Source organism: Paraburkholderia kirstenboschensis (assembly GCF_032806925.1).
Taxonomy (GTDB): Bacteria; Pseudomonadota; Gammaproteobacteria; order Burkholderiales; family Burkholderiaceae; genus Paraburkholderia; species Paraburkholderia kirstenboschensis.
On record NZ_CP136513.1, the window covers coordinates 2,529,805 to 2,586,269 of the forward strand.

Below are 56,465 nucleotides of genomic sequence, written 5' to 3' on the forward strand. Positions count from 1 at the left end.
ATAGCCCATTTTTAGGCCCGCAATCCGGTTAGGCACAACAATGATGCATCGTAGAGCTAATGTTAGACTTGATTCGACCTTGGGGCACAAAATAGGGACAATAATCAGCGCGAGACTACCGCCTCGCGCCCTCGCAGCAACCTTGTGCTGCATAGGATCTGAGTAAGCGCTTTGCATGAGGTCGAGTAGGTGCTGAAGCTCCGATCTCACCGACACTTAAGGCGCCACTCTGGTCGACACAGGAGAACCGGCACATGCGCTTGCGTTGCCTGGTTGTTTCGTACGCTTCACCGTTTCGTCGCACGCCGTTCTTTGTCTGCGCCACGCTGGGCCTCGCGCTCTGGCTTGCGCAGCAGCCACGCGCTCTCGCCCAGGGTGCGTTCTCACTAACAAGTGCCAGCTTCCGGGCCGGCGGCACGTTCGCTATTCCGCAAGTTTTCGATCAGGGCGACTGCAAGGGCGGTAACCGCTCACCGCAATTGACCTGGCGTGACGCGCCGCCCGGAACACGCGGTTTTGCCATCACCATGACCGATCCCGATGCCCCTGGCCGCGGCTGGTGGCACTGGGCCGTCGCGGGCATCCCGGCGACTGTCGTGAGCCTGCCCGAGAACGCGAGCGCTTCCGGCTTTCTCAGGAAACTCGGAGCGGTGGAAGCCCGCAACGACTTCGACACGGACGGCTATGGCGGCCCCTGCCCTCCGCCCGGCAAACCGCACCGCTATGTGATTACGGTGTATGCATTGAACACCGCCGACTTGCGCCTCGCGCAAGGTCGCCCCGCGCTGATGTTCGATCACGAGATTGGCACGGCCGCGCTCGGCAGCGCGAGGGTGGTGGTCAACTACGGTCGATAGCGCGACACGCGTCGAAGCTGTCCGCGCCGCTCGGGACGCTGATTGGCGCATGGCTTGCATGCGTAACCGACGTCGCGCGTAAGTTCCGTGATCCGCGCACGTTTATGTGCTGTTAGGCTGCACACCTTGGTGTCACCGGCGCTGCATCGGGTCGCCAACGCATCGGCATCGTGCGTCGTTCAATTCCTCTTCTTTGCTTGGAGCGTCTCATGTCGAAGATCGTCATCGTTTATCACAGCGGCTACGGCCACACGAAGAAAGTCGCCGAGTCGGTGCTCGCCGGCACGCAGGAGGCGGGCGCAGACTCGAAGCTCCTGCCGGTCGGCGACCTCGACGAAGCTGCGTGGGCCGAACTCGCCGCCGCGGACGCGATCATCTTCGGCGCGCCGACGTACATGGGCGGACCGTCCGCCGACTTCAAGAGGTTCGCCGACGCGAGCTCGAAGCCGTGGTTCGGCCAAACCTGGAAGGACAAGATCGCGGCCGGCTTTACCAACTCGGCGACGATGAACGGCGACAAGTTCCTCACCATCCAGTACTTCGTCACACTCGCGATGCAGCACGGCATGATCTGGGTGGGCACCGGTCTGATGCCGTCCAACACCAAGGCCGCGACCCGCAACGACCTGAATTACGTCGGCGGTTCTACTGGCGTGCTCACGCAGTCTCCGGCCGATGCTTCGCCGGAAGAGGCGCCGCCTGAAGGTGACCTCGAGACGGCGCGCCTGTTCGGCGCACGCGTGGCACAGGTGACGGCTCGCTGGATATCCGCCGCTGGCTAATACTCCGCATTAACTCCGCATTAGCCGGTCCGTCGCACGGCACCGGCTGCCCCCGCCTCGCCTCGGTCACGCCGCTGTCACCTTGCGCGAGCATCGTCGTTTTTCTGCTGTTTTTGCGCCCTTTTCCAGCGCCTGCGCACGCGCACGGCGATGAGGTCTTAAAATGGCGTTTTCGCGCGGCCTCGCGCGCCGTTTCCAGAGAAGCCAGTGAGATCGAGATGAGCACGAAAGTTTTTGTCGACGGACAGGAAGGCACGACCGGCCTGAAGATTTTTGAATACCTGTCGCAGCGCGCCGACGTGGAGATTCTGCGTATCGACGAAGCGAAGCGCAAAGATCTCGAGGAGCGCCGCCGTCTCATCAATGCGTCGGACGTAACGTTTTTGTGCCTGCCCGACGTTGCGTCCCGCGAATCGGCTTCACTCGTCGAGAACGAGCGCACGGTTCTGATCGATGCCAGCACCGCGTTCCGCACCTCCGCAGACTGGGCTTACGGGCTGCCGGAACTTGCCCGTTCGCAGCGCGAGCGCCTGCGCACGGCCAAACGTATCGCCGTGCCCGGCTGTCACGCGTCGGCTTTCGTGCTGGCCATGCGCCCGCTCGTCGAAGCGGGCGTGGTCGCGCCTGAGTTCGACGCGCACGCTTATTCGATCACCGGCTACAGCGGCGGCGGCAAGAAAATGATTGCCGACTACGAAGCCGGCGGTAACGCGAAGCTCAAGAGCCCGCGTCCTTACGCGCTTGGCCTCACGCACAAGCATCTGCCGGAAATGGCGGCACACACGGGGCTCACGTCGGCGCCGGTATTCACGCCGATCGTCGGCGACTTTTACAAGGGTCTCGCGGTCACCACCTACTTCTCGCCGCGCCAGTTGGCGAAGAAGACCACGCCGCAACAGGTGCAGGCACATCTCGCCGAGTACTACGCGGGTGAAGCGTTCGTGCGCGTCGCGCCGTTCGACGCCGAAGCGAACCTCGACAGCGGTTTCTTCGACGTACAGGCGAACAACGACACGAACCGCGTGGACCTGTTCGTGTTTGGCACGGCGGAGCGCTTCGTGACCGTGGCCCGCCTCGACAACCTCGGCAAAGGCGCTTCCGGCGCGGCGATTCAGTGCATGAACCTGGCAATCGGCGCGCCAGAGGAAAGCGGTTTGAAACGCTAACAAGGTTAAAATGCCAGCTTCGATTTGATGTTTGTCAGCTTTGCGAAAGCCGGTCTTTAAAGGCCGGCTTTTTTTGTTTTAAACCAACCCGCAGAAACATTATTTACAGTTATTCGCAATTAGCTCGCGTCAATTAAAATTTCAAAACCCCGCGCTGTGCATTTTTTCAGGTAACTCTTCCCCGCCCGCCCCTCGATCAGCATACTTTTCCGCATAGGGAAACTCCGGATTTTTTGTCGAACGATCGTTCGAAGATCATAGAGCCATTTTGCTCCGAGGCTTACCTGGCAAGGGCGTGCCGCCGAGCAACGGGTCGCCCTTTCGCGGCGAATTCACGTTTTTGTTTAAAAGCGCCGTTTGCGCCCACCCACCGCGTGCATGGCCAAAATGCCTTTGTTTGAATCGGCTTTTTTAGACGGCTCATTCAATTGACAGGCGTTAATCCCGCAGCGAAATTAGCTCGCACAAATACATGAAGGGAGACAACAGCATGGCGGACGCCATTATTCGAGGCCTGGCAATGGCCATTGCCACGACTCCTTTTCTTATCGCTTGCGGCGGCGGCAAATCCGATAATCCCGGCCCGATCAACTCGCCGCAATGCTCAGGTTCCAGTTGCGGCGTGCAAGGCCCGCCTGCTTCGAACGGCATTGCGGCGGCGCTCTGTCCGGCCACTGGGGACATCTTCAAAAGCACGTTCCTCGGCGGGGCCGGCAGCGGTGAGGTGGTGCAGATCAATATCGACGCCACTGCGATGACCTACACGCTGAAGTGGCTCGAGTCGCCGATTCCGCTGCGCACCGGCACGGTCACGCCCACGCGCGCCGGCACGCAGATCGCCGGCGCGGTGATTCACCCGCCCACCGGCACGCTGCCGACCGCCGAGCAAACGCGCTGCGCGTTCATCCTCGGTGCGGGCACCGGCACCGCGGCCGGTGACGGCCAGCCCTACACGACGCCCGGCTTCGCCAACAATCCCAATCCGCCGATGATCTTCGTCGGCCAAGGCGTGGCGGGCGGCGGCATTCCGGGCGCGACGGTCCAGTTCGACGGATTGTCGATTCCGCTCATCGGCTCGGGCATCGGCGCGGTGCCGAACCGGCATTTCGACTTTTACCCGTTCCTCGGCTTCGCGAGCACGACCACCGACATCACGAAACTGCCGGGCACCTACAACGGCCTGCTGTACCACTTGGCGCCGTCGGGCAACTACTCGACGGTCGCGACCAACACCGTCGAAACGTTCGACGCAAGCGGCACCTGCACGAGCAGCAACACGGCCAACCCGAATTACTCGCCCAACGCCGGGGGCTGCCTGACCACCGGCAACCCGTTGACGCTCAACAGCAACGGCTACTTCGACAGCCAGCAGGCGCCGCAGATCGTGCAGCAGTTCCGGCTTCCGGTGGTCGGCGCGACCGGCAAGACGGGGACCGCGCACATGATTCTAGGCCAGGTGAACGGCGCACCCGTGCCGCTCGTCGTGCGCACCGGCTACATCAACCTGGGCACGGCGCCGCTTCATCTCGACGCCAAGGTCGACGACGAGTCCGGTATCGCGATGCTCGCCGCGGCGACACCGCTCGCATCCGGCGGCTTCGACGGCGGTTACGTCGGCGCGGATTCGAACTTCAAGTACACGGCGACGCTGGTCCAGGGCGCGGTCGGCACGTTCATCAACCCGAGCACCTCGGCGGCCGAAAGCGGCTTCGGTCTCGGCTACGGGTTGGCGAGCCCCGGACTCGTCGGCGTGCAGGACACCAACGGCAAGACCGGCCTCGCGATCGCTTCGGGCGGTCTGTACGCAATCGAGATCCAAGGCGCGGAAAACAACGGCATCGCGTCGACGTCGGCCAACGCGGACACGCCCAGCACGCCGTACTTCGGCATCGGAGCGCAAATCAGCAAGTAGCGGGTGAAGCAAACGCAGTTCGCATGACGAGACATAAAAGAGCAAGCGGTGGCTGGACTGGGAGCCGGCCACCTACAACGAAAAAATTCTGGAGGCGGTATGAAATGGAGATTCCTGTTGGTGCTCGCGCTTGCGGCACCGTTACTGGCGGCATGCGGCGGTGGTGGCGGCGGCGACGGACCGATGACAGAAGTTCGACTGTGTCCCGCGTCGCTCGATTACAGCACGGTGTACACGGGCGGCGGCGGTGACGGCGAACTGGTCAAACTTCAACTCGACACCGCAAAGATGACGTGGCAGGTGACCTACGTCGAATCTCCGATTCCCGCGACGACGGGCACCGTCGTCCCAACGCGTGCGGGCCAGGTGGCGAGCGGCACACTGACCCAGGAAACGCTGCTGCCGACCAACAAGCTCAACCAGTGCGCGTTCCGCCTGAACGGCGCGAGCCTCGATCCGAACCGGCCGGCACGGATCTTCGTCGGCGAGGGCGTTGCGGGCGGCACCATCCCCGGTGCAGAAATCTCATTCGGCGGCATTCTCGGCGTGGGCGCCGTGCCGGACACCAAGTTCCCCTACTACCCGTTCATCGGGTTTTCGTCGATCGAAACCGACCTTGCGAAGGTGGCCGGCACCTACAACCAGCTTGGCTACCACCAGGTGCCGTCGCAAAATTTCGCGCCCGTCGCCGTGGATACGAAGATCACGATCAACGCCGACGGCACGTGGACGGAGTGTGACAACTCGGGCGTCAACGCGGGCAAATGCCAGCAGCCGGGCAGTAACTTCACGCCGGCAGCCGACGGCAGCGGCGCGTTCCAGACCAATAACTTCCAGGGACAGGCAAAGCCCACGCTCGCCACCACGCCGAAAGCTCGCGGCTACATGATCGTCGGCAAGCTGCGCAATCAGTTGGTGCCGATTCTCGTGCGCACCGGCGCGGCGAACTCCTCTGTCACGGTGCCGCAAAACGGCGCGCTTGGTCCGTACGCGGACGACGAATCGGGCATCTCGATTCTCTCGCCGCAAAGCCCGATAGCGGTCAGCTCGCAGAACGGCGAGTACATCGGCGTGGATAGCCAGTTCGACTATCGCACCACCGCACTCGAAGGCGCTCAGGCGACGGTGCTCGACCCGTTCAACGCGTCGCAGGCCTCGCTTGCCACCGCGCTGAATCTCGACTTCGCGCAGACGGTGCCGGGCGTGGTCACGACGACGCATGTCGGCGCATCCACGGGCAATACGGCGACCGGAAAGATGATTTTCACGGGCGGCGTATTCGGCTACCTGGATCTGACCAACGCGACCTCGCCGTACTTCACGATCGGCGCCTTCGTTCAGTAACGGGCGCGCCCCGCGCCGTCAGCACGCAATGAGGCCTTCGCGCCCAGGTCGCCGCCCGCTCTTGCAGCGCGGCGGCCCCGGGGGCGGTGGCGATCCTGCGCGCCGGCCTCGCGGCTGCCGCCAACGCTCACCGCGCGCACCTCGCGCCGGACGATCGCCCAAGGAGGAGCAACAACATGAAAAACATCTATCTTGCGATGCTCGTCGCGTGTCTGTCCGCCAGTGCGCACGCACAACATGCGGGCGACAACGTCGCCGCGCTCGGCTGGTTCCACGTCATGCCGCAGGATTCGAGCACGCCGCTGACCACCCATGTCGCGCCCACGCCGATCAACACGCCGCTGAGCTTGCCGAGTTCATTCACCTCACAAGGCACGAGTCTGTCGACGAATAACGCCGACACGGTCGGTCTTGTGTTCAGCCATTACCTGACGGACCACATTGCCGTGACGACGGTGGCGGGCGTGCCGCCGGTGTTCAAGATCTACGGGCACGGCACGATCAAGCCGCCTGGGCCGGCCGGCGCGCTCGGGCAGCAGGACATCGGCGATCCGCAGGTGAATCCGATCGTAAAGAGCGTTCGCCAGTGGAGCCCGGCGCTGCTCTTCCAGTACTACTTCAATGCGCCGACGGCCAAGTTCAGGCCGTTTGTGGGCGTCGGCGTGTCGTACAACTGGTTCTCGGACATTCAGCTAAGCCCGAACTTCGTGCAATCGACGCAGGAGAACCTCGGCGCCATCCTCGCTGCGGGCGCGGGCAAGCCGGGCAAAACACAGGTGTCGGCGAAGGCTTCGTCCTCGTGGGCGCCGGTGTTCAACGCGGGGCTCGCGTACAACATCACGGAACATTGGGGCCTGGTGGCCTCGGTCACTTACATTCCGCTGAAGACGACGTCGTCGGTAATCATCAAGGCGGCGGACGGCACGGAACTGGGCGTATCGAAAGCGGAGCTGAAGGCCGATCCGATCATCTCCTTCCTCGCGGTCTCGTATAAGTTCTGACCCGGGGGACGCGCGCCCAAGCCGGCTGACTCCGTGTGGAGAAGCCGGCTTTTTTGCTTGCGGGGACAGAAGACATTCGAGGCAAAAAAAAGCCCGCCTAAGTTGGCGGGCTGAATCCATATCAGAGGAGACATGGAGGAGACAAGACAAACTATAGCAAATGGTTTGGTGCGACGCAACATCAAAATCAGGGTTGTCCCCTCTTGTTGCGGTTTTGCCACATGTGCTTGCGGACGCTCGGCCGCAGGCCGCTTTCAATGCCGCACTAACGCCATCATCGCGCCAAAGCCGACAAAAACGCCGCCCGTCAGGCGATTGAATATGCGCGCGACACTGCGGCTCTTCAGACGGCTGCCGATGCGCGTGCCGAATCCGGCGTAGACGAAATACCAGCTGACCTCGATAACGGCGAACGTTGCCACCAGAATGCCAAACTGCGGCAGCTTGGGCAGCGAGGCCTCGATGAATTGCGGCAGCAGCGCTGCGGCGAACAGAATCGCCTTCGGATTGCTGCTGGCTACCAGAAAACCGTTGCGAAACAGCGCGAAAGGCGAGCGAGCCGGTTTTGCGGCCAGCTCATCGGCTGGAGTCGCAGCCTCGGTCGCGGCCGTTTCGTCAGCGGGCGCGCGCCACGCCTTGATACCCAGATACACCAGGTACGCCGCGCCGATCAGACGCAGCGCGTTGAAGAGAGCCGGCCACGCTTCGAGAAACACGCCGAGCCCCGCCGCCGACACCGCCAGCATCAGCACAAGCGCCGACAGACAGCCCGCCATGGTAGCCCCCGTACGGCGCAGGCCGTGTCTCGCGCCGTGCGTCATGACGAGCAGCATGTTCGGGCCGGGAATGGCGCACACGACAAAGACAGTGGCGGCAAACAGCCACCAGGTATGCAAACTCATGGCATCACCGGGAAAAGGTTGGGCAGCTATTATGCACGTGAAGCGCCACCGCCCGCGCGCCGCATTCGTCAACGGCCGGCCCGGCGGGCCGCCACCTGGCCCAGCACCGCGAAGTCTTTCTCGCCGTCGCCATGCGCGACCGCCTCCAGCAGGCTGTCTCGAACGACGCTCGCGATCGGCAGCGGCGTCGTGACTGCGTCGGCTGCGGCAAGTGCAAGCCGCAGATCTTTCAGCCCCAGACGCGCCTTGAAGAGCGCAGGCTCGTAGCTGTGTTCCGCGATCATCTTGCCGTAGCCCGCGTACACCGGTCCGGGGAAAATCCCGCTCGTGATGACGTCGAGAAAATCCTGGATGGCGAGGCCATGCCCCGACACCAGCGCGGCAGCTTCACCCAGCGTCTCAACAGCCGCGCCGAGCATGAAGTTCGCGGCAAGCTTGATGACGTTCGCCTGTTGCGGCAGCGAACCGATGCGCCAGGTCTTTTGCCCGATTGCGTCGAAAACGGGCTGCACGCGGTCGATCGACTCCGCAGGCCCTCCGGCCACGATCGTCAGCTTGCCGGCGGTGGCCACGTCCGGCCGACCCAGCACCGGTGCGGCAACGTAGTTGACTCCGCGCGACGCATGCGCGGTCGCGAGTTCCTCGGCGAGCGCAACCGAGATCGTCGCCATGTTCACGTGAATCAGGCCGCGCGGCGCATGCTCCAGCAGCGATGCCGTCACGACCTCGCGCAACGCGGCATCGTCGGCGAGCATTGAAAACACGGCGTCGCCTGCGAATGCTTCGGCGGGCGTCGCGACGATTCGCGCGCCTGCGTCTGCGAGAGGCTGCGCACGTTCCGGCGAGCGGTTCCATACACGTACCTGATGCCCTGCTTTCAGGATGTTTGCAACCATCGCTGCGCCCATCTCGCCGAGACCGATAAAACCGATGTCCATCTGAAGCTCCGTCTTCTAAAGAACTGGAAGTAAAGCACACCCGTGGGACATATGCAGGAAAACGACGCAAACGGCGGGACGCACCCGGGGCATGCCACTGCGGCGCGCAATGGCGCACGGTGCGATACTGCTGCGATGGTCACCGCGACTTTCCGCTTCTACGAGGAGCTGAACGATTTTCTCGCCCGGCCGCTGCGCCGGCGAGCGTTCGCTTACGCATGCGCGCGCGACGCCACTACGAAACACGCAATCGAAGCGCTCGGCGTGCCGCACACCGAAGTAGAACTGATCCTGGTGAATGGCGAGTCGGTGGGTTTCAATCATCCTGTCACCGAAGGCGACCGCGTCGCCGTCTATCCGAAGTTCGAAGCGCTCGACATCCGGCCGCTGCTGCGCGTGCGCGAACGTCCGCTGCGCGTGGTGCGCTTCATCGCCGACGCACATCTTGGCGGCCTTGCGCCGCTGCTGCGGCTGGCGGGATTCGATACGCTCTACGACAACCACTATCCCGACGCCGATATCGAAGCACTCGCCGCCGCTGAAGACCGCATCGTTCTCACCCGCGACCGCGAGCTACTGAAACGCCGCTCGATCACGCATGGCTGCTACGTCCGCACGCTCCGGCCGCGCGAGCAATTACGCGAAGTGTTCGAACGGCTGGATCTGGCGGGCAGCGCACAGCCGTTCCGTCTATGTTTGATGTGCAACGCGCCGCTACGGCGCATTGCACGTGACGAAGTCGGCGACCGCGCGCCCGACGGCGTGCTGCAGCGGCATAACCAGTTTGTCACTTGCGACGTGTGCCGCCGCGTGTTCTGGGAAGGCACGCACTGGCAAAGAATGCGCGCCCTGATGGACAGCGTGGCGGCAGCGCCGGTCGACTCCGACGCGCGTGATGCCGGTGCGTCCGCCGCCTCGCCTTGACACGCAACGCCGTTCGCTCGCGCGACGCAACGCGCGGTGCGTACAATGCGGGATTACTTATCTGGCAGAGGCCTGACGTATGGCGATGAAAAAGACCGACCTTGAAAAGAACAAGGCACTCAAGCTGAACAATGCAATGAAGCAGTCCACCGCCGAACGCTTCGGCAAGGCTTCGGCTGCGGAGCCGAAACTGGATCGCCGGGAGCAGCGCAAACTGGATCAGGCGCAAGGTCTTGTCGCGTTCGCATGCAAGCTGAACGGCGATCTGGTTGCCGAGCTGAAAGAGCGCGCCGCGACGCATCCTGAAGGCATGACTGGACTGCTGAACGAAGTGATCAAACGCGGCCTCGCGGGCTAAACACCGCTAAGGCGTATGCGCGGCGCGACATGCGTGCGCTCAACGAAGACCGCAGCGAATCGCTGAGACCCGTGACGCACGCGACCGGAATACAAAAGGCCAGAGCAGGAGCTCTGGCCTTTTTGCTTGCAACGCCTGCATCGAACCTGCACGGCATGCGCCGAACGCGCGGCGCGTGCAGCAGGCGAAGCGGCTCGCCTGGCGAAGGGGCGCCTGCTTAGTTCTGCGTGCCCTTGTCGTTCGTGCCGGCTGCCGACGCTGCTGCAGCAACCGGAGCGCGCTTGCCGTGCGTCTTCAGCTTCTTCACGTGATGCTTCTTCGGTGCGCTAGCTGCAGCGGCCGGAGCGGCTGCGTCCGATGCTTGTGCGAAAGCTTGAACCGAGACCAGCGCGATCGATGCTGCTGCGAGCGAGACGATAACTTTTTTCATGTGTTGTTCCCCAAACCTCAACGACTGAGTCAGTGTGAATGAAATAGCTGCGCGGTGAAGCAGGCAGCGCTGCAGGCGCCATACCGCTTCCCGCGGGAGAGTATTACCTGGCGTAGGCGGTTTGTCATGCGCAAAACGGGATATGTATTTTCCGGGAGACAGCTTGCTTTCGAGCCGCTTTCACTCACAAACGCCCGATACCAGGGACATCACCTAGGTCTCGCTACACCAGGTTGCGTAGCAGACTCGCGGTTTCGAGCAGCGTCGGCAGAACGCGGTGCAGCGCGGCGTTCGCTGACTCCTGACCGATCGGCATGCTCACGCTAATCGCCGCGACGACCGTGCCATGCCGGTCGCGCAGCGGCACTGCGACGCCGCGCACACCGAGTTCCAGTTGCTGGTCGGTGACCACATAACCGTTGCGCCGGATCTCGCCGAGCACTTCGCGAAGCCGCTCGATGGTGGAGTATGTGTGCGGCGTGAACACCTTGATCGGATACGACGCGAGCCATGGTTCGATGTTCTCCGGCGCCTGGAACGCCAGCAACACCAATCCCGCCGACGATAACGGCGCCGGCGCGCGCGAGCCGAGCACAAAGCCGACCGCCATCGCCCGGTTCACACCGTTACGGGCGACGTAGACAACGTCGTGTTCGTCGAGAATTGCGACGAGCGCCGTCTCCTGAAGCGTCGCCGTAATACGTTGGAGGAACGGCTGCACCGTGCGCGGCAAGCGCGCAGAGTCGAGATAGGACTGCCCTAACCGCAGCACGCGTGGCGCGAGCCAGAAGAGCTTGCCGTCGGTGTCGACGTAGCCGAGTTCGCGCAGCGTCAGCAAATAGCGGCGCGCCGCCGTGCGCGAAAGACCCGCGCGTCCGGCCACCGCGGTCGGCGTCATGCGGGCGTGCTCTTCGTCGAATGCCTCGATGATCGCGAGCGCTTTCGCGGCGCCGGCGATCCAGTCTTTGTCGTCCATCGGGTTGCCTGGAATTCGGGCTGCGAGCGAAGGCCCTGCTGTCGGCTCTTTGCTGCTTACGCCACTGGCGCGGCTCGTCGCGTAATTGTGCCCGAAGCCGCCACAGTCTTGCGCGACTATCGCGCGCGGGGGCGTCGGATCAGGCGATGGTTAGGCTTGCGGTCAAATGGACTGGCGCCTTTCGAGCAGCGGAACGCGCAATAACACGATGGAGAAGGCGTCCGGCTGAGCGCCGTCAAGCGGCGCGCGGATGTCCGTACATGTGCCTGGCGTCGCCGGTGGGCGGGAATACGCACCAGCATCCGTCGTCGTGACGGAAGAAGAAGAGTCCGCGCGAGCCGGATTGCGCCGATGTCTCCACGCGCACGTAGCGCCGGCCGCCGACACGCGTACGGCTGAATTCGGTGACGTGCAAGGCCTCAGAAGGCGCCGGCGCCAGCCATTTCTCGACGAGAAAACGCAACGATTGTTCGCTCGCCGCTCTCATGATCCGCTCCGGGCAGGCTTGGTCTCGCGGACCTCACGGGTCGTGTCGGCGCTTTCGTCGCCTTCGTCGCGTTCGTGACTTTCGCCCAGGCCCCGGTCGCGCTCGGCCGATGCAAGCGCGATTTCCCGGTTCGTGGCCGCCGCCCGCAACGTGCTGCAATGGGCAGCATGTCTGATATCCGATAGAAGACGGACCAACTGTCGTGCTGTTCTGCGTTTCATCCGACACCCCCGCACTGCACCAAGAACCTCAGAAACCACTTTAACTCTATGCCCGGATCGGGCATTTACCAACCCGTTTTGACTAAATAGCAACGGTCGCGCTGCAGAAAGAGACACGCAAGCTTCGTTCCGTCTGCCTCAATTTGCGCGCGACTGTGTGTGCGATCTGTACGCTCGCGAGCCATCAGCGGTAGGAGGGGTAGCCCCGCGCGCAGCCTGGCATAGCCTGGCGGTTCACCACTTATCCACAGCGGCCTATGCATAACGTCGGGATAGCGCATGGAACAGCCTGTGCGCGAAATCTTGATAAAACGGATGGGGCGTCGCCAGCAGGGAAAGTTATCCCGAGCTTGTAGATTTTCTACAGCGCGGTCCCCCACGGTTATCGCGACCGCATTACTTTGATCTAACGGAAGAATTAGAGGTTATCCACAGACGGGACTAACCCTTGTTAACTACTACTACATATGTATACGTCTTAAGTTAAAGACATAGGAAAACTGGGCTGCGCGCTGTTTGCGGGCTGCGCGCGCATCGATTGGTCGCAGCCCCGACACCTTCGCTAGAACTCAACGTACCGAGGCCGCTTCGCTGGCCGGTTGCACAGAAGCGGCTTTGCCGATCGGGTCCGGCATTTCCGGCGCAGGCAGAGGCGCCGCTGCCTCGACCGGCACCGGCAGCAGGTGCGTCTCGATACGGTCATTGACGACAGGCTGAGTGCGTACCACGGTCTGCAGATAGTGGCCGACGAGACCAAAGAAACGGTCGTAGAACTTGCCAGAGGGAATCGTCTCGCTGGAAATCTTCACCATAGCGTCGCTGTTCGAGCGGATTGGCAGCGACAGCGAACCGAGCACGCTCAATCCGACACTCGCCGACGTGTCGCTCTTTTTCAAAGCGAAGCCGTTCTGCACGGCGTTCACATAGACGATGCTGCTACTGCTTGCCTCTTCGCCCGGCGTGCATACCACATGAAATTCGACGACCACGTGGGTATCGCCGGTGGGCTGGAAGTTCTTCGTGCCGTCGACGGTATCGTTGCGGATCATCGTCGTCAGATAGCCCTGGCTCAACAGTGCTCGACGCGCGGCCTCACATGTGTCGGTCACGCTCGAGTTGAAATTGCGCGCATATGGGCTCGCGCCGGTTTCGAATAGCTCTTGCTGGAATTTGGGCGTCGGCGCGCTGCTGCAAGCGGCGAGCATCAGCAGGCCGCACAGCGAGGCCGCAGTGGTCTTTAAAAGCGAGATGAACATGGTCAATCAGAAACGCTGCGTGAATGCGAAAGAAATCGCAAAGGAAACGCATTGTAGAGCGGTTGTCGCCAGTGCGTAAAAAGCGTGCAGCAAATCGGCCGACGCGCCACTTGCGCCGTCTTTCACCGTGAATCTAGCGAGATGACAACCGTCGCCCCGCACAGCGCGGCTGCGGCAAAGGGCGAACCTGGGGAAAAGAAGAGTTGGCGTTCAGTTCGACGCTGTGGGAAGCGCCGCAGACGTTACCGCGCCGTTTGCGCCCGCGCCGCCAGCAACGGGCGACGGAACAGTGAACGCATCGGACCAGTTGCTGGATGCCGCACAACCGTCGGACGTGGAGCGGGCGTCGCAGGAGTCCGTTCGGCCGCTCGGATTTTTGGCTGAGTCTAGAGGTGTCGCGACGCCGGCAAAATCGCCCGCACGCATGCTGACTTTCTGCGCGTACGCTTGCGAGCCGCCGTAGCTCTTGAGCGCGGCGTTCATATCGCCGTTAGATGAGCGCATGTAGCCGTACAGGATCGCGGAGCCGGCTTCGATATTTGCCGTCGGCTCGGTGAGATCCTTCACGTTTCTTAGAAGTCCGCGATGAGCGCTTGGCACGACCTGCATCAGCCCCGTCGCGCCATTGGCGCCCTTGGCCTTTTCCTTGAAGCGTGACTCGATCGAGATGATCGCCAGCAACAGCGCCGGCGGCAGCGAATATTTCGATGCGGCGGATTGCACTGCATCGGATATCTTTGCAGCCTTCTCCTTGGCGAGGCCGAACTTCCGCGTCAGATATGCGGACATGCGGTCACCATTCTCCTCAGCCATCGCCGATTGGGCGAGGCCGAGCGAAAGCAGTATCAGGCAAAGTAACCGACTCATGGCATAGGTCTGAGGAAAAAGTTTGCGCATTATAACCCTGCCTTAAAAATAGGCATCGGTTTGGTTAAAAGCGGACTCCAAGCGTAGATGCTGCGGACAAGGGAGGTTTGCCGTCGCTGCAATCCCGCCGCCGAAGTCGCGCTGCGTGTCTACGCGTTGAAGGCGACCCGTTGTTGCGAAGATGCGCGCTCTTGTGCGCTCCTCTCCGCACGGGGGGGGAACGCGAAACAGCCTGACTTCCGCGGATTTGAGACAATGACGGTCGCCGGCGATCATCCGTCCGCGACAATCGCAGGTTAATCGAACACGAGATGTCCTCAGCATGAGCAAGACCGCATTTATTCCCAGCGTCCCCGCAGCATCGGAGGATGATTTCGAAATATCGGCGACGTCCAAGCTCGCGGGCTACCGGCGTTTCTACGGCGTATTGAAAGTAGTTCGAACCACCGACGGCCGTGTGCTATTCCCGTTCGATGGCGCACCGGAACTCGGCCCGTATCCAACGAAGCTGGAGGCGGTCGCGGCCGCGCAGGTCTACGGCGAACACATCGCGTTGTCCGACCTGGCCCGGCCGGAGCTATGAGCCCAATGGGGCGACGACGAGTCTCGCAGGTAGCAATCAAGGGCGACGTTGTGCAAACGAAAAAGCGCCGGCTCATAGCCGGCGCTTTTGCTTGGATGCAGTATCTGAATCTACAACAACAAAGCCCCACCAAAACCCCGTTTACTCCACCGTCACCGACTTCGCCAGATTCCGCGGCTTATCCACGTCCGTACCCCGTGCGCAAGCCGTGTGATACGCCAGCAACTGCAGCGGCACCACGTGCAGGATCGGCGACAACAGACCGTAGTGCTCCGGCATCCGGATTACATGGATGCCCTCGTCGTTGACGATCTTCGTATCCGCGTCGGCGAAAACAAAGAGCTGGCCGCCGCGCGCGCGTACTTCCTGGATGTTCGACTTGAGCTTCTCGAGCAACGCGTCGTTTGGTGCGACGGTCACGACGGGCATTGCCTCGGTGACGAGGGCAAGCGGTCCGTGCTTCAGTTCGCCAGCCGGGTACGCCTCGGCGTGAATGTAGGAAATCTCCTTTAGCTTCAACGCGCCTTCAAGCGCGATCGGATAGTGCATGCCGCGGCCGAGGAACAGCGCATGTTCCTTGCGCGAAAACTCTTCCGACCACGCGATGATCTGCGGCTCGAGCGCCAGCACGCTGTTCAACGCGGCGGGCAAATGGCGAAGCTGCCGCAAGTATTCGGTTTCCTGCTCCGCGCTCACGCGCCCGCGCTGTTTCGCGAGCGTGACGGCCAGAACGAACAGCGCGACCAGTTGCGTCGTAAACGCCTTTGTCGACGCAACGCCGATCTCGCGGCCCGCATGCGTGAGGAACGCCAATTCCGTTTGGCGCACCATCGCGCTCGTGCCGACGTTGCACACGGCGAGCGTATGCCGATGCCCAAGCGCCTGCGCATGCTTGAGCGCCGCGAGCGTGTCCGCGGTTTCGCCAGACTGCGATATCACGACCACGAGCGACTTCGGATTAGGCACCGACTCGCGGTAGCGATACTCGCTCGCAATCTCTACCTGCGTCGGGATCTTTGCGATCGACTCGAGCCAGTATTTAGCGGTGAGTCCCGAGAAATAGCTCGTGCCGCACGCGAGGATCAGCAGATTGTCGATGTCCGCAAACACGCTCTCGGCATTCTCACCGAACAGCGAGGCATCGAACGAATCCGATTGCGGGATCGTGTCGGAGATCGCGCGCGGCTGCTCGAAAATTTCCTTCTGCATGAAGTGGCGGTACGGGCCAAGCTCCACCGCGCCGCCGTATGCCGCGACCTGACGCACCTCGCGGCGCACCTCGTTGCCCTCGCGGTCGGCAATACGCACGCCTTCGAGCGTCAGTTCGCACACATCGCCTTCTTCCAGAAAAATGAAGCGCTCCGTGCTGCCCGCGAGCGCAAGCGCGTCGGATGCAAGGAAGTTCTCGCCGTCGCCGAGTCCCACCACGAGCGGCGAGCCCTGCCGCGCACCCACCACGGTATGCGGCTGGTCCTTATGCAGCACGGCGATCGCATAAGCGCCATGCAGTTGCGCGACCGCCTCGCGCACAGCCGCAAACAGATCGCCCCGATACAGGCTATGAATCAGATGGGCGATAACCTCTGTGTCGGTCTGCGAGACGAACGTGTAACCCTTGCCGCGCAGCATTTCACGCAATGATTCGTAGTTTTCGATAATGCCGTTGTGTACCAACGCGAGCGCATCTTTCGAAAAGATCGGGTGAGCGTTGTCGGTGACCGGCGCGCCATGCGTGGCCCAGCGCGTATGGGCGATACCTGTGATGCCGCCCAGGTGGCTGTCGCGTACCTGCTCGTCGAGATCGGCGACGCGCGCCACGCTGCGAGCGCGCGCCGGGCCGCCTTCGCCCAGCACGGCCACGCCGCATGAGTCGTAGCCGCGATATTCGAGGCGCCGCAGTCCTTCGATCAGGACGGGGACGATATTACGTTGCGCTGCCGCGCCAACAATGCCGCACATGGTCTGTTCCTCGTTCAGTGCTGGAAGCTTGCGGGGCGCATCGCCCCGCGCCGTTCCATCAACTCTTCTTTTTAGTCGGGCGTACGTAGCCCGTCTTGCTGGTTTGCGTCTTGTCGTTCAGGACCAGCGCGTCTGCTTCGACGTCCTTCCAGACCGTGGTGCCCGCCGCGATCGTCGCGCCCCGCTTCACACGCACCGGCGCAACCAGTTGCGTGTCTGAACCGACGAATACGTCGTCTTCGATGATCGTGCGGAATTTGTTGGCACCGTCGTAATTGCACGTGATGGTGCCCGCGCCGATGTTCACTCGCGCGCCGATATCCGAGTCGCCGATATACGTGAGGTGATTCGCTTTCGAGCCATGGCCGAGCACCGCGTTTTTTACCTCCACGAAATTGCCGACATGCGATTCATCGTGCAACGACGCGCCCGGGCGCAACCGCGCATAAGGCCCGAGCACGACATTCGCGCCGACTTCCGCGCCTTCGATATGCGTGAACGCATCGACCCGCGTACCGGCGCCGATGGTCGCATTGCGGATCACGCAGTTCGGCCCGATCGTCACGTTATCAGCCAGCGTTACGCGGCCCTCGAACACGCAGTTCACGTCGATCGACACATCGCGGCCGCACTCCAGCGTGCCGCGCACGTCCACGCGCGCCGGATCGGCAAGCGTCACGCCGGACACGAGCAGCGCGTCAGCCACGTTGCGCTGATGAATCCGTTCCAGCTCGGCAAGCTGCTGCTTGCTGTTCACGCCGAGCGTTTCCCATTCATCTTGAGGCTGCGTGGTGACGACTTCGAGGCCCGCTTCGATCGCCATTTCGACCGCGTCGGTCAGATAGAACTCGCCTTGCGCGTTGTCGTTCCTCAGCGCGGCGAGCCAGCCCGAAAGACGCTCGGTGGGTGTAACGATAATGCCTGTGTTGATCTCGGCAATCAGAAGCTGGTCGGCGTTTGCGTCTTTCTGCTCGACGATGCGGGACACCTTGCCCTGCGAATCGCGCACGATGCGGCCGTAGCCGCTCGGGTCGGCAAGCGTCACCGTCAGGACGCCGTAACCATGCTGGCCCGCGCGCTCGACCAGCGCCCGGAGCGTGGTTGCGCGCGTGAGCGGCACGTCGCCGTAGAGCACGAGCGTGGGCACGGACGGATCGAGAAGCGGCAAAGCCTGCTGCACCGCGTGGCCCGTGCCGAGTTGCTGTTCTTGCACGGCGAACTGCACGTCGGGCGCGGCAACGGTTTCGCGGACCAATTCGGCGCCGTGACCGATCACCACGACGAGCCGCGTGGGCTTCAGTGTGCGTGCAGTCTCGATGACATGAGCGAGGAGCGGCCGGCCGGCCAGGGGATGGAGCACCTTGGGAAGCGCGGAACGCATGCGCTTACCGGTGCCTGCCGCCAAAATCACGATGTTCATGGCGTCGGCATATAGACGAGTTCGGAGCCGACGATTCTATCACGCACGCTCTTGTCAAAATGACCGCGAAAGCGGCCATTTTGCAAGCGAAAGGACGCGCGCAGACGCCTTTTTTGCGAGCCTTCGAATCAAAGATCGTCGAACTGGACGATCGAGATCGGCCGCGCGGCGCCAAGCGGTGCGCCATTATCGGCGTCGGTCGAGCAAGGTTCTTCGTCGAACGCGATGTCGCCTTGCGGATCGGCCTCGCCGGTGGCGCGCAGGCCCGCGAACGGAAACAGCTTGTGATCCATCAAGTGCGACGGCACGACATTCGACAATGCGTTGAACATATTTTCGATGCGCCCCGGAAAGCGCTTTTCCCAATCACGGATCAGCGCCTTCATTTCCGCGCGTTTCAGATTCGGCTGGCTGCCGCACAGATTGCACGGAATGATCGGGAATTCACGCAACTCGGCGTACTTTTCCAGATCTGTTTCCTTCACGTAGGCGAGCGGACGGATCACGATATTCTTGCCGTCGTCCGATTGCAGCTTGGGCGGCATGCCCTTCAGCTTGCCGCCGTAGAACATGTTCAGCAGCAACGTTTGAAGAATGTCGTCGCGATGATGGCCGAGCGCGATCTTGGTCGCGCCAAGCTCGCCCGCCACACGATACAGAATGCCGCGCCGCAGCCGCGAACACAGCGAGCAGGTGGTCTTGCCCTCGGGCACCAGTCGCTTGACGATGCTATACGTGTCCTGATTTTCGATGTGAAACGGTATGTCGAGCTGCTTCAGATACTCGGGCAACACATGCTCGGGAAAGCCGGGCTGCTTCTGGTCGAGGTTCACCGCAACGATGTCGAAGTTGATCGGCGCGCGTTCGCGCAGCCGCATCAGCACGTCGAGCATCGCATAGCTGTCCTTGCCGCCCGACAGGCAGACCATCACCTTGTCGCCGTCCTCGATCATGTTGAAATCGCCGATCGCCTCGCCCACCTGGCGCGCGAGCCGCTTGAAGAGCTTGTTGTTCTCGTACGCTTCCTTCTGCTCGCGGCGCGTGAGCGGCGACTTCTGACGGGTCGCGGGCGTGGTGTCCTCAATGATTTCCGGAGCATTCATGGCTCAATCCTCTTTGATGCGGAAAACTTCGACGCCCACCGCGTCGCAGTCGGGATAAACGTCCGGCTTTTCGGTCGAGACGCGCGCGGCCCGCACTTGCGGATGCTCGAGCATGGTCTTGACGAGGTCGTCGCACAGCGTTTCCTGCAAGTGAATGTGGCCTTGCTCGACGCGGCGCGAAATGGTCGAACGCATGAAGTCGTAGTCGACCACTTCGTTCAGCTTGTCCTCAACCGGCGTGGACAGCGCGAGCGGCACGAACAGTTCGACGTTGATCACGACGCGCTGTTCGCCGCGCTTTTCGAAGTCGTGCACGCCTATGTTGATGTGCACTTCGTAATTGCGCAGAAAGAGCCGGCGGCAATCGGCGAGCCGGGGATGCGAAAGAGCGGCAAACATGTTCGTTCCAGTCCAAAAGAGCGTGGGGGCACGCAAAGAGCACTTCAGGCGCCCACTAGAAACCATTAAAAACCCGTTAAAAACATCACGTCGCGCGGCAGCGGCACGAGGTGCTGCCCGCCGTCGACCACCAGCGTCGTTCCTGTGACCCCGGTTGCGTCCGCGAGATACAGTGCGGCGGCAACAATATCCTCCGGCCGCGACGCACGGCCCAAAGGCGTCACCCGGTGAGCGGCCGCAAAATTCTCCGCCGTCTGATCGGCTGATTGCATCGTCAGACCAGGCGCGAGTCCCACCACGCGCACTTTCGGCGCCAACGCCTGCGCGAGCGCGACCGTGGCCGTCTGCAACGCCGCCTTCGACAGCGTATACGACAGGTAATCCGGATTCATGTTGTACAGCTTCTGGTCCAACACGTTGATCACGACGCTGCGCTGGGTCTCGTCGACGAGCGCGGCTTGCGGCGTCGCGTCGAACAACATGCGGGCCAGCACGAGCGGCGCGCCGAGGTTGATCGCGGTCAGCTTCAGCAGCAGTTCGTAGCCGACGTCGAGGGGCGTGTCTTCCTCGAAGCTCGACGCATTGTTGACGATGCACGCCGGCCGTCCAAGCGCCGCGGTGCAGGCCGGCAACAGGGCCGCGACCTGGGCCTCGTCGCTCAGTTCCGCATGCAAGGCCACCGCCCGGCGGCCCATGCCCGCAATTTCGGCGACCACCTCTTCCGCTTCCCCGCGCGACGCGCCGTAATGGACAGCCACGTCCCAGCCCCGCGCGGCAAAGCCGAGCGCGAGCGAGCGTCCGATGCGGCGCGCTGCGCCGGTAATCAGCACGACACGCGGCGTTTGAGGCGCGCGGGCGGCGGCGGTGTCCATAGAAGCGGTCATTTACAATGCGGGAATGAATCCGAAAGCTCACCAACCCGATAGTTTACCTGCTCCCGGCCAGAGCGCGCTCGCGCAGTCCGAAGCGCTCGTCGCGCTGATTCGAGCGGAGCTCGAAGACGCCGGCGGCTGGTTGCCGTTCGACCGCTATATGGAGCGCGCGCTGTACGCGCCCGGACTCGGCTACTACAGCGGCGGCGCCCGCAAATTCGGCTTGCGTGGCGACGACGGTAGCGACTTCGTCACGGCGCCCGAACTATCGCCGCTGTTCGCGGCAACACTGGCGCGTCCCATCGCCGAAGCGCTGCAGGCAAGCGGCACGCGCGACGTGATGGAGTTCGGCGCCGGCACCGGCAAACTCGCGGCCGGTCTGCTGAACGCGCTCGCCGCGCTCGGCGCCGAATTCGACAGCTATTCGATCGTCGATCTGTCGGGGGAACTGCGCGAGCGTCAGCGCGAAACGATCGAAGCCGCCGCACCCGCGCTCGCGGGCAAAGTGCGCTGGCTCGACGCATTGCCGGAGCGCTTCGAGGGCGTGGTGATCGGCAATGAAGTGTTGGACGCGATGCCGGTGCGGCTTTTCGCTTCCGTCGACGGCGCCTGGCAGGAACGCGGTGTTGCATGGCGCGACGGGTGGTTCGCATTCGAAGACCGCCCGGTTTCCGCATCCGCCGATGTTGCATTGCTGTCCGAGATCGACACGGCCGGCGGCGATTACCTCGCCGAAACGCACGACGCCGCACGCGCCTTCACGCGTACCGTCTGCACGATGCTCGCACGCGGCGCGGCGTTTTTCATCGACTACGGTTTCCCGCGTCACGAGTACTATCATGCGCAGCGCGCGCAAGGCACGCTGATGTGCCACTACCGGCATCGCGCGCATGGCGATCCATTTGTCTATCCGGGCTTGCAGGACATTACCGCGCACGTGGAATTCACTGGTATCGCCGAAGCGGGCGTCGAAACAGGCGCCGATCTGCTGGGGTTCACGTCGCAAGCCCGCTTCCTGCTGAACGCGGGCATTACGGACGTGTTAGCCGAAATCGATCCCGCCGACACAGCGCGCTTTCTGCCCGCGGCGAACGCGGTGCAAAAGCTGTTGTCGGAGGCCGAAATGGGCGAACTGTTCAAGGTGATCGCGTTCTCGCGCGGACTGGAAGACACGCTGCAGGCGTTTTCCAGCGGCGACCGGTCGCACACGCTGTAATGCCGGGGTACTCGCGATGATCCGCTGGCTGTTGACTACTTTCGTTGCCCTCGCGGTGCTGTCGGCTTGCTGGCCATGGCTTCGAAAGCTGGGCATTGGACGAATGCCCGGCGACGTCAGCGTGCGTCTCTTCGGACGCGAATATCACTTTCCGTTTATGTCGACCTTGTTGCTGTCGATGTTGCTGTCGCTGATCGCTAGGCTTTTATAAAGCCGCCGCGGTTGATCGCGGCAGCGACAGCGACAGCGACAGCCCGGATAGCACTTCCAGCAACACCGCCCGCGCGCTACCGCCCCACTTCGCTCACTCGAGCGCCGCGGCCACAGCCCGCACGCGTTCTTCATGCACGGCGTCCTTGATGCCGGCCGGCGCATCGGCGAGCCGCCTGGCGACGGCGCCCGCGTCCACGCCCCGCGCTGCGACGAGCGCGACTCGCAAACGCTCCGCCTGCGGATACTCGCGCGCTTCGAAACCGAGCCGGCCGCGCGCGTCCGCCTCGCAAGCCTGCAGTGCTTCCGCGAAACGCGAAGGCTTGCGTATCGCGTCGCTGCGCTCGAGCAGCCTCACGAGCGCAGCCGCGCCCATTTCCATCACGCGATGAATGTTGCCGTGCTCGCGCGCCACCAGCACCGCGAGGTCGCGACATTCGTTCGGGACACGCAAGCGCTCGCATAGGGGCTTGAGCAGATCCACGCTGCGTCCTTCGTGGCCGATATGCCGCGGCAGAATATCTTCGGGCGTGGTGGCTTTGCCGAGGTCATGCGTCAGCGCGGCAAACCGCACGGGCAGCGCATAACCCTGCTGCGCCGCGTGGTCGAGCACCATCATCACGTGCACGCCCGTATCGACCTCGGGGTGATAGTCGGCGCGCTGCGGCACGCCGAACAGCGCGTCGATCTCCGGCAGAATCCGCGCCAATGCGCCGCAATCGCGCAGTACTTCGAACATGCGCGACGGCTTCTTCTCCATCAAACCGCGCGACACCTCCTGCCACACGCGCTCGGCGACGAGCGCGTCCACTTCGCCGTCCGCCACCATCTTGCGCATGAGCGCGAGTGTCTCGGGCGCGACGGTGAAATCGGGGAAACGCGCGGCGAAGCGTGCAATCCGCAAGATGCGCACGGGATCTTCGAGAAACGCGTCGCTGACGTGGCGGAAGAGCTTTGCCTGCAAGTCGCGCTGACCGCCAAACGGATCGATCACCGGGCCGGTCAGTTCGCCTCCCGGACGCACCTCGCGAGCCATTGCGTTGATTGTCAGGTCGCGGCGCGCAAGGTCTTCTTCGAGCGTCACGTCGGGCGCGTAGAAGAACTGGAAGCCGTGATAGCCCGCCGCGGTTTTCCGCTCGGTGCGCGCGAGCGCGTACTCCTCGTGCGTCTGCGGATGCAGGAACACGGGGAAGTCCTTGCCGACCGGACGGTAGCCCTGCGCGACCATCTGCTCGGGTGTTGCGCCGACCACCACGTAATCGCGATCCTGGACCGGCACGCCCAGCAGTTCGTCGCGAATCGCGCCGCCTACTGCATAGATGTTCATGGGCATTCGTCTAGATATGCAACGGCGTGCGTCTCGCTGAGCGCGTCGTCGATCCAGGCTTTTACGGCGGGCACGGCCTTGATCCGGCGCACATACCCCGACGACGTCTCGGACAGCGCCGGCTGCCACGTATTGAAGCGCATGGCCACCGGCGCATACATCGCGTCCGCAATGGTGAACTCGCCGAACAGGAAAGGACCGCCATATGTGTCCAGACAGTTGCGCCAGATCGCCTCGATACGCGCGATGTCGGCCAGCACGCCTGGCTTTCCGTTCTTGCCGGGGAACGACGCGCGGATGTTCATCCACATGTTCGAGCGCAATTCACCGAAGTCGGAATGCATCTCGGCGCTCACGCTGCGTGCATGGGCACGCGCCGCCGGGTCGCGCGGCCACAGCGCATGCTGAGGGAAGCGCTCGGCCAGCGTCTCGGCGATTGCCAGAGAATCCCAGACGGCAAGGCCCGCATCGTCGATCAGACATGGGATCTTGCCGGGGCCGTTCGGCGCATGAGCAAGCACGGCAGCGTTGGTGCCGGGCTGGTCCAGATGAATCAGGACTTCGTCGAATGCAATGCCGAAATGCTTGAACAGCAGCCACGGACGCATCGACCACGACGAATAGTTCTTGTCACCAATAAGCAGCTTCATGCGGGTTCGTATGAGGAAGAGTATGAGGAAGAAGGTGAAAAGGTTCAGCGTCCCGCGCTCGCGCGAAACGCATCGAAACGCGAGCGTGCCGACGCCCCGCTCAGATAGACAGGCGCGATAGTTTCGATGCTGGCCGGTTCGAGGCCAAGCTCGGGTGCGAGCGGCCGGCTCAACACATTATCGACTTTCATCGAATCGAGATTGTCGCGCGTGATGACGGGTTCACCGGGCGCCATTTCAAATGTCATTGCCTGCATGCGCGCCAGCATTTGCGGCAGACGGATGATGCTCGCGTGCCGGCCGATGACATCGCCGCAATATTTGACGAGCTCTTCGAGCGAATAGACGCTTGGCCCGCCAAGCTCGTAGGTTTTGCCGCTGGCCGCGTCCAGATCGAGCACGTTGACGATCGCCTTCGCGACGTCGCCGACATAGACAGGCTGGAATTTCGCGTCCGGCATTGCAAGCGGGATCACCGGGAAAATGCGCTGCAGGAAAGCGAACTTGTTGAGAAACTGGTCTTCCGGACCGAACACGACGGATGGCCGGAAAACCGTCCACGCAAGATTCGACGCGTGCACGGCTTTCTCGCCGTCGCCCTTCGAGCGCGCGTACATGCTCGGGCCGTTCGAGTCGGCGCCGAGCGCGCTCAAATGAATGAGCCGATGCACGCCCTTGCCTTCGCAAGCCGCCGCAATTTTGGTGGGCAGTTCGACGTGAGCGCGCGCGAATTCGGGACCGTATGGTGTGCGGCGCTTGCCGTGCAGCGTGCCGACGAGATTGATCACACAGTCGGTGCCCTCGACGAAGCGCGCGAGTTGGACTGGATCGAAGACATCGGTCTCGACCACGTCGATAGGAAGCAGCGTGAGGTGGCGCGCGTTATAGCGTCGCCGTGTGGCGATGCGCACGTCTTTGCCCACTTCAACGAGGGCGTTGACGAGATGGCTTCCGATAAAACCGGAACCACCAATGATCGCAATGGCTTTATGTCGCATTTTCGACTCCCTGGTGGAAGCCGCGGCAACGGCTGGCGTGGCGCACCGCTACCTCGCACCGAGGCAGCGGCGGCACGGCGCTTACGGTGCGATGTAACCCAGACGCGCCTTCAGCGATTGCGGACGGCCTTCGAACAATGCCGCGTAGTAGACCGTGTTGGACAACACATTCTTCACGTAGTCACGCGTTTCCTGGAAGGGAATCGCCTCGGCGAAGATCGCGCCTTCAACCGGATGCTGCAACGTCTGCCGCCAGTTGCGCGGACGGCCCGGCCCTGCGTTGTAACCCGCGGTGGCCAGCACGGCGGAACCATCGAACTGATTGTAGATCATCGACAGGTAGTTCGTGCCCAGCAGGATGTTGGTGTTGATGTCGTTCATCTGCTCGCGCGAAATCGGGCCGAGGCCGATCTGCTTCGCGACGAGTTGCGCGGTGCCGGGCATCAGTTGCATCAAACCGCCCGCGCCGACTTCAGAGCGCGCGTTGATGATGAAGCGCGATTCCTGGCGAATCAGCCCGTACGCCCATTCCACGTCGAGGCCGCTCGACTGCGCATCGCGTTCGACGATGTCCCGGAACGGCGACAGGTAACGCAGCGAGAAATCGTGTTCGGTTTTCGTGCGGTCGGCGGTGTTGACGGTGCGGTCATACAGCTGGATACGGCGCGCGTATTCGGCGGTGGCAAGCAGCTGACGGTCGCTCATGGTGCGCAGCGGCCAGTTCCATTCGCGATTGCCTTCGAGCCGCAGGTTCAGCGCGTAGAAGCGCTGCGCCAGATCGAAACCAGGCGTGTTGCCGGCCTGCTGGACTTCGGAATCGGTCACCATGGTTTTCGGCGGCACCGAAATCTTCTGCCCGAGTTCTTCAGCGGCCAGTTGCCCATAGAAGTTGAAAGCCTGCGAGATCGATTCGAACTCCTGGTTGGCCGTGGTCGTGTCGCCCGCCTGCTTGAGCGCGCGGGCATGCCAATAGACCCACGACGGCTGATTTCGCAGTGCCACCGGCATCTGCTCGATCGACCAGCGCACCATGTTCCAGTCTCCCGCGAGCAGCGCGGTGCGTGTGCGCCATTCATATGCGGGATTGGAGAGCGGCGCGTTTGCCGATAACCTGTACCAGTCGGTGGCACTCGGCATCTGTTTGGCGGCCGCCTGGTAGGCAATGGTGCCCCAGCCGACGGCGCGCTCCGGCGAATTCAGCGACGGCGCGACAGACGCGAACGTGGCCGCGGCCATGGCCGGATCGTTGCGAGCCATGCGCGTGATGGCGAGCAATGCAAGTTGATGCGATTGCGCATCGGGACTGACACCGTGCGCGAGCAACAACGGCGGCGTACTGGTAGCCTGGCCGAACAGCACCGGATCGGGCGCCTGGTCGCCTAGCGCGTCGACCAGCTTGCTGCCGGTATTCGGATAGTTCTGTTCGTACGCGAGACGGATCTGTTGCCAGATGTCGTCGGTGCTGAACTGCTTGTTCACGCCGAGCACCGTGATCAGATCGACGCAGCCGTCGCCGTACCATTTCGGATCGACGAGCAGTGCGCGCGCCGCGTCCGCGACATTCTCGCCGCGCGACGCACGCGATTCGAGTGCATAGCACTTGACCTGCGTGTCGTCGTTCAGCACGAAGCGCGCATATTGCTGGTCGAAGTTGCGCCAGTCGTGGCGCGTGCCGAGCACCGTGAGGTAGTCGTTGCGCATGCGGTCGGCGATCGCCTGGCCGTCGTACTTCTGCAGGAACGCGAGCACCGGCGCGTCTGGCGCGTCGACGCGCGCATGGCCGCTCGAATCGAAGAGTTGTGGCTTGATCTGGAAGTACTCCAGATACGAAGGCGCCGGATAGCTCGGGATCATGCTTGCCAACTGCACGGCACGAGCCGCGTCGTTATTGCGGGCGGCCTCGCGCAACTGGACGAAAATCTGATCGTCGTTGGTGAGCTGCGAAATGGGAAGAGGCTTGACGGCTGACGCCGTGCTGCATGCGACGAGCGCCGCTGCGGCTAACGCCATGCCGGCCGCGCGATATACTCGATAAAGACTTTTTGACATCGTTGTTTCTGGAGCGCGAATTGAACCCAAGCATAGCATGCAACCCTGTCGCGGAATCGAAAAAGGCGCTGCGTCGAATGCTATTGGAAGCAAGGCTACAAGCGGCTTCCGAGCCGACGAACAATGCCGCGCTCGGGCGCCGCGTTCTCGATGCCCTGAAGCATTTCGACGCGCAAAGCGTGGGGTTCTACTGGCCGCTGCCGGGCGAATTCGATGCGCGCGCAGCGATCTCCATCTGGCTCACCGGCAGTCCGCAACGCAAAGCCAGTATGCCGATCATCAAGGAACGCGGGCTGCCGCTCGAGTTCCACGCATGGTCGCCGGATACGCCGATGAAGATCGGTCATCACAAGATCGCGGAGCCCACTACCGGGCGAATGGTGATTCCCGAACTACTGCTCGTACCCTGCGTCGGTTTCGATGCCGACGGCTACCGGCTCGGTTACGGCGGCGGCTATTACGACCGCACGCTCGCGGGCTGGCCGGGCGCGAAGAAGCCGATCACGGTGGGTGTGGCGTATGACGCATGCCGCACCCCTGCGCTGGAGCGCGAGGTGCATGACATTCCGCTAGACATGATCGTGACCGAGACGGGGCTTCACGCGCGGGCCGTCGGCTAGGTGCGTCTGGCGAGCGACTGGGGCGACGCCGCCTGGCGCGGCTCAGGCGGCTTGCGCGCTTTGCGCGCTGCCAGGAAGCTCATGCGCGCGGGTGCGCACCTCAGCGCCTCACTTTCATAACGACGCCGCCGCGCGCGCGGCCGTGTCGTACATTCCCGACGCGTTGCGCATGAGTTGCGCCGCGTCGCCGATCTGCTCGTTGGTGAGGCCGCTTTCCTTTAGCGTCGAGATGAGACAACTCTCGCGCACCTCCCGATACTTCAGGCACAGCGCGCGGCCCGCTTCCGTCGCCGAAAAAAACACTTCCTTGCCGGTCTTTTCGCTTTTTACATACCCTCTAGCTACGAGCTTCTTCAACGCATAGGTCGCGACGTGCGTGTCTTCTATGTTGAGCACGAAGCAGATGTCGGCCAGCTTTTTGCGGCGCTCGCGATGACTCACGTGATGCAGCAGCGAAACCTCGATGGCGGTCATGTCCTTATCCCCGGCGGCCGACATGCAGCGCACCATCCATCGGTTGAATGCGTTGCCGGCCATGATGAGTGCGTACTCGAGCTCGGACAGTTCCGCGCTCGTGTCCGACACGAGATGTTCCGACGAGACGATCTTGGTGGGATGCCGCGACATGTGAATTTCTCAGGAAAACGGGATGGAGAGTGTCGGGAGTGTACGACGAGCGGCTCACGGCGGCGAGCCTGGCGAAAACTCTTATTGATAAATTGTTGATATTTTATTGACAATGTACGCTTCAGACGTCGCGTAACCCGCCCCCATGGTTTCCGACGGTGTTCAACGCAGAACTCTTCGACTTCTTCGGGTCTTCAAGCCATGAGCCAACCCAGAATTTTTCCGCTCGGCGACGCCGCGCTTGTCTGCGAGGCGCCCCCACCCGCGACGCTGGACTGCCAGCGCCGCGTGTGGGCGGCTGCCGAGTTGGCGCAAGACTGGCCTCATGTGCTCGAGGTCGTGCCGGGCATGAACAACCTGACGCTCGTGTTCGACCCCGTCGAAGGCGACCGTGACGCGCTAACGGCCCGGCTGCAGGATGCCTGGCAAGCGGTCAGCGCAGCGCCCGCGGCGGGCCGCGAAGTCGAAGTCCCGGTTCAGTACGGCGGGGAGTTCGGTCCCGACCTCGGTGCCGTGGCGAACCACACGGGCTTAAGCGTGCGCGAGGTGATCGAGCGGCATTCGGGTGGCGAGTACGTGGTGTTTTTCCTCGGCTTTCAGCCGGGCTTCGCCTATATGGGCGGACTGGATGAGGCGCTGCACACACCGCGCCGCGCATCGCCGCGACTCGAAGTGCCGGCCGGTTCGGTCGGCATCGGCGGGGAGCAGACCGGCATTTATCCGGCCACGTCGCCCGGCGGCTGGCAACTGATCGGCCGGACCGAACTGCCGCTGTTCGACCCGACGCGCCGGCCGCCCACCTTGTTGCAGCCGGGCGACCGGGTGCGCTTTACGATTGCGGGGATACACGCATGATCGACGTGATTCGCGCAGGTCTTTTGACCACGATTCAGGACCTCGGCCGTCAGGGCTACCGGCATCTGGGCGTCGCGATGGGTGGGGCGCTCGACCGCCTGTCGCTGGAAGTCGGCAACCGGCTCGTCGGCAACCGGCCCGACGCCGCAGGTCTCGAAATCACCTTCGGCCCCACCGTGCTGCGCTTTTTGCGCCCGACGCGGGTGGCCATTACCGGCACCGAATTCGGCGCGACGCTCGACGGCAAGCCGGTCTACTCCTGGTGGAGCCTGCCCGTGAAGGCCGGCCAGGAACTGGTGCTGAACGCGGCGAAGCGCGGCATGCGCGGCTACGTGTGCATAGCGGGCGGCATCGACGTATTGCCGATGCTCGGCTCGCGCAGCACCGACCTCGCCGCTCACTTCGGCGGCCTCGGGGGCCGCGCGCTGCGCGATGGCGACCGCCTGCCGGTCGGCGCGCCGCAGCAGCGCGCGCACGTCGGCTTCTCGCCGGAGGCGCCGGAGTTCGGCGTCAAAGCGCCCGCCTGGTGCAAGTTCGTGCTCGTGGACGAACCGCTGCGGCGCGGCCGTCATCCGACAGGCGTGCCTTGGGCGGTCCCCATTCGCGTGCTGCGCGGCCCCGAGTACGAGAGCTTCACCGAAGAAGCTCACGAGTCTTTCTGGTCCGACGAGTGGCTGGTCACGCCGAACAGCAACCGCATGGGCTACCGGCTCGCGGGCACGGAGCTCAAGCGCAAAGTCAAAGCGGATCTGCTGTCACATGCGGTGCTGCCGGGCACGATTCAGGTGCCGCCGAACGGCCAGCCGATCGTGCTGATGAGCGACGCGCAGACTACCGGCGGGTATCCGAAGATCGGCGCGGTCATTCAGGCCGACTTGTGGAAGCTCGCCCAGGTGCGGCTGAATGCGGCGGTCCGCTTCATTCCGACCACACCCTACGAAGCACGCCACGCTTTACTGGAAGAGCGCACCTATTTGCGGCAAATCGACGCCGCCATAGCAATGCATGAAGAACGTTGCGCACGGCAGATGGCCGCCGCAGCGTTGTGACAATGACCGCCCCCAAACCTGGCGCGTCGCGCCCGGCCTATCGAGGGGCAAGAAAACTTGGGGCGGCGCCGCGTTTTCTTGAGAGTAGAGGAACATCATGGAAATCGATCTGAACGCCGACCTCGGCGAAGGCTGCGGCTCCGACGAGGCGCTGCTCGACCTCGTCAGCTCCGCGAATATCGCGTGCGGCTGGCACGCGGGCGGCGCCAATGCAATGCGCGACTGCGTGCGTTGGGCGGTGCAAAAAGGCGTGTCGATCGGGGCGCATCCGAGCTTCAACGATCCGGAAAATTTCGGCCGCAAGGAAATGGACTTGCCGGCGGGCGACATCTACGCGGGCGTGCTTTATCAACTCGGCGCGTTGTCGGCGATCGCGCAGGCCGAGGGCGGGCGCATCGCGCACGTGAAACCGCATGGCGCTCTTTACAATCAGGCCGCGCGCGACGCGAAGATCGCCGACGCGATCGTCTCGGCCGTGCATGACTTCGATCCGTCGGTCGCGGTCTTCGCGCTTGCCAACAGCGGTCTCGTGACGGCCGCGCGCAACGCGGGGTTGACCGCCATCGAAGAGGTGTTCGCCGATCGCGGCTATCGCGCCGACGGCTCGCTCGTGCCGCGCAAGGAACCCGGCGCGCTCCTCGAAGATGAAGACGAAGTACTCGAACGCACGCTTGCGATGGTGCGCGAGCAGCGGGTGCGCGCAGTCGACGGTCAATGGGTGCCGCTCAACGCGCAGACCATTTGTCTGCACGGCGACGGGCCGCATGCACTCGCGTTCGCCCGGCGCATCCGCAGCGCGCTCGAACAGGCCGGTATCGACGTGCACGCGGCCGGCGCAGCAAGCGTCTGAAGCACGCGCCGCCGTATCGTCGTTATGCTCTGAACGCCCCGCTACATGCGGGGCGTTCGCCAGATGCGAGGCGTGCCGTATTTGCAGTATCCGCAGTCGATTCATCGCAGTGAATGCAGGTGCATGAGCAGTTGCAGTGCGTAGCAACGCGGCCATCAAGAGCCGCGGAAACAAGACGGCGCGCGGATCGCCACGCGCCGGCCCATGTTAGCCGTCACAAGCGGCGACGTTGAAACCTGTTTGGAGATCCAGATGCAGACAACAGTCAGTCTATGGCCGCTCATCGGCGTGGCCGTCATCATCGTTGGCTTTTTATTCCGGTTCAATCCGATGCTGATCGTGGCAGTCGCCGCGATCATCACGGGTCTGGCCGCGCATTTTCCGGTCGAGAAAATTCTCGCCGAGATCGGCACTGGCTTCATCAAGACGCGCAACATTCCGTTGATCATTCTTCTGCCGCTCGCGGTGATCGGCCTGCTGGAACGGCATGGCCTGCGCGAGCGTGCGCAGACGTGGATCAGCGGCATCAAGGCCGCCACGGCCGGGCGCCTCCTGATCGTTTACCTGCTCGTGCGCGAGCTGACTGCGGCAGTTGGACTGACCGGGCTCGGCGGGCATCCGCAGATGGTGCGCCCCCTCATCGCGCCGATGGCCGAAGGTGCAACCGAAACCCGCTTCGGCAAGATCAGCGACGCAGTGCGCTTCAAGCTGCGGGCGTTTTCGGCGGCAACGGATAACGTGGGCCTGTTCTTCGGCGAAGACATTTTCGTTGCGTTCGGTGCGATCGTGCTGATGACCACCTTCCTCAAGGAGGCAGGCATTATCGTCGAGCCGATTCACGTCGCGGTCTGGGGCATCCCCACTGCAATCTGCGCGTTTCTCATTCACGGCTTCCGCCTGTATCTGCTTGACCGCAAGCTCGACCGCGAATTGCGCGGCAACGCGAACGCGGGCAATGCCGCCGTATCGCCGACGCAATCCGCCGCAGGAGACAAAGCATGACGCTCTCGATTACCTATCTCTTCTGGCTGTTGGGCGTGGTGCTGCTAATCGTCGGCGGCATGATCGTCACCGATAAGGAACATCCGCGCCGCCTGACGGCCGGCGGCTTCTGGATTCTTTATGCGCTGATCTTTCTGATCGGCGACAAACTGCCGCTCGCAGTGGTCGGCGTCGCCGTGATCGTGATGGCGCTGATCGCAGGCTTCGGCGGCGTCACCTCGGGCAAGCCGAGAGTGCTGTCGCTCGAAGCGCGCAAGGCGAGCGCCGCACGCCTTGGCAACAAGCTGTTCGTGCCTGCGCTGACCATTCCCGTGGTCACCGTGATCATCACATTGTCGGCGAGCCATCTCGTGTTCGGCGGCGTTCCGCTGATCGAGAAGGCCAACGTCACGTTGATCGGCTTCGGCATCGGCTGCGTCATCGCGCTCGCGATTGCTTGCGTGCTGACGCGCGACACCGTCGGGCAGTCGATGAAGGAAACGCGCCGCCTCGTCGACGCGCTCTCGTGGGCCGCCGTGTTGCCGCAAATGCTCGGCATGCTCGGCCTCGTGTTCTCGGACGCGGGTGTCGGCAAAGCCGTCGCTCACGTGACCACGGCGTATATCAGTCTCGACTACCGGTTTATCGCGGTGGCCGTGTACTGCATCGGCATGGCGCTCTTCACGATGGTCATGGGCAACGGCTTCGCCGCGTTTCCGGTGATGACGGGCGGCGTCGGCGTGCCGATTCTCGTCGGCGTGTTCCATGGCAACCCGGCCGTAATGGTGGCAATCGGCATGTTCTCGGGCTACTGCGGCACGCTGATGACGCCGATGGCCGCGAACTTCAACATGGTGCCGGCGGCGTTGCTGGAACTGCCGGATAAGAACGCGGTGATCAAGGTTCAGATACCGACCGCGCTGACCTTGCTGGTGGTGAACATCTTCCTGCTCAATTTCCTGATGTTCATGTAAAAGCGTTCCGTAAAAAGCAGCAATTTCCGATGTGTCGCGCGACGTTTCCGCGGCACATCGGCGAAGCACCTCAAACATGAAAAGCCTGCAAGGGAAATAGGATGCGTCCGATCGTCGGTCCATGATGCCGACCATAAGATGCAGGGCGATCTCCCATCCACACGCGCCGGCGCGTGCAGCGCGCGCCGCCGGAGCCTTTCCCGCAGGTTTCCATGGAACGTCAATCCCAGCGCACCGGCGCGCCTACCGCGCCGCCGTCAGCCAGCGTTGCCTCGCTCGTGAAGGCCGCGCTCGACGCGCATCAGGCCGGCCGGCTCGACACCGCCGACTCCATCTACAGAGAAATCCTGACGCTCGCGCCGACGAATTCGCAGGCTTTGCATTACTTCGGGGTACTGCATTATCAGCGCGGGCAACACGCGGACGCCGCCGCGCTGATGAGCCACGCGCTCAAATACGACCGTCACGACGCCGCCTGCTGGAGCAACCGGGGCCTTGCCGCCGCCGCGCTCGGCCATCTCGACGAAGCCACCATCTGTTACGACCAGGCGTTGCAACTGCAACCCGATTTCGCCGACGCGCGCAACAACTTCGGCGTCGCTTTGCAGGCGCAAGGCGCGTTGAACGAAGCGGTCGGGCAGTATCGGCTTGCGATCGCGTCGAACCCGGCACTGGTGGATGCCTATCTGAATCTCGGCACCGCGCTCGGCAAGCTTGGCCGTTTTGCGGAAGCGCTGGCGTGTTATCGCGATGCTTTGCGAGTCGATCCGGCTTCAGCGGAAGCGCACTTCAACACGGGCAACGCGCACAACGCACAGGGCGAGCACGAGGCGGCGGTCGCCAGTTTCGAGCGCGCGCTCGCACTGCGGCCCGACTACGCCGAGGCGCACATCAACCTGGGTAGCGCGATCGGCAAGCGTGGCGACTATGCGGGCGCGGAGTCGCACTACCGTCGCGCGGTTGCAATCGCGCCGAATCCGACCAACCTCGTGTGCCTGGGCGGCTCGCTCGGGGCGCAGGGACGGCTCGACGAAGAGGAGACGTTCTATCGCGAGGCGCTCACCCGCGATCCGCATTACGCCGACGCCCATCAGAACCTTGCGTGGCTGCTGCTCAAGCGCGGCGATTTCAAGCAGGGTTGGGCCGAGTTTGCGCTGCGCTGGCGTAAGAGCGATTACGAAGCGCTCGCGGTTCCGGGCGTAACCGAATGGCGCGGCGAGCCGCTCAAGGGGCGTCGTTTGCTGATCGTCGGCGAGCAGGGTTTCGGCGATCATTTCCAGTTCCTGCGTTATGCGCGCTTGCTGCAAGAACGTGGCGCGACAGTGGACGTCTGCGTGCGCGAGCCGTTGCGGAGTCTTGTCCAACGCGTGCCGGGCGTAGATTGCGTGTTCAGCGGCAAACCCGAAACCAGCTACGACTTCTGGGTGCCGATGATGAGCGTGCCCTCATGCGTCGGCACCGAGTTGTCCACCATCCCGGCCGAACTGCCGTACCTTTTTGCGGACGACGCCAAGGTCAAAGCCTGGCGCAAGAAACTGAAGAAAACCGGCCACGCCAACCGTAGAGCGGGCCTCGTGTGGGCGGGCAGTCCGACCTTCGGCAACGACCGCTATCGGTCAATGGCGCTTGCCGACCTGCACGCACTCGCCCGTGTCGCCAATGTCGACTGGTATCCGTTGCAGAAAGGCCCCGCGCACGCGCAACTCGCCGTCGCCCCACAAGCCTTCCGTGCGCACGACTTCAGCGGCGAGTTGAACGACTTTGAAGACACCGCCGCGCTGATCATGAACCTCGATCTGGTGATCGCCGTCGACACCGCCGTCGCGCATCTGGCCGGCGCGCTCGGCAAGCCGGTATGGCTGCTGCTGCCGGCCAATTCAGACTGGCGCTGGCTCGAAGAACGCAGCGACTCGCCGTGGTATCCGGGAATGCAGAAGGTGCTGGGGGAATGGGCGGGGGTGGTGGGGGAAATCGTCAACGAGTTAGAGGGCCGGTAGATAGACTCGCCACAGCTGCGTCGATACCTCACCCCGCCTCCACCACAAACCCATGCTGTCGCAAAAGCTGCAGAACGCCTTTGCGGCCGCCAAGATGCAATGCGCCGATCGCCACGAACACCGGCTTGTTCGGAGCGGCGATCAGCAGCATGCGCGAGACGAAGCGCCGGTTGCGCGCGTACACGATCCTGTCGTCGATCGAGTTGGACACCTGCTTGTCGCGCGCCAGCTTTTCGGTTTTCGCGGCCTCCCAGGCGGCGATTGCATCCGCATCGCCAACACGCCACAGGCGGTGCAAGGTCCGCACGTCCTCGACGTTTTGCGCGGGCGTCTGCATCAGATCCTGCGCGAGCATCTCGCGTTGCTGGGCGAGCGTGAGCCCGGTGAAGGCGCGCATCTGCTGCGGTAAGGTTTCGAGGCCGATAATCTTGCCGCGTGTACGCAGATACACGTTCTGCAACTGCGCTTCAGTGCCGTACTCGGTCTGCAAGCCGGCGCTGAGCGAGTCGTAGGTTTCGACCAGCAACGACGCGAGCCACGGGCGCATCTTCTTGATTTCATCCAACGCCGCGGGATTGCCGCGCAATCGGAACGCGAGCTTGCGCCACAGCGGCTCCGGCAAGAGGCCGGGCAGGCAGTCGCGGCGGCATACGCCGTACTTGGAGACATCGTCTTGCGAGACCAGTAGCTCGTCCGGCGAGAGTTCGAGCGCGAGGGTCGGCGAAGCCGCCAACGCGCCCATGATCGGCGGACGAAACGGCTGAGCGGGCGGGTAATCGGCGGGATCGCCAACATGCAGCGTGCCCAGAACGTAGATGGTGGTCGTACCGCGAGTCGCGACGTAGAACGGCATGCGCGCCGGTTGCAGGCGCACCGGCCCGCTCGCAGTCGTACCAGGTGTGGCGGGCGGCGGGTTGAAGCCCGGCAGCGCGGCGCGTGGCTGCGACGGCGCGTGCGGCACCGGTAATGCGGGACGCGCACCTTGCGCGGTTGAATTGACGCCAGCCGCAGGTGTATTGGCCGCGGCGCCGGCAGCATGCGCGAGGCCGACCAGTGCCGCGGAGAAATACACAACGGAGCAAACGCCGACGAGCGCGGCACCGGTCAGGGCACGCGCCCGCAAGCGTCGCGTGAAGGCAGCGCGGCGGCCGCCATCACGCGAGCGGCGCGCAAGACGACGCGCCGCCAGCGCATCAGGCATCCACGTCCCCCACCTCCTCGGCGCGGTGACACGACACCTGACGGCCATCCACTTCACGCAGCTTCGGCTCCTCGCTGCGGCAACGGTCGATCACATAGGGGCAGCGCTGATGGAACGTGCAGCCCGACGGCGGATTCAGCGGCGAAGGCATCTCACCTTGCAGCTTGATCTTGATCGTGCGATCTGCCTCGAAGATCGACGGCGTCGCCGACATCAACGCGCGCGTGTACGGATGCCGCGGCTTCGAGAAAATCCGTTTCTTGTCGCCGAGTTCGGCCACGCCGCCGAAGTACATCACCATCACGTCGTCGGCGATATGCTCGACCACTGACAGATTGTGCGAGATGAACACATAGCTCGTCTTGAACTCCTGCTGCAGATCCATGAACAGGTTCAGAATCTGCGCCTGGATCGACACGTCGAGCGCCGACACGGGTTCGTCGGCGACAACGATCTGCGGGTCCAGAATCATCGCGCGGGCAATAGCCACCCGCTGACGTTGACCGCCTGAGAACATATGCGGATAGCGCTTCGCATGTTCCGGACGCAGGCCGACGGTACGCATCATTTGAGCGATGCGTTCCGCGCGTTCCGTTGCGCTCAATTGGGAGTTGATCGCGAGCGGTTCGCCGAGCGTCTGCTCGACGGTCTTGCGCGGGTTGAGCGACGCGAACGGGTTCTGAAACACCATCTGCACGCGCCGCCGCAGCGCCGCGATTTTCGCGTGATCCGCGCCGGCCACGTCTTCACCGTCGATCAGCAAACGGCCCGCGCTGGGCGCTTCGATCATGGTGAGTTGGCGCGCGAGTGTCGACTTGCCGCAGCCGGATTCGCCGACCACGGCGAGCGTCTTGCCGCGCTCGAGCGCGAACGATACGCCGTTGAGCGCCTTCACCGTGCCCGTCGCGAACATGCCGCGCTTGACCGTGTAATAACGCGCGAGCTTGTCGGCGACCAGCACGTGATCGCCCGCATGGTCAGACTGGCGCCGCGTTTCGAGTACTGCGTTCATCGTGCGCCTCCATGGGTGTGAACGTTCGCGTCGCCGCTCAGGTTCAGGGGTTTGATGCAGCGCACGCGCGCCACTTCGGCGTGACCTTGCATGGGCGCGAGCGCGGGCCGCGCCCTCATGCAATCGTCGACCACGTACTTGCAGCGCGGCGCGAACAGACACCCTTTCGGACGATCGTCGCGCCCCGGCACCATGCCCGGCAAAGCAGCGAGACGCACGGCGCCCACGTTATGCTCGGGAATCGCGGCCAGCAACGCTTCCGTGTACGGATGATGTGGCGCGGCGAAGATGTCCGGCACCTTGTTCGTTTCGATCACTTCGCCAGCGTACATGACCGCGACGCGCTGCGCGACCTCGGACACCACCGCGAGGTCGTGCGAGATCAGCACGAGCGCCATGCCGCGCTCCTTTTGCAGGCGCATCAGCAGTTCCATGATCTGCGCCTGGATCGTTACGTCGAGCGCGGTGGTCGGCTCGTCGGCGATCAGCAGTTTCGGGTTGCAGGCAATGGCCATGGCGATCATCACGCGCTGGTTCATGCCGCCCGACATCTGATGCGGAAACGCGCCAATGCGGCTCTTCGCGTCCGGAATGCCGACCTGATCGAGCAGTTCGAGCGCGCGCTTGTCGAGCGCGGCGCCGCGCAGCCCTTCGTGCAGCTTCAGCACTTCCTTGATCTGATAGCCGACCGTGTAGCTCGGATTCAGACTCGTGAGCGCGTCCTGGAACACCATCGCGATATCTTTGCCGATGATCCTGCGGCGTTCCTTCGCCGATGCCTTCAGCAGATCGCGGCCGTTGAACTTGATTTCGTCCGCCGTGACCTTGCCGGGGGCGTCGATCAGGCCCATCAACGCCATCATCGTCACGCTCTTGCCCGAACCCGATTCGCCGACGACGCCGAGCACTTCGCCCGGCGCGACGTCGAGATTGATCCGGTCGACAGCGGGTAGTCCGTTGAAGTTCACCGCCAGATTGCGGATGGTCAGTAGATTGTCCATTTATGCCATCCGTTTCAGTTTGGGATCGAGTGCGTCGCGCAGCCCGTCGCCGAGCAGATTGATGGCGAGCACCGAGATCAGGATGGACAAACCAGGCATCGTGACGATCCACCATGCGCTGTCGATGTAATCACGCGCCGAGGCCAGCATTGCGCCCCACTCCGCCGACGGCGGTTGTACGCCGAGGCCGAGGAAGCCGAGCGCCGCCGCATCCAGAATCGCCGACGAGAAACCGAGCGTTGCCTGCACGATGAGCGGCGCGGTGCAGTTGGGCAGCACCTGCGAGAACATCAGACGCAAAGTGCCGGCGCCGGCCACTCGCGAAGCCGTCACGTATTCCTTCTGCAACTCGCCTTGCGCCGAAGCGCGCGTCAAACGCACGTAGCCCGGCAACGCGACGATCGCGATTGCCAGCATCGTATTGACGAGGCCCGGACCGATGATCGCGACCACCGCCACCGCGAGCAGCAGCGACGGCAGCGCGAGCAGCACGTCCATGATGCGCATGATCGGCGTATCGGCCCACTTCTCGAAGAATGCCGCGATGAGGCCAAGCACGACGCCCGGAATCAGCGCGAGCACCACCGACACGAAGCCGATCCAGAACGACAGTCGCGCGCCGTACATCAGACGCGAGAGGATGTCGCGGCCGGCTTCGTCGGTGCCGAGAACGAACCGCCAGTTGCCGCCTTCGAGCCATGCAGGCGGAATCTTCACGAAGTCGCGGTACTGTTCGATCGGGCTATGCGGCGCGATGAGCGGCGCGAAAATTGCCACGACGATCAGCAGCAAAACGACGATGCCGGCGCCAACCGCACCGCGATTGCGCGAGAAATTCGCCCAGAATTCGCGAGCGGCGATAGCGCGGCCGCCAGGCGGAGTTACTGCTGTGGGGACTGTGTTTTGTATGTCTGCCATTTCCGAAATTACCTCGTATGGCGAATGCGCGGATTCAACACGCCGTACAACAGATCGACGACGAGGTTCACGAAGATCACCAATGTGGCGATCATCAGGATACCGCCCTGCACGACTGGATAGTCGCGACGGCCAATTGCATCGATCAGCCACTTGCCGATGCCCGGCCACGAAAAGAGTGTCTCCGTCAGCACCGCGCCCGCAAGCAGCGTACCGACCTGCAGACCGATCACCGTCACCACCGGAATCAACGCATTGCGCAATGCATGAACGACGATCACTCGCCCCGGCGACAAACCCTTCGCGCGCGCGGTGCGAATGTAGTCTTCTCGCAGCACTTCGAGCATCGACGAACGAGTCATGCGCGCGACGACCGCAAGCGGGATCGTTCCGAGCACGATGGCGGGAAGAATCAGATGGCTCAGTGCGGACTTGAACGCGCCTTCGTCGGTGGACATCATCGCGTCGAACAGCATGAAGCCGGTCACGTGCGGAATGTCGTATTCGACCGCGATGCGGCCCGACACCGGCGTCCAGCCAAGCTTGACCGAGAACACCATGATGAGGATCAAGCCCCACCAGAAGATCGGCATCGAATAGCCGGTCAGCGCTGTACCCATCACGCCGTGATCGACCGCCGTGCCGCGCCTGAGCGCCGCGAACACGCCCGCCGGCAGGCCGACGATCAGCGCGAACAGCATCGCGCAAATCGACAGTTCAACGGTGGCGGGGAAGCGGGCGAGAAACTCACCCATGACGCTCGTGTTGGTGATGATGGAAGTGCCGAGATCGCCGTGAAGCGCGCGGCCGATGTAGTGGACGTACTGCATCGGCAGAGGTTCGTCGAGCCCTAGACGGTGCATAGCCGCGGCATGCATCGCCGGATCGACGCCGCGCTCGCCCATCATCACTTCGATGGGGTCGCCCGGTATCAGGTGAATCAGCGCGAATGCAAGGATCGTGATGCCGATGAACGTCGGTATCACCATGCCGATGCGGCGCAAAACAAAGCGGAACATGGTTCGTCCCCATGGTCTTGATGAAGAAAAAACGCAACCGGCGACGAGGGCTCGTGACCCCGGTCGCCGGACCATTTCGACCAGTTTTCTAACCGTGCGAAAAGCGTACTGCGCGAATTTTACGACTTGCCTGACGCAATATCTGGCGCCTTATTTGACGCTGACGCCGTCGAAGCGAGCGTAGCCGAGCGGCTCGATACGCATGTCGACCACCTTCTTGCTGACAGGCTGGTAGACCGTCGAGTGAGCGATCGGCGAGAACGGCAGTTGCTGCGCGAAGATCTGCTGCGCCTGCGTATATGCCGTCGTGCGCGCGCCCTGGTCGGACGTTGAACGACCCTTCTGGATCAGATCGTCGAAAGGCTTGTGGCACCACTTGGAGAAGTTGTTGCCGTTCACCGCGTCGCAGCCGAGCAGCGTGCCGAGCCAGTTGTCCGGATCGCCATTGTCGCCTGTCCAGCCGATCAGCATCGTGTCGTCTTCGCCTGCGTGTGCGCGCTTGATGTACTCGCCCCATTCGTACGTGACGATCTTCGCCTTGACGCCGATCTTGGCCCAGTCGGCCTGGATCATTTCCGCCATCAGGCGTGCGTTCGGGTTGTATGCGCGTTGCACCGGCATCGCCCACAGCGTGATCTCGAAGCCGTTCGCATAACCGGCCTTCGCGAGCAGCGCCTTGGCTTTTTCCGCGTCGTACGATGCGCCCTTCAGGTTCTTGTCATAGGACCATTGGGTCGGCGGCATCGGGTTCGTGGCGGCCTGGCCTGCGCCCTGGTACACGGAGTCGATGATCGCCTTCTTGTTGATCGCCATGTCGAGCGCCTGACGCACTTCGACCTTGTCGACCGGCTTGTGCGTCACGTTGTACGCGAGGTAGCCCAGGTTGAAGCCAGGCTGCGACGGCATCGCGAGATTCGATTCGGCCTTCAGCGGCGCGATATCGGCCGGGCGCGGATAGCTCATCACCTGGCATTCGTCGCGCTTCAACTTCTGCACGCGCACGCCGGCGTCCGGCGTGATCGAGAAGATCAGCTTCGAGATCTTGACCGCGTTCGGCTTCCAGTAATCCGGATTGCCGTCGAAACGGATGGTCGCGTCTTTCGTATAGCTGCGGAAGATGAACGGACCCGTGCCGACCGGGAACTGGTTGATGTCGGCGGCCTTGCCGGCCTTCAGCAACTGATCGCCATATTCAGCAGACAGGACCGACGCGTATTCCATTGCCAGGTTCTGGATGAACGGCGCGTTGACTTCCTTCAGCGTGAACTTGACCGTGTACGGATCGAGCTTTTCGACCTTCGTGATCAGCTTGTCCAGACCCATGTCGGTGAAGTACGGGAACTGCACCGGGTAGGCCTTGTGGAACGGCTGGTTCGCGTCGAGCATGCGCTCGAACGTGAAGATGACGTCATCCGCATTGAATTCGCGCGTCGGCTTGAAGAACGACGTGGTCTGGAACTTCACGCCATGACGCAGGTGGAACGTGTACGTCTTGCCGTCCGCGGAGACATCCCACTTTTCGGCGAGGCCCGGCTCGACCTTGGTGCCGCCGCGCTCGAACTCGACGAGGCGGTTATAGACGGTGAACGTATTGGCCGTGAAATCGGTGCCCGTGGTGTATTGGGCCGGATCGAAACCCGCAGGGCTGCCTTCTGAGCAGTAAACGAGTGTTTTGTTCGGAATCTCGGCGTGCGCGCTGTTCGCACCCACCAGCGATGCCGCTGCAGCTGCGACGAGCGTCGTAACACGCGCGGCGCGCAACAGGTTGTTTTGCTTCATGTTTCCTCCAGGTTCGGGGCTGGCTGACGCCAGCGTAGCGCGATATTACTGAGCTTTCCCCGGTGTCACAAGCAGAGGAAATTATCCGCGACGCCGCCCCCGGCGCGCCTGCGCGGATATTCCGAGACCTCTTTCGAATGACTTTCAGAGTAGGACATCGCAGCGATTCCTGTGGAATCGTTTCGAGTTGTCCTGATTGGAGATCTGGAGAAGGCTTTGGAAAAGAGACAACTTACCAGAGCCGCCGCGCATCGATCCGCGCGACGGCCCAGGCAAAACAACCAGCAACAACGACGAGTCAGCCGTTCAAACGCCCAACCGCTCGCAGATCGCCGTGGTCGCCGCGGCGCCGTTAAGCGTATAGAAATGCAGACCAGGCACCTTCGCGTCGGTCAGACGCTTGCACAGGTCGGTCACCACGTCGAGCCCGAACGCGCGAATCGACTCGCGGTCGTCGCCGAAACTCTCCAGCCGGCGTGCGACCCAGCGCGGAACTTCAGCCCCGCACATCTCGGAGAAGCGCATCAGTTGCGAGAAGTTCGTGATCGGCATGATGCCCGGCACGATCGGCACGTCGACGCCGAGTTTCCTTGCGTCGTCGACAAAACGGAAATACGCGTCCGCGTTGAAGAAGTACTGCGTGATCGCGGAATTGGCGCCGGCCTTCACCTTGCGGGCGAAGTTTTCCAGATCGTGACGCGGCGAGCGCGACTGCGGATGATATTCCGGGTAGCCCGCCACCTCGATCCAGAACCAGTCGCCGAATTCGGCGCGTATAAAGCTCACCAGTTCCGACGCATAACGCAACTCGCCGACTTCGCCCATGCCGGACGGCAGGTCGCCACGCAGCGCGACGATATGGCGAATGCCATGCGCGCGGTACTCGTTGAGGATCGCGCGCAAGCTCTCTTTGGAAGAGCCGATGCACGACAGATGCGGCGCCGCCTCCAGCCCTTCCTTCGCCATATCGACGACGGTATCGAGCGTGCCCTGTTGCGTCGAGCCGCCCGCGCCAAACGTGACGGACACGAACTTGGGCTTGAGTAAAGCGAGTTGCGCACGCGTTGCGCGCAGTTTGTCGACGCCTTCCTGCGTTTTCGGCGGGAAGAATTCGAATGAAAGTTCGATCGGGTTCATGGTTCAGTATGTCAACCGAGACTGCGGTTGCCGAAAATGAGCGCGGACAGCAGCCATGAAACGATGCTGTACAGAATCGAGCCGAAGAACGCCGACCAGAAACCCGACACTTCGAAGCCCTTCAGCAGCGACGCGCACAGCCAGAAGCACAGCGCATTGACCACCAGAATGAAGAGCCCGAGCGTGACAATCGTGACGGGCAGCGTCAACAGAATCAGCACCGGACGCAGGACCGTGTTGATCAGTCCGAGCACTACCGCGACGATCAACGCGGTGCCGAAGCTGCGGATATGAATCGACGGAACGAGGTAGGTGATGATCAGCAGCGCCAGTGCATTGATCAGCCAGGTCAGCAGAACGGTCATGTAAAGCTCCTTGCAGGCAGGATGTCCGTTGAACGAAAAAGGCAGGCATGGCGAGCAAAGCGGCGCCTAAGCGCCGCCCCGTCGTCACACCATCATGCATGCTTTCAGGCTGCCCTCGCACTTACGCGCGAAGGGCGTACCGGAACGCGCGTACTTAGTAGCGGTAGTGGTTCGGCTTGAACGGACCGTTCTTGTCGACGCCGATGTAGCCCGCCTGCGCGTCCGACAGCACGGTCAGGTTCGCACCGATGCGCGCCAGATGCAGACGCGCGACCTTCTCGTCCAGATGCTTCGGCAGCACGTACACGCGGTTCTCGTACTTCTCGCCTTGCGTGAACAGTTCGATCTGGGCGAGCGTCTGGTTCGTGAACGAGTTCGACATCACGAACGACGGGTGGCCCGTCGCGCAGCCCAGGTTCACGAGGCGGCCTTCAGCCAGCAGAATCACGCGCTTGCCGTCCGGGAAAATGATGTGGTCGACTTGCGGCTTGATGTTGTCCCACTGGTACTGACGCGTCGACGCCACGTCGATTTCCGAATCGAAGTGGCCGATGTTGCACACAATCGCGTTGTGGCGCATCGCCTTCATGTGATCGTGGTTGATCACGTGGTAGTTGCCCGTTGCCGTGACGAAAATGTCGGCTTTGTCCGCCGCGTACTCCATCGTCACCACGCGGTAGCCTTCCATCGCCGCTTGCAGTGCGCAGATCGGATCGATTTCGGTGACCCACACGGTTGCGCCGAGACCGCGCAGCGATTGCGCGCAGCCCTTGCCCACGTCGCCGTAACCGGCCACCACGGCGATCTTGCCCGCGATCATCACGTCGGTCGCGCGCTTGATGCCGTCAACGAGCGACTCGCGGCAGCCATACAGGTTGTCGAACTTCGACTTGGTGACCGAGTCGTTGACGTTGATTGCCGGGAACGGCAGGCGGCCTTCCTTTTCCATCTGATACAAACGATGCACGCCGGTCGTGGTTTCTTCCGTCACGCCCTGGATGTGCGCGAGACGCGTGGAGTACCACGTCGGGTCGGCGTCCAGATGACGCTCGATCGACTTGTACAGCGCGACTTCTTCCTCATTGGTCGGCTTGGCGATCACCGAGCGGTCTTTCTCGGCCTTCGAGCCGAGGATCAGCAGCAACGTCGCGTCGCCGCCGTCGTCGAGAATCATGTTCGCGAACTCGCCGTTCGGCCATTCGAAAATGCGGTGCGAGAACTCCCAGTATTCGTCGAGCGACTCGCCCTTGAACGCGAACACCGGTGTGCCGGCCTTGGCGATCGCGGCGGCGGCGTGATCCTGCGTCGAGAAGATATTGCACGATGCCCAGCGCACGTCCGCGCCGAGCGCGGTCAGCGTTTCGATCAGCACGCCGGTCTGGATAGTCATGTGCAACGAACCTGCGATGCGCGCGCCCTTCAGCGGCTGCTGCGCCTTGTATTCGTCACGCGTTTGCATGAGACCGGGCATTTCCGTCTCTGCAATGGTGAGTTCCTTGCGGCCCCAGTCGGCAAGCGACATGTCGGCAACGATGTAGTCTTGGGAAGCTTGGGAATCGATAACTGCGGCGTTCATCACGCCCTCCTTTCTAAGTAGTGACTAGAAATTTGACGTGAGCGCGGTTCGATGCGGTGGATCGGAAAGCGCCATGCGCATCCGGTCCTTCCGATTGAAGCCTTCGAGCCTGGCGGGCGGCCGGCGAATATGCTGATTCGCGGTACCCGTCGCAACGCTCCTCGAAGACGAACGGCGATTGTAGCAAATCGAGATGGCTTCGGGGCGCGAGGATCGGTTTGGGCTGGGCTTTCGGGGGTGGGCTGTTGAGTGGCTTACATAGCGGCCATGCCGCCTGCCGCATGCGCGCCAGCTTCGGCAGTCATCTGCGCGCCGTGCAATTGGACGACGCCCGCTCGCGCTCTTTCGAGGAACTGCCGGGAGAAGCGGAAAGCGTCGGCGACGTCGGCGGGATCCGGCGTCAGCCAGCCAAACGCGATGCGGAAATAGCGCTCAGCGTGAATGCCCGGGTGGTAGTGCATGCGCACGCGCTTCATGTCCGCGAGCCGCGGATTGCCGAACAGCTCGCGCAGCGCCCAGGAGAATGCGCCGTCCTCGCCGCCGATACGGCGAAACGCGTCGTCCATCGGAAAGCCGCCGAGCGCCCCGTACGCCGCCCGACGCACGATTAGACTGCTCGGCACCGTGTTGCTTAGCGTCGCCGCATGCTGGACGAAGTCCTGGTGACCGGTGATTTCATCAGGAAAGCCAACGTAATCGACGTCGAGGCGCACCGATACCTGCTTCGGGTTCTGCGCCAGGAACGTGCTTGCTGCAGCCAATGCGCCGGGCAGGTATTCGTCGTCGGCATCGAGGAAGGCGAGCAGATCGTGCGACGCATGCAGCGCGCCCCAATTGCGCGCCTGCGCTGCGCCGCCGTTGCACGGCATGCGCAGCAGCGCGACGCGCGAGTCGGCCCGCGCGTACCGAAGGACGAGCTCGGCGGACGAATCGGTCGAGGCGTCGTCCACGACGATAATCTGCGCCGCCTCCGGCTGCAGCCGGCAACTTTCGAGAGCGCGGGCAAGCGTCGAGGCGCCGTTGTAGCAGGGAATAACGACGGAAATCGGGGAAGCGGGCGTCATGGGCGGAAGCTTTGGCGGGTGGCGATCGGGGCAAAACCGGCGATGGTAGCGCGGGCGTCGGAAGACCCGTCTCGAAATCGCCGGCCGTATGCGTCTGCCTGAAAGCCGCTTTCGCCATCCTCGCCGCCATAAATACGATGACTTACAATCTGCGAATTCATTCCAATACGGAATCCGGAGCCCGATAGTGGAATTGCGTGCGCTGCGCTATTTCGTCGAAGTCGTTCGTCAGCAGAGCTTCACTGTTGCCGCCGAGCAGATGTTCGTCACCCAACCGACCATCAGCAAGATGGTGAAGTCGCTCGAAAACGAGATCGGCTCGCCGCTGTTGCTGCGCGACGGCCGGCAGATGGTGCTCACCGACGCCGGCCGCATCGTCTATCAGCGCGGGCAGGAGGTGCTTGCCGCGCACGCGCAGTTGCAAGCCGAGCTGAACGACCTCGGCACGCTCGGTCACGGCGAACTCACCATCGGCATTCCGCCGATGGGCGGTTCGCTTTTCACACCCGCTATCGCCACGTTCCGCCAGCGCTACCCGAAAATCGAACTGAAGCTTTTCGAGCAGGGCTCCCGCGCGATCGAGACCGCGCTAATCAACGGAGAACTGGAACTCGGGGGCGTTCTCCAGCCGGTGGACCCCGAAAATATCGACGTGCTGCCGATCACTCGCCAGTTGCTCTGGCTCGTCGCGCGCGCCGGCTCGCGGTGGGACGACCTCGGTGAAGTGCCGCTCGCCCAGCTCGCCGACGAGCCGTTCGTGTTCTACGGCGAAAGTCTCGCGCTCAACGACGTGGTGCTCAGCGCGTGCCGCAGCGCGGGATTCGCGCCGACTATCGTCGGGCGCAGCGGACATTGGGATTTCATGGCGGCGCTCGTGCTGGCCGGCGTCGGCATTGCGCTGCTGCCTGCGCCCTATTGCCGGCGACTGGATGCTGCGCAGTTCACGTGCCGGCCGGTCGCCGAGCCCGAGATTCCATGGGAAATGGCGATTGGCTGGCGCCGCAATGGTTATCTGTCGCACGCCGCGCGCGCCTGGCTCGACGTGGCGCGCGAGACGCTGCCCGGCCGTGCCGGCGACGATCTGATGCTCGGCCTGACCGGCATTGCCGCGCCGCTTCAAACACCTCGTTCCGAATGACAACGCGCCGCCCGGCGCGACCCGGGCGGCGTCTCTTTACCTACGCCCAAGCAGCGCCGGCCTCATTGCTGCGTGACGAACTCGATGCGGCGGTTGGCAAAGCGTCCGCTGGCGGTGTCGTTGGTCTGGATCGGGCGCGCCTGGCCGTAGCCCTGAGCACTCAGCGAATCTACAGGAGCGCCGGTTTTGACGAGGTACGTACGAACCGCCTCGGCACGCTGTTTCGACAGTTGCAGATTGGCCTGCTCGCCGCCCACGTTATCCGAATATCCCGCCACTTCGAGCTTCGCCGCCCGGCCGTTGCGCGCACACGCGTTGAGCACGCGCGCGGACTGGTTCAAGTCTTCCGCTGCCGACGTGGGCACATGCGCGCTCGCGCTTGTGAAATTGATCACCTGCAGGTTCAGCACCTTGGCGACATCGGCTGCGGCGCAGGTAGCGCCGGGCGCTAGCAGCGCCTTGATCGCGCTGCGAAAGTTCGCCGTTGCCTGCTGGACCGCGCTGTCTGCGTCGAAGGTGCCGATTTCATAGGGAGCGCCGAACAGCGATTTCAGCGTGTTCAGCCAGCCAAGTTTTGCATTGGCGGCCGCGCCGCTCAGTTCGACATGTGTGCCGTCCACTCTGAGTTCCGCGCCCGGCACGCTCATCAGCGGCACCAGGCCGTCGAGACGCGGGAGCCAGCCGGCGGGCTTCGTTGCCGGATCGACGGCAATATTTGCGGCGTAGTTGTACTGGCCGAGGCGCTTCGTCAGTTCATCCACAAGCTCGGTTTTTTCTGCTTCGCTGCCAACCGTCGCCGTGAGCGTCGGCTTACCGCTTTCGCCGACCGTGAAAGCAAGCTGGCTCTCTTTCGTCGCCGCGCCGGCCACGCCCGGCTGACGTGCGGCGCTAGTAGCGCTAGTGGCGCTGGCGGCACTGGCGGCACTGACGCCGCTCGTGGAAGCCGAACCCGCAGCCGAGGCAGAAGCCCCAGCCGCAGAACTCGCGGCATCAAGCGCGGCGACTGCACCTGATGCAGTGGACGCCGCGGCATCGCTCGACGCAGCCACCGCAGTAAGTTCACCCGACGCCGCGACCGGCGCCGAAGCCGTCTGCGCGGCGCCACGATGTTCTGCGTCTGCGCCCGCCGCCGCCCCGCCACCCCATTGCCCGCGCGGGAAGCCGCTTGGGAACAGATAGACCAGCGCCATCGCGGCGGCGATGATCGCCAGTAGCGGCCACCACAGCCACGCATGCGAGCGGCGTTTTTCGCCGACCACCGCGTCCGCCGGGACTTGGACCGCGGCAGTGACCTCCGGTGCGGGCTTTGCCGCTGGCGTGGGCTGCTCGATATGCGCCGACACGGCCTTCAGTTGAGCGAGCACGCTGCCGGCGAACGCGCCGACGCTGCCCAGGCCGAGCGCGGCAAGCAGACGATCGTTCAGATGCGGTGCGATGAGCGGCATCTGATGGCTCAACAGCGCGGGCAACTGACCGACGTTGCCCTGGCTTTTGAGCAAGTGCTGTTTCAACACGCCCAGCATGGTTGCACCGACGATACCCGTAATGGCATGCGTGGCGTGCGCCGGCACGCCGGTCTGCGCGGCGACTTCGTCGCTGAGCGACTCGGCACGGCGGTCCAGCGAACGTTCGAGCAAACCGCACCCCGCGCCTTCCAGTTCGCTGACGCCGCCCGTGCTCCCCGTCAGATGCGGCAACTGTTCAGCGATTCTCGCGTTCACATCGGGCGAGACGACGGTGGCGAACAGCGAGCGCGCGCCCTCGAGCGTCGCAGCCTTCTGCATCAGCCCCGCGAGCAGCGCGGGTGCCGCCGTGCTCATCACCGAGCGCGCCGCCTCAGCCGGCAATCCGATGCGCGCTCCCAGTTGCCCGACCACCTCGTCCGTCAACGCCGACTGAATCGCGTGAATCAAATTGATGCTCATGCCTTCGCTTCCTTGTGTTTCCGGACTCGCCACCTGACGCGCCCGTTTTTTCGCGGCGATTATAGGCAGCGGGAAGTCTCATAAACGGAAAGGCACAATTTATGACGATTTAAACGACGTTTGGCTGACTTATCTCCTATTTGGCATCGAAAAGCCGGGTGTTCGGCTTGATCGCAGAGTGTGGGGAGATGGATTCATGCCGCGTTGCCCGCAGGCGCCGCGGTTGCCGCTTTCACTGTCGCCGTCTGCGGCTTCCGACGGCTTGCCGCGATCAACTCGGCCGCGCGTTCGCCGATCATTACCGTGGGCGCATTCGTATTTCCGCCGATCAGTGTCGGCATCACCGATGCATCGACGATCCGCAGTCCTGTGACGCCTCGCACGCGCAATTGCGGATCCAGAACGGAGCGCGCGTCGCCGCCCATCCGGCAGGTCGCGACCGGGTGATAAATCGTGTCCGCATGGCGCGCGATGGTCTCGCGCAATTGCGCGTCGGTCTGGCCCGCGCGCGTGTACAGCTCGCGACCGCCATGCAGCGCGAGCGACGGCGCATCGAGAATGCGCCGCGCCATCTGGACGCCTTCCACCAGCAGGTCGAGATCGCGTGAATCGCTGAAAAAACGCGGATCGATCACGGGCGCCGTGCGCGCATCCGCGCTCGCGAGCGTCACGGTGCCCCGGCTGAACGGCCGCAGCACGCATACATGCAGCGAATAGCCGTGCCCCCAATGCATATGACGGTTGTGATCGTCGACCAGCGCCGCGCAGAAATGCAGTTGCAGGTCGGGCCGATCGAGCGTCGGCTTGCTCTTCAGGAAACCGCCCGCCTCCGCGACATTGCTCGACAACATGCCGCGTCCATGCCGGATGAAGGTGAGGAACTGCGGCACCATTCGCGCGATGCCGCGCACCGAAAAGCCCGTCGGCTCGATCGACGACACGCGTTTGTTGATCGTGAAATCGACGTGATCGATCAGGTTCTGCCCGACTTCAGGCGCATCGTGCAACACCTCGATGCCATGCGCCTGGAGATGCGCGGCCGGCCCGACGCCGGAGCACATGAGCAGTTGCGGCGAGTTGAAGGCGCCCGCCGCGACGACGACTTCCGCGCGCGCTTTCAGCGTCTCCCGATGCCCGCCGCGCACGATTTCGACGCCACAGGCGCGCTTTTGCTCGAAGACGACGCGCAGCACCGTGGCGTCCGCGATGGTATGCAAATTGGAACGCTCGCGGTCGTAGATATACGCACGCGCGACGCTGCAACGGCGCCCATCGCGCTGCGTGACCTGATAGAAGCCGATGCCTTCCTGGTCCGGGCCGTTGAAATCGTCGTTCGGCTTGTAGCCGGCTTCCATCGCGGCCTGCACGAACCGCCTGGAAAACGGATTGCGGTAGCGCAGATCCGACACGGTGAGTGGACCGCTGTCGCCGTGCCACGCGTCGGCGCCGCGTTCGTTGCCCTCGGCGCGGCGGAAATACGGCAGCACGTCGCGCCAGGACCAGCCGTCGCAGCCCAGTTCCGCCCATTCGTCGTAATCGAGCGGATGACCGCGCGTGTAGATCATCGCGTTGATCGCACTCGATCCGCCGAAACCGCGCCCGCGCGGCTGATAGCCTTGGCGGCCGGCGAGACCCGGCTGCGGCGTGGTCAGATAGCCGTAGTTCGTTTTGAGCCTGTTCGGCACGACCGCCGCGACGCCGAGCGGCATATTGACCAACGGGTTGCGGTTCGTGTGCGGCCCCGCTTCAATGAGGGCAATCGTCGCGTCGGGACAGTTGTCCGCGAGACGGCTCGCAAGGGCGCACCCACCGAGCCGGCGCCTACGATGATGTAGTCGTATTCCATCGCTCCTCCTGATAGCCCGCGTTGCTCGCGGACCCTGTCTCGTGCACACTTGTCTACGTGTGTTTCACCGGCATTGTAGGGAGCGTTCGGAGGCCGCGGCGGCTTCGCGTCAGAGCGATTACTCTAAACACTGGCGCCGCCGCGACCCTATGATGAAAGTCCCGCACGGGCCCGCCGGACGGCCGCGCGCGGCATTCAAACAGCGTCCGCGGACGTCGCGCTTTTCCTGCGCGGCAGAGGTGGAGCGATTAAACGGCGTCGCGCCGATTGGGGCCGCAGACCCGTCCGCGAAGGCGGCGACCAATCGCGAAGAGCGAGGTCAAAAACGGGCCACGAACGGGCCGTCAACGAGCGATCAAAGAGCCTAAGCGGAACGTGAACAAGCGAACGCAAAGGCCACCGACCGCGCGATGACCCCACCACGCGGGCAAACCGCCGTCGAACACACGGCGAACGGAGACAGCAGATGCAACGCCATAGCTTCGGCCAGACCCACGAGGTCACCAACCAGGTGCCGCCGCTCGCGGACTACAACCTGTTTTCGAGCGACGCCGCGCTCTCAGCCGCGCTCGAACGCGACGGCGCCGCATGGCATCGCGATGCATTGTTGCGGCACGGCGCGGCGCTCACCACGCCCGAGACGCTCACGCTCGCCGAACTCGCCAACCGCCACACGCCTGAGCTTTTCACGCACAGCCCGCGGGGCGAGCGCATCGACGCGCTGGAGTTTCACCCCGCGTGGCATGAGTTGCTATCGCTGCTGCGTCGCGAGGGGCTGCACGCGTTGCCGTTTTCCGATCCGCAGCCGGGCGCGATGGCCGCGCGCTGCGCCGGATATTTTCTGCATGCGCAGATCGAATCAGGGTCTCTTTGCCCGTTGACCATGACGTTCGCCAGCATTCCGGTATTGCAGCGCGAACCGCAATTGTTCGAGACGCTTCGCGACAAACTCTATGCACGTGAGCACGATCCGCGCGACCTGCCGCTCACGCAAAAAATCTCCGCGATGATCGGTATGGGCATGACCGAAAAGCAAGGCGGCTCGGACGTGCGTAGCAATCAGACGCAGGCGCGTGCGATCGCAGCCGGCGGCCGCGGCGGCGCCTACGAACTGGTAGGTCACAAGTGGTTCTTCTCCGCACCGCAATGCGACGCACATCTCGTACTCGCACGCACGCACGATCACGCTGGCCTCTCGTGCTTCTTCGTGCCGCGCTTCGCGCCGGACGGCAGCAAGAACGCAGTGCAGATCCAGCGTCTGAAGGACAAGCTCGGCAACCGCTCGAACGCCAGCAGCGAAGTCGAATTCCTCGACGCGTTCGGCATCATGATCGGCGACGAAGGACGCGGCGTACCGACCATCATCGAAATGGCGAATTACACGCGGCTCGATTGCGTGATCGCCAGCGCAGCGCTGATGCGCGCGGCGCTCGTGCAGGCTATCCATCACGCGCGCCATCGCAGCGCGTTTGGCCGCAACCTAGTCGATCAACCGTTGATGCGCAACGTGCTCGCCGACCTCGCCCTGGAATCAGAAGCGGCCACCGTGCTGTTCATGCGGCTCGCCCACGCGTTCGAGCAATCCGCCGATGCGGATTCGACAACGTCTGCTGCGAACCCGGCGGAAGCATCCGCCGCGCGCGCATGGCGGCGCATCGTGACGCCCGCGGCAAAATACTGGGTCTGCAAGCGCACGCTCGAATTCACCGGCGAGGCAATGGAAGTGTGGGGCGGCAACGGCTATGTCGAAACCGGTCCGATGGCGCGCTTTTATCGGGAAGCGCCCGTCAACTCAATCTGGGAAGGCTCGGGCAACGTAATGTGTCTCGACGTGCTACGCGCGATGGAGCGCGAGCCTGAAGCGGCGCAAGCACTCCTCGCGCAGTGGCAAGCGGATGCCGCCGCGCATCCGGCGTTGAGCGCCGCGCTCGGCAAGCTCGCCGTGACGCTCAATTGTCCCGCCGAGCATCGCGAAGCTTCCGCGCGGCGCATCGCACAGCAGATCGTGCTGATCGCGCAGGCCACGTTGCTCGTCAAGCATGCGCCCGCCGCTGTCGCCGAGGCTTTCATCGCCACGCGTCTCGCCAGCGGCTGCGGCGAAAGCGGCCGCGTCTACGGCACGCTGCCCGCGACGCTCGATCATGCGGCGATCGTCGAGCGGGCCTTTCCGGGTTGAATCTCGAAGCCGCACGCCTGATGGACTCTCCGGGGGACTTCCTGTCGGGCCCCAGGCGCGGCAAGCAACGGCAAACAGCCCGCAACGACCCCCAATAAGCGCGGCGCGACCGCGCGTCTTTCATCAGGGAATGGTGAACAATGAAGAACGATCTGCCCGAGGTCGCCGCGCTGGAGGCGTTGCTTCGCGATCAGCGTGACGCTTATTTGCGCGCGCCGTATCCGTCATGGGAAACGCGCGCGGCGCATCTGAAAGCGCTGCGCAAAGTCCTGCTCGACAACCGCGACGCGCTAGCCGATGCGATGAGTGCCGACTTCGGCAATCGCGCGAAGCAGGAAGTGCTGCTCGCCGAATTTCTGTTGGTGAAGGAAGAAATCGACGCCGCGCTGCGGCACGGCAAACGGTGGATGAAGGCGCAGCGCCGCAGCACCAACAAATGGTTGTTGCCGGCCCGCGCGAAAGTGGTGCCGCAGCCGCTCGGCGTGGTCGGCATTATCGTGCCGTGGAATTATCCGGTGCTGCTCGCCGCCGGGCCGCTCATCAGCGCGCTGACCGCCGGCAATCGCGCGATCGTCAAGATGTCCGAGTTGACTCCGCGCACCTCGGCGTTGTTCGAGCAACTGATCGGCCAGACTTTTGCCCGCGATCACGTTGCTGTAGTGAACGGCGACGCCGCGCTCGCCGCCGCATTCAGCGCGCAGCCCTTCGATCATCTGCTTTTCACCGGCTCGACGAAGGTCGGCCACGAAGTGATGCGCGCCGCCGCCGAGCATTTGACGCCGGTTACGCTGGAACTCGGCGGCAAGTCGCCGGCGATCATCGGCGTGCATGCGCGGTTCGACAATGCCGTGGACAACCTCGTCGCCGGTAAGACGCTCAATGCGGGGCAAACCTGCATCGCGCCGGACTACGTGCTCGTGCCGCGCGGCAAGGAACAGGCGTTCGTCGAGCGGGCGCGCACTCGGATGGCAAAGATGTATCCCGGCTTCGCGCGCAACCCCGATTACACGTCGATCATTTCGCCGCGCCACTTCGCGCGGCTCCAGCGTCTGGCCGACGAAGCACAGGCCGCCGGCGCGCAACTGCATCCGCTGACCGACAGCGCGCCGGACGCCGCGAGCCGCCGCTTTCCGCTTATCGCCGTCACTAACGCGCCGCAGCATTGCGAACTGATGCAGGAGGAAATCTTCGGCCCGCTGTTGCCTATCGTGCCGTACGACACGCTCGACGAAGCGATCGGGTGGATCAACGCCCGGCCACGCCCGCTGGCGCTTTACCTGTATGCGGACGACGCAGCCACCATCGAACGGGTCACTCACGAAACCATTGCGGGCGGCATGGCGGTCAACGAAACGCTGATGCATCTGGCGTGCGAAAGCCTGCCGTTCGGCGGCGTCGGAGCAAGCGGAATGGGCGCGTATCACGGCTACGAAGGCTTCGTGACTTTCTCGAAGATGAAGCCTGTTCTGACGCAGGCGCGTCTGAACGCGCGCGCATGGATTGCGCCGCCGTATGGCCGGCGCGTCGACGCGTTGCTGAAACTGATGATGCGGTTTTGAGCGGGGCCGGCTGCGTGGCTTGATCCAACGGCTGTTTAGCGCGCGCCTGCTGCGCCCTCGATATCGACCGCGACAACGTCGGTGACATCGTCGGCGCTAGTGCGGGCGCCGCCAGGCGCTGCCTGCGCCGGCTCGCCTTCCAGCCGATGCAGCCACGCCAGCAATTCCGCCACCGCCTGATAGAGCTGCGGCGGAATGCGCGCGTCGAGGTCCACTTGCATCAGCAGCGAGACCATTTCGGGCGCTTCATGCACATAGAGGCCGGCTTCCTTGGCGCGCTGCACGATCATCTCCGCCAGCATGCCGTAGCCCTTGGCGATCACGCGTGGCGCCGGGTCGCCGCCTTGTGAGTCGTAGACGAGCGCAGCAGCGCTGCGGCGATGTTTGCGGCTCATCACATGTCCCAGTCGAAATTGTCGAGCGGCGCGGTCGCGGCGTTGGCCGCGTGCGGTGCGCGACGGCTTTTTCCGGCCGCGGCACTTGCCGGGGCTCCCGACGCCGCAGACGCCGCGGCGTCCGCCCGACTCGCCGCCGAAGCCGATCGCGCATACGCCGACGCCGCTGCCTGAGCCGCTGCCGCGGCGCCCGCTGCCGCCGCACCCGTGGCGGGCGCACCGCCGCCGATCTCGCGAATCGTCAAGCCGTTCAGCTGAATGCCCGCCGCCGCGAGCCGCTGGCGAAAACTTTCGCCCTGCATCGCGAGACGCGCCGCGCCGCCGGGACTCGCCTGCACACGCGCGACGAGGCGCATGCCGGTCAACGTCAATTCGGCGTCGACGGTGCCGAGCGTCGGCAGCGACAACGTAAGGCGCGTGCGCCACGGCTGATCGTCCTCGCTTGCGGTGCCGCCGCCGCTGCGGTCCCACTCGTCGCCTTCCTGCTCGATGGTCCAGTCGAGCTTCGCACCGGGCCATGCTTCGCCGGTCCAGCGGAACTGGCCGGTCGCAAGCAGATCTAGTTGCTGGCGCACGAGCGGCACCGTCGCGGGATGCACGGCGGCCGCCTGCGGATTCTGCTGCGACCCGCCGTCAGCCGCCGGGGAGGCCGCGTTATGCAGGCCCGCATGGGGCGTTTGGCCGTTCAGGTCGGAGAGGGAACTGGCCAGCACTTCACCGGCGACGAACCGCGCGGCCTGCGCGGTGTCGATCGACGGCATCGGGCGGCCGGCGGTGTTGGCGGCATTCGGATTCGCCGCATTCGCGCTGCTGGCATCGGCCGCGCCGGCTGAACCGTGCGGCGTGGCGCCCATGCCTTGCCTCGCCGCAGCTTGGGCGGACGACGCGTCGGCGGCGTCGCCTGCCCAGTTCAGCGGCAATTGCGCGGCGGCGGCGACGAGCTTGTTCTGCGCTTCGCTGGCGAGCGTCTCCGGCGAGCGCTGGCCGCTCAGCCATTGCGCGAGGTGCGCTTCGTAGAAGAGGCCGCTGTCGCCGACCGTCTGCGCGAGCGCGGCTGCGAGCGCCGCCACCGGCACCTGGGCCGCCGCGACACTGGCGGTGGCCGCGGAAGCTGCGGCGTTGGACGCGATGTTGGACGGAGCAGGCGTGTCGAAGAGCGGCAAAGCGCCCACCTCGACGTCGAGCGCGGGAGCG

At 63.6% G+C, this 56,465-nt stretch carries 51 protein-coding genes, 1 pseudogene and 1 riboswitch (1 of these 53 running past the window's edge); of the genes and pseudogenes, 21 read left to right on the forward strand and 31 right to left on the reverse strand.

Annotated elements, in window-relative coordinates:
• Positions 1-254 precede the first annotated feature (254 nt).
• The 6 genes from RW095_RS34060 to RW095_RS34085 all read left to right on the forward strand — a co-directional run bounded on the left by RW095_RS34060 (position 255) and on the right by RW095_RS34085 (position 7,062).
• Positions 255-857 (forward strand): YbhB/YbcL family Raf kinase inhibitor-like protein, encoded by a 603-nt coding sequence (locus RW095_RS34060; protein ID WP_317020219.1) that lies wholly within the window; start codon positions 255-257, stop codon positions 855-857.
• Between the two features lie 209 nt (positions 858-1,066).
• Positions 1,067-1,639: a flavodoxin family protein gene (locus tag RW095_RS34065; protein WP_317020220.1), complete on the forward strand. Its 573-nt coding sequence runs from the start codon at positions 1,067-1,069 to the stop codon at positions 1,637-1,639.
• A gap of 218 nt (positions 1,640-1,857) precedes the next feature.
• Positions 1,858-2,805 carry an N-acetyl-gamma-glutamyl-phosphate reductase gene (gene argC, locus RW095_RS34070; RefSeq protein ID WP_317020221.1) on the forward strand — a complete coding sequence of 316 codons (948 nt, stop codon included), beginning with the start codon at positions 1,858-1,860 and terminating at the stop codon, positions 2,803-2,805.
• A gap of 490 nt (positions 2,806-3,295) precedes the next feature.
• Positions 3,296-4,717: a DUF2957 domain-containing protein gene (locus RW095_RS34075; RefSeq protein WP_317020222.1), complete on the forward strand. Its 1,422-nt coding sequence runs from the start codon at positions 3,296-3,298 to the stop codon at positions 4,715-4,717.
• A gap of 99 nt (positions 4,718-4,816) precedes the next feature.
• A complete protein-coding gene (locus tag RW095_RS34080) occupies positions 4,817-6,061 on the forward strand; it encodes a DUF2957 domain-containing protein (RefSeq protein WP_317020223.1) in 1,245 nt (414 codons plus the stop codon).
• 176 nt (positions 6,062-6,237) lie between these two features.
• Positions 6,238-7,062, forward strand: coding sequence for an OmpW/AlkL family protein (locus RW095_RS34085; protein WP_317020224.1), 825 nt, complete (start codon positions 6,238-6,240; stop codon positions 7,060-7,062).
• Positions 7,063-7,316: 254 nt separating this feature from the next.
• Here the strand turns inward: RW095_RS34085 and RW095_RS34090 are convergent, their stop codons facing one another.
• On the reverse strand, positions 7,317-7,964 hold the full coding sequence (locus RW095_RS34090) for a LysE family translocator (RefSeq protein WP_128588717.1): 648 nt from the start codon (positions 7,962-7,964) through the stop codon (positions 7,317-7,319).
• 68 nt (positions 7,965-8,032) lie between these two features.
• The gene (locus RW095_RS34095; RefSeq protein WP_317020225.1) at positions 8,033-8,902 is read right to left on the reverse strand and encodes an NAD(P)-dependent oxidoreductase; all 870 of its coding nucleotides are present in this window, start codon (positions 8,900-8,902) and stop codon (positions 8,033-8,035) included.
• Between the two features lie 135 nt (positions 8,903-9,037).
• Between RW095_RS34095 and RW095_RS34100 the strand changes: the two genes are divergently transcribed.
• Together RW095_RS34100 and RW095_RS34105 are read left to right on the forward strand one after the other, a co-directional pair.
• A complete protein-coding gene (locus RW095_RS34100; RefSeq protein ID WP_317020226.1) occupies positions 9,038-9,826 on the forward strand; it encodes a Mut7-C RNAse domain-containing protein in 789 nt (262 codons plus the stop codon).
• A 79-nt stretch (positions 9,827-9,905) separates the two neighbouring features.
• A complete protein-coding gene (locus tag RW095_RS34105) occupies positions 9,906-10,184 on the forward strand; it encodes a hypothetical protein (protein ID WP_020070816.1) in 279 nt (92 codons plus the stop codon).
• A gap of 217 nt (positions 10,185-10,401) precedes the next feature.
• Here the strand turns inward: RW095_RS34105 and RW095_RS34110 are convergent, their stop codons facing one another.
• The 5 genes from RW095_RS34110 to RW095_RS34130 all read right to left on the reverse strand — a co-directional run bounded on the left by RW095_RS34110 (position 10,402) and on the right by RW095_RS34130 (position 14,421).
• Positions 10,402-10,614, reverse strand: a complete 213-nt coding sequence (locus tag RW095_RS34110) for a hypothetical protein (protein WP_020070814.1) — start codon at positions 10,612-10,614, stop codon at positions 10,402-10,404.
• Positions 10,615-10,837: 223 nt separating this feature from the next.
• Positions 10,838-11,590 (reverse strand): IclR family transcriptional regulator domain-containing protein, encoded by a 753-nt coding sequence (locus RW095_RS34115; protein ID WP_317020227.1) that lies wholly within the window; start codon positions 11,588-11,590, stop codon positions 10,838-10,840.
• A gap of 235 nt (positions 11,591-11,825) precedes the next feature.
• Positions 11,826-12,077, reverse strand: a complete 252-nt coding sequence (locus RW095_RS34120; RefSeq protein WP_317020228.1) for a hypothetical protein — start codon at positions 12,075-12,077, stop codon at positions 11,826-11,828.
• Positions 12,078-12,867: 790 nt separating this feature from the next.
• Positions 12,868-13,554, reverse strand: coding sequence for a DUF2242 domain-containing protein (locus RW095_RS34125; RefSeq protein WP_317020229.1), 687 nt, complete (start codon positions 13,552-13,554; stop codon positions 12,868-12,870).
• Between the two features lie 210 nt (positions 13,555-13,764).
• Positions 13,765-14,421: a lytic transglycosylase domain-containing protein gene (locus RW095_RS34130; protein WP_317020230.1), complete on the reverse strand. Its 657-nt coding sequence runs from the start codon at positions 14,419-14,421 to the stop codon at positions 13,765-13,767.
• A gap of 322 nt (positions 14,422-14,743) precedes the next feature.
• Between RW095_RS34130 and RW095_RS34135 the strand changes: the two genes are divergently transcribed.
• Positions 14,744-15,004, forward strand: coding sequence for a DUF6723 family protein (locus RW095_RS34135; RefSeq protein ID WP_128588731.1), 261 nt, complete (start codon positions 14,744-14,746; stop codon positions 15,002-15,004).
• 141 nt (positions 15,005-15,145) lie between these two features.
• On the opposite strand, the gene glmS is transcribed toward RW095_RS34135, so the two are convergent.
• From glmS to RW095_RS34160, 5 genes are all read right to left on the reverse strand, one after another.
• Positions 15,146-16,963 carry a glutamine--fructose-6-phosphate transaminase (isomerizing) gene (gene glmS, locus RW095_RS34140; protein ID WP_317020231.1) on the reverse strand — a complete coding sequence of 606 codons (1,818 nt, stop codon included), beginning with the start codon at positions 16,961-16,963 and terminating at the stop codon, positions 15,146-15,148.
• A gap of 58 nt (positions 16,964-17,021) precedes the next feature.
• Positions 17,022-18,383, reverse strand: a complete 1,362-nt coding sequence (glmU, locus tag RW095_RS34145; protein WP_317020232.1) for a bifunctional UDP-N-acetylglucosamine diphosphorylase/glucosamine-1-phosphate N-acetyltransferase GlmU — start codon at positions 18,381-18,383, stop codon at positions 17,022-17,024.
• Between the two features lie 128 nt (positions 18,384-18,511).
• Entirely contained in the window at positions 18,512-19,486 is a 975-nt protein-coding gene (ttcA, locus tag RW095_RS34150; RefSeq protein ID WP_317020233.1) for a tRNA 2-thiocytidine(32) synthetase TtcA, read from the reverse strand.
• A 3-nt stretch (positions 19,487-19,489) separates the two neighbouring features.
• Positions 19,490-19,885, reverse strand: coding sequence for a dihydroneopterin aldolase (locus RW095_RS34155; protein WP_128589190.1), 396 nt, complete (start codon positions 19,883-19,885; stop codon positions 19,490-19,492).
• Between the two features lie 65 nt (positions 19,886-19,950).
• Positions 19,951-20,769, reverse strand: coding sequence for an SDR family oxidoreductase (locus RW095_RS34160; protein WP_317020234.1), 819 nt, complete (start codon positions 20,767-20,769; stop codon positions 19,951-19,953).
• A gap of 13 nt (positions 20,770-20,782) precedes the next feature.
• Between RW095_RS34160 and RW095_RS34165 the strand changes: the two genes are divergently transcribed.
• Together RW095_RS34165 and RW095_RS34170 are read left to right on the forward strand one after the other, a co-directional pair.
• Positions 20,783-21,973 (forward strand): class I SAM-dependent methyltransferase, encoded by a 1,191-nt coding sequence (locus tag RW095_RS34165; protein WP_317020235.1) that lies wholly within the window; start codon positions 20,783-20,785, stop codon positions 21,971-21,973.
• Between the two features lie 16 nt (positions 21,974-21,989).
• Positions 21,990-22,184 carry a DUF2905 domain-containing protein gene (locus tag RW095_RS34170; RefSeq protein WP_020070801.1) on the forward strand — a complete coding sequence of 65 codons (195 nt, stop codon included), beginning with the start codon at positions 21,990-21,992 and terminating at the stop codon, positions 22,182-22,184.
• A 93-nt stretch (positions 22,185-22,277) separates the two neighbouring features.
• Here the strand turns inward: RW095_RS34170 and RW095_RS34175 are convergent, their stop codons facing one another.
• From RW095_RS34175 to RW095_RS34190, 4 genes are all read right to left on the reverse strand, one after another.
• Positions 22,278-23,510, reverse strand: coding sequence for a multifunctional CCA addition/repair protein (locus tag RW095_RS34175; RefSeq protein ID WP_317020236.1), 1,233 nt, complete (start codon positions 23,508-23,510; stop codon positions 22,278-22,280).
• The gene (locus RW095_RS34180) at positions 23,507-24,160 is read right to left on the reverse strand and encodes a glutathione S-transferase family protein (RefSeq protein WP_317020237.1); all 654 of its coding nucleotides are present in this window, start codon (positions 24,158-24,160) and stop codon (positions 23,507-23,509) included. The genes RW095_RS34175 and RW095_RS34180 overlap by 4 nt, the downstream gene beginning before the upstream one ends.
• Positions 24,161-24,204: 44 nt before the next feature.
• Positions 24,205-25,158 carry a complex I NDUFA9 subunit family protein gene (locus RW095_RS34185; protein ID WP_317020238.1) on the reverse strand — a complete coding sequence of 318 codons (954 nt, stop codon included), beginning with the start codon at positions 25,156-25,158 and terminating at the stop codon, positions 24,205-24,207.
• Positions 25,159-25,239: 81 nt separating this feature from the next.
• Positions 25,240-27,207, reverse strand: coding sequence for a lytic transglycosylase domain-containing protein (locus RW095_RS34190; protein WP_317020239.1), 1,968 nt, complete (start codon positions 27,205-27,207; stop codon positions 25,240-25,242).
• Between the two features lie 77 nt (positions 27,208-27,284).
• On the opposite strand from RW095_RS34190, the gene RW095_RS34195 reads away from it, so the two are divergent.
• The gene (locus tag RW095_RS34195; RefSeq protein ID WP_317020240.1) at positions 27,285-27,827 is read left to right on the forward strand and encodes a 5-formyltetrahydrofolate cyclo-ligase; all 543 of its coding nucleotides are present in this window, start codon (positions 27,285-27,287) and stop codon (positions 27,825-27,827) included.
• A 114-nt stretch (positions 27,828-27,941) separates the two neighbouring features.
• Here the strand turns inward: RW095_RS34195 and RW095_RS34200 are convergent, their stop codons facing one another.
• Positions 27,942-28,454, reverse strand: a complete 513-nt coding sequence (locus RW095_RS34200) for a winged helix DNA-binding protein (RefSeq protein WP_020070795.1) — start codon at positions 28,452-28,454, stop codon at positions 27,942-27,944.
• A 201-nt stretch (positions 28,455-28,655) separates the two neighbouring features.
• On the opposite strand from RW095_RS34200, the gene pxpB reads away from it, so the two are divergent.
• From pxpB to RW095_RS34230, 6 genes are all read left to right on the forward strand, one after another.
• Complete coding sequence (pxpB, locus tag RW095_RS34205) at positions 28,656-29,309, forward strand: 5-oxoprolinase subunit PxpB (protein ID WP_317020241.1); 654 nt, start codon at positions 28,656-28,658, stop codon at positions 29,307-29,309.
• A complete protein-coding gene (locus RW095_RS34210; RefSeq protein ID WP_317020242.1) occupies positions 29,306-30,358 on the forward strand; it encodes a 5-oxoprolinase subunit C family protein in 1,053 nt (350 codons plus the stop codon). The genes pxpB and RW095_RS34210 overlap by 4 nt, the downstream gene beginning before the upstream one ends.
• A 97-nt stretch (positions 30,359-30,455) precedes the next feature.
• Positions 30,456-31,208 carry a 5-oxoprolinase subunit PxpA gene (pxpA, locus tag RW095_RS34215; RefSeq protein WP_128586138.1) on the forward strand — a complete coding sequence of 251 codons (753 nt, stop codon included), beginning with the start codon at positions 30,456-30,458 and terminating at the stop codon, positions 31,206-31,208.
• Positions 31,209-31,460: 252 nt separating this feature from the next.
• Positions 31,461-32,210 carry a DUF969 domain-containing protein gene (locus tag RW095_RS34220; protein WP_317020243.1) on the forward strand — a complete coding sequence of 250 codons (750 nt, stop codon included), beginning with the start codon at positions 31,461-31,463 and terminating at the stop codon, positions 32,208-32,210.
• Positions 32,207-33,163: a DUF979 domain-containing protein gene (locus RW095_RS34225; protein ID WP_317020244.1), complete on the forward strand. Its 957-nt coding sequence runs from the start codon at positions 32,207-32,209 to the stop codon at positions 33,161-33,163. The genes RW095_RS34220 and RW095_RS34225 overlap by 4 nt, the downstream gene beginning before the upstream one ends.
• A 212-nt stretch (positions 33,164-33,375) precedes the next feature.
• A complete protein-coding gene (locus RW095_RS34230) occupies positions 33,376-35,160 on the forward strand; it encodes a tetratricopeptide repeat protein (RefSeq protein WP_317020245.1) in 1,785 nt (594 codons plus the stop codon).
• 28 nt (positions 35,161-35,188) lie between these two features.
• On the opposite strand, the gene RW095_RS34235 is transcribed toward RW095_RS34230, so the two are convergent.
• The 10 genes from RW095_RS34235 to RW095_RS34280 all read right to left on the reverse strand — a co-directional run bounded on the left by RW095_RS34235 (position 35,189) and on the right by RW095_RS34280 (position 46,232).
• Entirely contained in the window at positions 35,189-36,361 is a 1,173-nt protein-coding gene (locus RW095_RS34235) for a TraB/GumN family protein (RefSeq protein ID WP_317020246.1), read from the reverse strand.
• The gene (locus RW095_RS34240) at positions 36,354-37,373 is read right to left on the reverse strand and encodes a peptide ABC transporter ATP-binding protein (RefSeq protein ID WP_128586135.1); all 1,020 of its coding nucleotides are present in this window, start codon (positions 37,371-37,373) and stop codon (positions 36,354-36,356) included. Before RW095_RS34240 ends, RW095_RS34235 begins: the two co-directional genes overlap by 8 nt.
• Entirely contained in the window at positions 37,370-38,374 is a 1,005-nt protein-coding gene (locus RW095_RS34245; RefSeq protein ID WP_317020247.1) for an ABC transporter ATP-binding protein, read from the reverse strand. The genes RW095_RS34240 and RW095_RS34245 overlap by 4 nt, the downstream gene beginning before the upstream one ends.
• A complete protein-coding gene (locus tag RW095_RS34250) occupies positions 38,375-39,292 on the reverse strand; it encodes an ABC transporter permease subunit (protein WP_317020248.1) in 918 nt (305 codons plus the stop codon).
• A gap of 8 nt (positions 39,293-39,300) precedes the next feature.
• Positions 39,301-40,311 carry an ABC transporter permease subunit gene (locus RW095_RS34255; RefSeq protein ID WP_317020249.1) on the reverse strand — a complete coding sequence of 337 codons (1,011 nt, stop codon included), beginning with the start codon at positions 40,309-40,311 and terminating at the stop codon, positions 39,301-39,303.
• 150 nt (positions 40,312-40,461) lie between these two features.
• Positions 40,462-42,090 (reverse strand): ABC transporter substrate-binding protein, encoded by a 1,629-nt coding sequence (locus RW095_RS34260; RefSeq protein ID WP_317020250.1) that lies wholly within the window; start codon positions 42,088-42,090, stop codon positions 40,462-40,464.
• A 306-nt stretch (positions 42,091-42,396) separates the two neighbouring features.
• Positions 42,397-43,227: a methylenetetrahydrofolate reductase [NAD(P)H] gene (gene metF, locus RW095_RS34265; protein ID WP_317020251.1), complete on the reverse strand. Its 831-nt coding sequence runs from the start codon at positions 43,225-43,227 to the stop codon at positions 42,397-42,399.
• 11 nt (positions 43,228-43,238) lie between these two features.
• Positions 43,239-43,592 (reverse strand): phage holin family protein, encoded by a 354-nt coding sequence (locus RW095_RS34270; protein WP_006052549.1) that lies wholly within the window; start codon positions 43,590-43,592, stop codon positions 43,239-43,241.
• Between the two features lie 154 nt (positions 43,593-43,746).
• A complete protein-coding gene (gene ahcY / locus RW095_RS34275; RefSeq protein WP_317020252.1) occupies positions 43,747-45,168 on the reverse strand; it encodes an adenosylhomocysteinase in 1,422 nt (473 codons plus the stop codon).
• Between the two features lie 32 nt (positions 45,169-45,200).
• A riboswitch (S-adenosyl-L-homocysteine riboswitch) is annotated at positions 45,201-45,337 on the reverse strand.
• An 85-nt stretch (positions 45,338-45,422) separates the two neighbouring features.
• On the reverse strand, positions 45,423-46,232 hold the full coding sequence (locus RW095_RS34280; protein WP_317020253.1) for a glycosyltransferase family 2 protein: 810 nt from the start codon (positions 46,230-46,232) through the stop codon (positions 45,423-45,425).
• 187 nt (positions 46,233-46,419) lie between these two features.
• Here RW095_RS34280 and RW095_RS34285 point away from each other — a divergent pair, with 187 nt between their 5' ends.
• A complete protein-coding gene (locus RW095_RS34285) occupies positions 46,420-47,370 on the forward strand; it encodes a LysR family transcriptional regulator (RefSeq protein ID WP_317020254.1) in 951 nt (316 codons plus the stop codon).
• Positions 47,371-47,432: 62 nt separating this feature from the next.
• On the opposite strand, the gene RW095_RS34290 is transcribed toward RW095_RS34285, so the two are convergent.
• Together RW095_RS34290 and RW095_RS34295 are read right to left on the reverse strand one after the other, a co-directional pair.
• Positions 47,433-49,295, reverse strand: coding sequence for an OmpA family protein (locus tag RW095_RS34290; RefSeq protein ID WP_317020255.1), 1,863 nt, complete (start codon positions 49,293-49,295; stop codon positions 47,433-47,435).
• 194 nt (positions 49,296-49,489) lie between these two features.
• Positions 49,490-51,141 (reverse strand): annotated as a pseudogene (locus RW095_RS34295) (GMC family oxidoreductase).
• Positions 51,142-51,607: 466 nt separating this feature from the next.
• On the opposite strand from RW095_RS34295, the gene RW095_RS34300 reads away from it, so the two are divergent.
• Positions 51,608-53,317 carry an isovaleryl-CoA dehydrogenase gene (locus RW095_RS34300; RefSeq protein WP_317020256.1) on the forward strand — a complete coding sequence of 570 codons (1,710 nt, stop codon included), beginning with the start codon at positions 51,608-51,610 and terminating at the stop codon, positions 53,315-53,317.
• A gap of 140 nt (positions 53,318-53,457) precedes the next feature.
• Positions 53,458-54,876, forward strand: a complete 1,419-nt coding sequence (locus RW095_RS34305; protein WP_317020257.1) for a coniferyl aldehyde dehydrogenase — start codon at positions 53,458-53,460, stop codon at positions 54,874-54,876.
• A gap of 35 nt (positions 54,877-54,911) precedes the next feature.
• Here RW095_RS34305 and RW095_RS34310 read toward each other — a convergent pair whose 3' ends face one another.
• Both RW095_RS34310 and fliK read right to left on the reverse strand, forming a co-directional pair.
• Positions 54,912-55,271, reverse strand: a complete 360-nt coding sequence (locus tag RW095_RS34310) for an EscU/YscU/HrcU family type III secretion system export apparatus switch protein (protein ID WP_317020258.1) — start codon at positions 55,269-55,271, stop codon at positions 54,912-54,914.
• Positions 55,271-56,465: the 3' portion of a flagellar hook-length control protein FliK gene (gene fliK / locus RW095_RS34315; protein WP_317020259.1), read on the reverse strand. 269 nt of this gene lie beyond the right edge of the window; the window shows 1,195 of its 1,464 coding nt (coding positions 270-1,464); its start codon lies off the right edge, out of view — the gene reads right to left on this strand; its stop codon occupies positions 55,271-55,273. Before fliK ends, RW095_RS34310 begins: the two co-directional genes overlap by 1 nt.

What these genes read in the sequence shown, in the direction of transcription:
- RW095_RS34060 (WP_317020219.1), top strand. Translation starts at nt 255, where the DNA reads ATGCGCTTGCGTTGCCTGGTTGTTTCGTACGCTTCACCGTTTCGTCGC.
- RW095_RS34065 (WP_317020220.1), top strand. Translation starts at nt 1,067, where the DNA reads ATGTCGAAGATCGTCATCGTTTATCACAGCGGCTACGGCCACACGAAG.
- argC (WP_317020221.1), top strand. Translation starts at nt 1,858, where the DNA reads ATGAGCACGAAAGTTTTTGTCGACGGACAGGAAGGCACGACCGGCCTG.
- RW095_RS34075 (WP_317020222.1), top strand. Translation starts at nt 3,296, where the DNA reads ATGGCGGACGCCATTATTCGAGGCCTGGCAATGGCCATTGCCACGACT.
- RW095_RS34080 (WP_317020223.1), top strand. Translation starts at nt 4,817, where the DNA reads ATGAAATGGAGATTCCTGTTGGTGCTCGCGCTTGCGGCACCGTTACTG.
- RW095_RS34085 (WP_317020224.1), top strand. Translation starts at nt 6,238, where the DNA reads ATGAAAAACATCTATCTTGCGATGCTCGTCGCGTGTCTGTCCGCCAGT.
- RW095_RS34090 (WP_128588717.1), bottom strand. Translation starts at nt 7,964, where the DNA reads ATGAGTTTGCATACCTGGTGGCTGTTTGCCGCCACTGTCTTTGTCGTG.
- RW095_RS34095 (WP_317020225.1), bottom strand. Translation starts at nt 8,902, where the DNA reads ATGGACATCGGTTTTATCGGTCTCGGCGAGATGGGCGCAGCGATGGTT.
- RW095_RS34100 (WP_317020226.1), top strand. Translation starts at nt 9,038, where the DNA reads ATGGTCACCGCGACTTTCCGCTTCTACGAGGAGCTGAACGATTTTCTC.
- RW095_RS34105 (WP_020070816.1), top strand. Translation starts at nt 9,906, where the DNA reads ATGGCGATGAAAAAGACCGACCTTGAAAAGAACAAGGCACTCAAGCTG.
- RW095_RS34110 (WP_020070814.1), bottom strand. Translation starts at nt 10,614, where the DNA reads ATGAAAAAAGTTATCGTCTCGCTCGCAGCAGCATCGATCGCGCTGGTC.
- RW095_RS34115 (WP_317020227.1), bottom strand. Translation starts at nt 11,590, where the DNA reads ATGGACGACAAAGACTGGATCGCCGGCGCCGCGAAAGCGCTCGCGATC.
- RW095_RS34120 (WP_317020228.1), bottom strand. Translation starts at nt 12,077, where the DNA reads ATGAGAGCGGCGAGCGAACAATCGTTGCGTTTTCTCGTCGAGAAATGG.
- RW095_RS34125 (WP_317020229.1), bottom strand. Translation starts at nt 13,554, where the DNA reads ATGTTCATCTCGCTTTTAAAGACCACTGCGGCCTCGCTGTGCGGCCTG.
- RW095_RS34130 (WP_317020230.1), bottom strand. Translation starts at nt 14,421, where the DNA reads ATGAGTCGGTTACTTTGCCTGATACTGCTTTCGCTCGGCCTCGCCCAA.
- RW095_RS34135 (WP_128588731.1), top strand. Translation starts at nt 14,744, where the DNA reads ATGAGCAAGACCGCATTTATTCCCAGCGTCCCCGCAGCATCGGAGGAT.
- glmS (WP_317020231.1), bottom strand. Translation starts at nt 16,963, where the DNA reads ATGTGCGGCATTGTTGGCGCGGCAGCGCAACGTAATATCGTCCCCGTC.
- glmU (WP_317020232.1), bottom strand. Translation starts at nt 18,383, where the DNA reads ATGAACATCGTGATTTTGGCGGCAGGCACCGGTAAGCGCATGCGTTCC.
- ttcA (WP_317020233.1), bottom strand. Translation starts at nt 19,486, where the DNA reads ATGAATGCTCCGGAAATCATTGAGGACACCACGCCCGCGACCCGTCAG.
- RW095_RS34155 (WP_128589190.1), bottom strand. Translation starts at nt 19,885, where the DNA reads ATGTTTGCCGCTCTTTCGCATCCCCGGCTCGCCGATTGCCGCCGGCTC.
- RW095_RS34160 (WP_317020234.1), bottom strand. Translation starts at nt 20,769, where the DNA reads ATGACCGCTTCTATGGACACCGCCGCCGCCCGCGCGCCTCAAACGCCG.
- RW095_RS34165 (WP_317020235.1), top strand. Translation starts at nt 20,783, where the DNA reads ATGAATCCGAAAGCTCACCAACCCGATAGTTTACCTGCTCCCGGCCAG.
- RW095_RS34170 (WP_020070801.1), top strand. Translation starts at nt 21,990, where the DNA reads ATGATCCGCTGGCTGTTGACTACTTTCGTTGCCCTCGCGGTGCTGTCG.
- RW095_RS34175 (WP_317020236.1), bottom strand. Translation starts at nt 23,510, where the DNA reads ATGAACATCTATGCAGTAGGCGGCGCGATTCGCGACGAACTGCTGGGC.
- RW095_RS34180 (WP_317020237.1), bottom strand. Translation starts at nt 24,160, where the DNA reads ATGAAGCTGCTTATTGGTGACAAGAACTATTCGTCGTGGTCGATGCGT.
- RW095_RS34185 (WP_317020238.1), bottom strand. Translation starts at nt 25,158, where the DNA reads ATGCGACATAAAGCCATTGCGATCATTGGTGGTTCCGGTTTTATCGGA.
- RW095_RS34190 (WP_317020239.1), bottom strand. Translation starts at nt 27,207, where the DNA reads ATGTCAAAAAGTCTTTATCGAGTATATCGCGCGGCCGGCATGGCGTTA.
- RW095_RS34195 (WP_317020240.1), top strand. Translation starts at nt 27,285, where the DNA reads ATGCTATTGGAAGCAAGGCTACAAGCGGCTTCCGAGCCGACGAACAAT.
- RW095_RS34200 (WP_020070795.1), bottom strand. Translation starts at nt 28,454, where the DNA reads ATGTCGCGGCATCCCACCAAGATCGTCTCGTCGGAACATCTCGTGTCG.
- pxpB (WP_317020241.1), top strand. Translation starts at nt 28,656, where the DNA reads ATGAGCCAACCCAGAATTTTTCCGCTCGGCGACGCCGCGCTTGTCTGC.
- RW095_RS34210 (WP_317020242.1), top strand. Translation starts at nt 29,306, where the DNA reads ATGATCGACGTGATTCGCGCAGGTCTTTTGACCACGATTCAGGACCTC.
- pxpA (WP_128586138.1), top strand. Translation starts at nt 30,456, where the DNA reads ATGGAAATCGATCTGAACGCCGACCTCGGCGAAGGCTGCGGCTCCGAC.
- RW095_RS34220 (WP_317020243.1), top strand. Translation starts at nt 31,461, where the DNA reads ATGCAGACAACAGTCAGTCTATGGCCGCTCATCGGCGTGGCCGTCATC.
- RW095_RS34225 (WP_317020244.1), top strand. Translation starts at nt 32,207, where the DNA reads ATGACGCTCTCGATTACCTATCTCTTCTGGCTGTTGGGCGTGGTGCTG.
- RW095_RS34230 (WP_317020245.1), top strand. Translation starts at nt 33,376, where the DNA reads ATGGAACGTCAATCCCAGCGCACCGGCGCGCCTACCGCGCCGCCGTCA.
- RW095_RS34235 (WP_317020246.1), bottom strand. Translation starts at nt 36,361, where the DNA reads ATGCCTGATGCGCTGGCGGCGCGTCGTCTTGCGCGCCGCTCGCGTGAT.
- RW095_RS34240 (WP_128586135.1), bottom strand. Translation starts at nt 37,373, where the DNA reads ATGAACGCAGTACTCGAAACGCGGCGCCAGTCTGACCATGCGGGCGAT.
- RW095_RS34245 (WP_317020247.1), bottom strand. Translation starts at nt 38,374, where the DNA reads ATGGACAATCTACTGACCATCCGCAATCTGGCGGTGAACTTCAACGGA.
- RW095_RS34250 (WP_317020248.1), bottom strand. Translation starts at nt 39,292, where the DNA reads ATGGCAGACATACAAAACACAGTCCCCACAGCAGTAACTCCGCCTGGC.
- RW095_RS34255 (WP_317020249.1), bottom strand. Translation starts at nt 40,311, where the DNA reads ATGTTCCGCTTTGTTTTGCGCCGCATCGGCATGGTGATACCGACGTTC.
- RW095_RS34260 (WP_317020250.1), bottom strand. Translation starts at nt 42,090, where the DNA reads ATGAAGCAAAACAACCTGTTGCGCGCCGCGCGTGTTACGACGCTCGTC.
- metF (WP_317020251.1), bottom strand. Translation starts at nt 43,227, where the DNA reads ATGAACCCGATCGAACTTTCATTCGAATTCTTCCCGCCGAAAACGCAG.
- RW095_RS34270 (WP_006052549.1), bottom strand. Translation starts at nt 43,592, where the DNA reads ATGACCGTTCTGCTGACCTGGCTGATCAATGCACTGGCGCTGCTGATC.
- ahcY (WP_317020252.1), bottom strand. Translation starts at nt 45,168, where the DNA reads ATGAACGCCGCAGTTATCGATTCCCAAGCTTCCCAAGACTACATCGTT.
- RW095_RS34280 (WP_317020253.1), bottom strand. Translation starts at nt 46,232, where the DNA reads ATGACGCCCGCTTCCCCGATTTCCGTCGTTATTCCCTGCTACAACGGC.
- RW095_RS34290 (WP_317020255.1), bottom strand. Translation starts at nt 49,295, where the DNA reads ATGAGCATCAATTTGATTCACGCGATTCAGTCGGCGTTGACGGACGAG.
- RW095_RS34300 (WP_317020256.1), top strand. Translation starts at nt 51,608, where the DNA reads ATGCAACGCCATAGCTTCGGCCAGACCCACGAGGTCACCAACCAGGTG.
- RW095_RS34305 (WP_317020257.1), top strand. Translation starts at nt 53,458, where the DNA reads ATGAAGAACGATCTGCCCGAGGTCGCCGCGCTGGAGGCGTTGCTTCGC.
- RW095_RS34310 (WP_317020258.1), bottom strand. Translation starts at nt 55,271, where the DNA reads ATGAGCCGCAAACATCGCCGCAGCGCTGCTGCGCTCGTCTACGACTCA.